Source organism: Motilibacter peucedani (assembly GCF_003634695.1).
Taxonomy (GTDB): Bacteria; Actinomycetota; Actinomycetes; order Motilibacterales; family Motilibacteraceae; genus Motilibacter; species Motilibacter peucedani.
Genome location: NZ_RBWV01000013.1, coordinates 112043 through 167506, shown reverse-complemented (window position 1 = coordinate 167506; position 55464 = coordinate 112043). Strand labels below are relative to the sequence as shown.

Genomic DNA, 55464 nt, shown 5'->3' with positions numbered 1-55464 from the left:
CTACGCCGACGTCAAGCCCGGCGTCATCCCGCTGCGGCCGCTCAGCGTCATGGAGATCCTCGACGGCTCGGTGTCGACCGCCCGGCGCCACCCGCGCGTCACGCTCGGGCTCACGGCGGCCGTGGTGGCCGTCTCGACCCTGGTCAGCGTCGTGCTCGGCGTGCTGCTGCTCTCGGACAGCAGCTCGGTCCTCAACGAGACCGAGGTGACCGACGCGCAGTGGCGCCACCTCGCCGCCGACTTCATCCCGTGGGTCGCCGTGACCGCCGTGCTCACCGTCGCCGGGCAGGTGGTGCTCACCGGCGTGCTGACCGCGGTCATGGGGCGCGCGGTGCTCGGCCGACCCGTACGCCTCGCTGAGATCTGGTCCGAGGTGCGGCCTCGCCTGCTGACCCTGCTCGGCCTCACGCTGAGCGCCGTGGTGGTGCTCGTCGTGGCAGCGGGGCTCGTCGTCGGGCTCGCCGCGCTCGTCGCGGTGGCCACCGTGCCAGCAGCGGGCGTGCTGCTCGGGCTGCTGCTGGCGCTGGCGCTCGTCCCGGTGGCGATCTGGCTCGCCACCATGGTCGGCGTGGCCGGTCCGGCGGTCGTGCTCGAGCGCCAGGGCGTGCGCGGCGGCTTCCGCCGCTCGTTCCGGCTGGTGCGCGGGTCGTTCTGGCGGGTCCTCGGCGTGCTCGCGCTCGTGCAGGTCGTCACGCAGGTCGCCGGTGGCATCATCTCGGTGCCGTTCGTCGCCGGCTCGGCCGTCCTCGCCGCGGCCACCGACTCCACGAGCTTCTCGCTGCTGCCGCAGGTCCTGACCGGCATCGGGCAGGTGGCGTCGGGGGTCGTCACCTACCCGATCGCCGCGGGGGCGACGGCCCTGCTCTACGTCGACCTGCGCATGCGCCGCGAGGGCCTCGACCTCGAGCTCGCGCGGGCCGCCTCGGCTCCGCAGCGCTGAGCCCCGGCCCGTGGTCCCCGTCGAGCTCGGCCGCGAGGCAGCCCACCGGCTGGCCGCGGAGGAGCTCGCGCGCCAGGACTACCACCGCGACGACCCCGGGCTGGTCGAGCGGGCGCTCGACTGGGTGCTCGACCGCATCGGGCAGCTGTTCGGCACCGTCGACCGGGCGAGCGGCGGCCACGCGCTGCTCGCGCTGACCCTCCTCGTCCTGGTCGCCGCCCTGGGCGCGGTCGCGCTGCGTGCCCGCCTCGGTCCGGTGGCCCGCTCGGCCCGCGCGGCCGAGCCGCTGTTCGACGCCGAGGTCCTCGACGCCGCCGGGCACCGGCGGCGTGCCGACGAGCACGCCGCAGCAGCTCGCTTCGAGCTCGCCGTCCGCGAGCGGCTGCGCGCCGTCGTGCGCGGCCTCGAGGAGCGAGGCCTGCTCGACGTGCGTCCCGGCCGCACCGTCGACGAGGCCGCCCGCGAGGCCGGCGCCGCCCTCCCGTCGGCGCGCGAGGGGCTGGCGGCGGCGGCGGCCACGTTCGACGACGTCTGGTACGGCGGCCGACCGGCCCTCGCGCGCGACGACGAGCTGCTGCGCCGGGTCGACTACGAGGTGCGCAGCGCCCGCCCGCCGATCGCAGCGCCGCGGTGAGCCGGCTGCGGAGCCGGCGCGGCGCGCTCGTGCTGGTCGCTCTCGTCGCGCTCGCCGTGCTCGCGCTCGCGCTGACCGCCTCCGGCGACCGGAAGGGACGGCTCGACCCGCGTGCGGTCGACGGTGCCGGCAGCCGGGCGCTGGCCCGGGTCCTCTCGGGCCAGGGCGTGGACGTGCAGCTCGCCCGGACCACCGCGCGGGCCAGCTCCCTCGCCCGCTCGGGCGACACGCTGCTGGTCGTCGACGCCGACCTGCTCGCCGCCTCGCAGCTGCGCACGCTCGCCGGCCTCCGGTCCGACCTCGTGCTCGTCGCACCGGGCCAGGCGCCTCTCCAGGCGCTGGCGCCGTGGGCGGAGGCGGTGCGCGAGGGCGGGTCGGGACGGCGTACCCCGCAGTGCGACCTCCCCGCCGCCGTCCGCGCCGGCAGCGCGCGCGTGCCGGGGGTCTTCTACAGCTCCGGCGACGCCGGGGCGAGGCAGTGCTACCGCTCGGGCGACGCCGCCTCGGTCCTCGCCCGCACCGACGCCACCTCCGGCCGGACGGTCACCGTGCTGGGCTCGGAGCACCCGCTCACCAACGACGGGCTCGACGACGAGGGCGACGCCGCCCTCGTGCTCGGACTGCTGGGCGCCCGCCCGAGGCTGGTCTGGTACCTCCCCTCCCCCGACGACGTGCCCGCCGAGGCGCGTCGGTCCCTCTCGAGCCTGCTGCCGGACGGCGTACGGTTCGGCGCCCTCCAGGCGCTGCTCGCCGCGCTGGTCGTGGCGCTGTGGCGCGGGCGGCGGCTCGGCCCGGTCGTGACCGAGCCGCTGCCCGTCGTCGTGCCCGCGGCCGAGGCGGTCGAGGGCCGGGCCCGGCTCTACCGCCGCGGTCGCGCCCGCGGGCACGCCGCCGACGTGCTGCGCCGGGCGAGCGTCGACCGGCTGGCCGCCCTGCACCGCCTCCCGCGCGGCGCGCCGCCCGAGCAGGTGGTCAGCGCGGTCGCGGCGGCCACCGGGCGCTCCGGCGCCGATGTCGCCGCCCTCCTGTACGGTGCGGCGCCGGGGGACGACGCCGCCCTCGTCCGGCTGGCGGGCGCGCTCGACGCGCTCGAGGAGGAGGTGCGCCGCCCGTGAGCGAGCTCGACCCGCGCGCGGCGCTGCACGAGGTGCGGGCCGAGGTCGGCAAGGCCGTCGTGGGCCAGGACGGCGCGGTGACCGGGCTGGTCGTCGCCCTGCTGTGCTCCGGCCACGTGCTGCTCGAAGGCGTCCCCGGGGTGGCGAAGACGCTGCTCGTGCGCTCGCTGGCGGCTGCCCTGTCGCTGCAGTCGACGCGCGTGCAGTTCACGCCCGACCTCATGCCGGGCGACGTCACCGGCTCGCTGGTCTTCGACTCCCGCGAGTTCGTCTTCCGGCCAGGGCCGGTCTTCACCAACCTGCTGCTCGCCGACGAGATCAACCGGACGCCCGCCAAGACACAGGCGGCGCTGCTCGAGGCGATGGAGGAGCGGCAGGTCACGGTCGACGGCGTCTCGCGCCCGCTGCCCGAGCCCTTCGTGGTGGCGGCCACGCAGAACCCGGTGGAGTACGAAGGCACCTACCCGCTGCCCGAGGCCCAGCTCGACCGCTTCCTGCTCAAGCTGACCCTGGCGCTGCCCGCCCGCGACGAGGAGATCCTCGTGCTGCGCCGGCACGCCGACGGCTTCGACCCGCGCGACCTCGCCGGGGCCGGCGTGCGGCCGGTCATGGACGCCGCCGGGCTGGCCGCCGCGCGTGCCTCCGTGCGCCGCGTGTCGGTGGCGCCCGAGGTGCTGGCCTACGTCGTCGACGTCGTGCGGGCCACCCGCTCGTCCCCGTCGCTGCGGCTGGGCGTCTCGCCGCGCGGCGCGACCGCCCTGCTCGCCGCGGCGCGCGCCTGGGCGTGGCTCTCGGGCCGCGACTACCTCACGCCCGACGACGTCAAGGCCCTGGCGCGGCCGGCGCTGCGCCACCGGGTGAGCCTGCGCCCCGAGGCCGAGCTCGACGGCGTCAGCGCCGACATGGTGCTCGACGGCGTGCTGGCGACCGTCCCGGTCCCGCGCTGACCGGGACGCGTACGCCGTGGCGCTGACCGGACGCGCGGCCCTGCTGGCGGCCGCCTCGGTGCTGGTGGTGGCGCTCGCCGCGCCGTCGTGGTGGGGCGTGCTGGTCGTCTCGCTGCTCGTCGCGGCCCTCGTCTGCCTGGACGCCTGGCTGGCCGCCCGGGTCCGTGACGTGCGGGTCGAGCGCTCGGGCGACACCGCAGCGCGCCTCGGCGACACCGCCCGGGTCACGCTGGTCGTCGAGTCGCCCCGCCGGCTGCGCGGCAGCGTCCGCGACGCCTGGCCGCCCTCCGCGGGCGCCGTCACCCAGCGCCACGCCCTCGACCTGGCGCCGGGCGACCGGGCGCGCCTGACGACCGAGCTGCACCCGACCCGCCGTGGCGACCGCGCCGCCGCCGGCGTGACCGTCCGCAGCACCGGTCCGCTGGGCCTCGGCGCCCGCCAGCGCTCCCGGCAGGTGCCGTGGACGGTGCGCGTGCTGCCGCCGTTCACCTCCCGGCGCCACCTGCCCGGCAAGCTCGCCCGCCTGCGCGAGCTCGACGGGCGCAGCGCCCTGCTCCTGCGCGGCCAGGGCACCGAGTTCGACTCGCTGCGCGCCTACGTGCCCGGCGACGACGTGCGCTCGGTCGACTGGCGGGCGACCGCTCGCCGTCCGGAGGTCGTCGTACGCACCTGGCGCCCTGAGCGCGACCGGCGGGTGCTGCTCGTGCTCGACACCGGCCGCTCGTCGGCGGGGCGGGTGGGCGACGCCCCTCGGCTCGACGCGGCGATGGACGCCGCGCTGCTGCTCGCCGCGCTCGCGGCGCGGGCGGGCGACCACGTCTCGCTGCTCGCCTACGACCGCGCGGTGCGCGCACGCGTACGCGGCGCCGAGGGCCCCGCGCTGCTGCCCGCCTTGGTAGGGGCGATGGCTCCGCTCGAGCCGCGGCTGGTCGAGTCCGACCTCGCGGGCCTGGTCAGCACGGTGCTGACCACCGAGCCGCGCCGCAGCCTCGTGGTGCTGCTGACCGGTCTCGACGCCGCGGGCGTCGAGGAGGGGCTGCTCCCGCAGGTCGGCCGGCTGGTGCACCGCCACACGCTGGTCGTCGCCTCCGTGCGCGACCCGCGCGTCGCGGAGCTCGCCGCGGGCAGGGGCGACGCGGCCGCTGCCTACGCCGCCGCCTCTGCGGAGGCGGCGCTGGCCGAGCGCCGGCGGGTGGCCGACCTGCTCGGCCGGCACGGCGCGCTCGTGGTCGACGCGCTGCCGGCGGAGGTGGCGCCCGCGCTCGCCGACGCGTACCTCGGCGTGAAGGCGGCCGGGCGGCTGTGACCGGCCGCTAGCCCGCCCAGGGCAGCTCGGCCGCTCCCTCGTCCGCGAGCAGGTCGCCCGTCTCGCCGGCCCTCGCGCCGCGCGAGCCGAGGACCCCGACGTAGGCCAGGAAGCCGCCCAGCGCCAGCGCGCCGATGGCGAGCTTGACCGGCGACCACAGCCCGCTCGGGGTCACGAAGCCCTCGATCGTGCCGGCCACGGCGAAGACCGGCACCAGTCCCAGCGCCACCGCCGCCATGGCCCGGCCCTCGACGCCGAGCGCGGTCGCGCGGGTGCGGCGACCGGGCGCGACCCAGGCCCAGCCGAGCCGCAGCCCGGCCCCCGCGGCGACGAAGATGCTGGTCAGCTCGAGCATCCCGTGCGGGAGGATGTAGGAGAAGAACGTGCCGAGGCCGCCTTCACGCGCGAGCAGCCCGCCGCTCACGCCGACGTTGAGCGCGTTCTGGAGCAGCACCCACAGCGGGAAGAGCAGCGAGATGCCGGTGAGCAGGCACTGGGCCGCCACCCACGCGTTGTTGGTCCACACCGAGAAGGCGAAGGCGCCGTGCGGGTGCTCGGAGTAGTAGTCGACGAACTCGCGGCGGAACTGCCGGACCCCCTCGGGCGGCGTGATCGTCGCGGCCACGGTGGGGTCGGCCGCCACCCAGGCGCCCGCGGCCACGGCCACCGCCGCCGACGCGCCCGCGGCTCCGGCCACCCACCAGCGCGCCCGCCACACCGCGGTCGGGAAGACGACGGCGAAGAAGCGGGCGAGGTCGCGCCAGGCCGGAGTGTGCGCGCCGGTGACTGCCGACCGGGCGCGGGCGACCAGCGAGGAGAGCCGGCCGACCAGCGCAGGGTCGGGCGAGGCGGACTGGACCACCGAGAGCGAGGTCGCCGCGCGCTGGTAGAGCCGCACCAGCTCGTCGGACTCGGGCCCCGACAGCCGGCGGCGCGCGGCGAGCTCCTCGAGCCGCGCCCACTCCGCGGTGCGGGCCACGACGTAGGCGTCGACGTCCATCGCGGGCAGACTAGCCCGGTGAGCTCCCTCGTGACCGGTGAGGCGGTCGCCCTCGACCTGCGGACCGCGAGCTTCGTGTCGCGCTCGCTGGCGCTGCTCCTCGACCTCGCGGTGCAGTTCGCAGCGCTCTACGCGATCTTCCTGGCGGTGACCCTGGGCCTCGGCGCCTTCGACTCCGCCGTCGTCGCGGGGCTGACCGTCGTCGGGGTGGTCGGCGTGCTCATCGGCTACCCCGTCGTCTTCGAGACGCTGACCCGCGGGCGCAGCCTCGGCAAGCTCGCGTTCGGGCTGCGCGTCGTGCGCGACGACGGCGGCCCGGAGCGCTTCCGCCACGCGCTGGTCCGGGCGCTGGTCGGCTTCGGCGAGCTCTACCTGACCTCGGGCAGCGCCGCGCTGATCGCCTCGATGGTCTCCGAGCGCGGCAAGCGGCTGGGCGACCAGCTGGCCGGCACGGTGGTGGTCCGCGAGCGGGTGCCCTCGCTCTCCCGGCCGGTGCCGCTGGTGGCGCCCGGGCTGGCGCAGTGGGCGGGCGCGCTCGAGCTCTCGGCCCTGCCCGACGGGCTGGCGCTCGAGGCGCGCACCTTCCTCTCGCGCGCGCCGCTCCTCCACGACGGCAGCCGGGCCCGGCTGGCGGGCCAGCTGGCCTCTGCCGTCGCCGCGCGGGTCACCCCGCCGCCGCCCCCCGGGCTGCCCGCCGAGCCCTACCTCGCGACCGTGCTCGCCGAGCGCCGGCGGCGCGAGCTCGCGCGGGTCACCCCGACGTACGTCCCGGTGCCCGCGCCTCCTCCGGCCGCGTACGCGCCGGTGCAGCACGCGCCCGTCGGGTACGCGCCCGCTCCCTACCCCGCCGCCGTGCCGCAGACGGGCGGCTCGGCGAGCACCGGCTCGGGGTTCGCCCCGCCCGTCTGAGCCGGCACGCTGAGCACCGGCAGCAGGCGGTGGACCAGCGGGCCGATCGCCACGGCGTAGACGACGGTGCCGACCCCGGCCGAGCCGCCGAGCAGCACGCCGGTGACCAGCACGCCGACCTCGATCGTCGTCCGCACCCGCCAGAGCGTCAGCCCGCGGTCGGCCAGCCCCAGGCTCAGGCCGTCGCGTGGGCCCGAGCCGAGCCCCGCACCCACGTAGGTCGCCGTGGCCAGCGCGTTGAGCAGCACGCCCGCCAGCAGCAGCGGCACCCGCACGCCGAGCGCGTGCGGCGTCGGCAGCACGGCGAGAGCGGCGTCCATCGCGGTGCCCACCAGCGCGACGTTGGCGACCGTCCCGACGCCCGGGCGCCGGCGCAGCGGCAGCCACAGCAGCAGCACGACCAGCCCCACCAGGTTCGTGACCAGCCCGATGCGCTCCGAGAGGCCCTGGTGCAGGCTGGTCCACGGGTCGAGGCCGAGTCCGGCGCGCACGAGCAGCGCGTCGGAGGCGCCGTAGAGCAGCAGCCCCACCACCAGCTGGGGCACCCGCCAGGTCAGAGTCGTCCGCACGGCCCCATCCTCCCGGACGCCGCCCGCCGCGCGCGCGGACGTTTCGCCGGGGTGCCTGGTGGAACGGGGAGCGGAGACCCGGACCACGCCGGAGCTCGACCAGGAGGACGCATGGCACCGCAGCCCACCCGCGAGGACAAGTTCAGCTTCGGTCTCTGGACCGTCGGCTGGCAGGCCCGAGACCTGTTCGGCGAGGCGACCAGGCCGGTGCTCGCCGGCGTCGAGGCAGTGCACAAGCTCTCCGAGATCGGCGCCTACGGCATCACCTTCCACGACGACGACCTGATCCCGCCGGGGAGCAGCTCCTCCGAGCGCGACCGGATCATCGCCGAGTTCAAGCAGGCACTGCAGGACACCGGCATGGAAGTGCCGATGGTGACCACGAACCTGTTCGGCGACCCGGTCTTCAAGGACGGCGGCTTCACCAGCAACGACCGCTCGGTCCGCCGCTACGCGCTGCGCAAGGTCATGCGCAACATGGACCTCGCCGCCGAGCTCGGCGCCCAGATCTACGTGTTCTGGGGCGGACGCGAGGGCTCCGAGGTCGACTTCGCCAAGGACATCCGCTCGGCGCTCGACCGCTACCGCGAGGGCATCGACCTGCTCGCGCAGTACTCCATCGACAAGGGCTACGGCATGAGGTTCGCCATCGAGCCCAAGCCCAACGAGCCCCGCGGCGACATCCTGCTGCCCTCGATCGGGCACGCGCTGGCGTTCATCAACGAGCTCGAGCACGCCGACATGGTCGGCATCAACCCCGAGGTCGGCCACGAGCAGATGGCCAGCCTCAACTACACCCACGGCATCGCGCAGGCCCTCTGGCAGGGCAAGCTCTTCCACATCGACCTCAACGGCCAGAAGGGCCCGCGCTACGACCAGGACCTGGTCTTCGGCTACGGCGACCTGCTCCAGGCGTTCTCGACGGTCGACCTGCTGGAGAACGGCGCGCCCGGCGGCGGCCCGACCTACGACGGCGACCGCCACTTCGACTACAAGCCGCTGCGCACCGAGGACATGGAGGGCGTCTGGCAGTCGGCGTCGGCCAACATGGAGCTCTACCTCTCGCTCAAGGAGCGGGCGCAGGCCTTCCGCGCCGACCCCGAGGTGCAGGAGGCGCTCGCGGCCGCGCAGGTGGCCGAGCTCGCCAACCCCACGCTCGACGTGGGCGAGTCCTACGAGCAGCTGCTGGCCGACCGCTCGTCGTTCGAGGACTACGACCTCGAGGCCGCCCGGACCAAGGGCTACGGCTACGCCCGGGTGCAGCGCCTGGCGCTCAAGCACCTCATCGGGCGCGACTAGGCCCCCTCCCGACCTGCCTGCCGCTGCTGGCTCTCGGGGCTAGGACCCCGAGCGCCAGGAGCGCAGGTAGGTCGCCTGCGCCGTGCTGAGCCGGTCGACCTCGACGCCGAGGGACTCGAGGGCCAGCGCGGCGACCCGCTGGTCGATCTCGGTGGGCAGCTCGTGGACGCCCTCGGCGAGGGTGCCGGCGGAGCCGACCAGCCAGCGGACCGTGAGGGCCTGCAGCGCGAAGGCGAGGTCCATGACCGCCGGGGGGCTGCCCTCGGCCGCCGCCAGCCCCGCGACCCGGCCCTCGGCCACCAGCAGCACCCGCCGGCCGTCGGCCAGGGTGTACTCGTCCAGCGCCGGCCGCACGTCGGGCTCGCGGTCGGACGCAGCGGCCAGCAGCGCCCGCACGTCGACCTCGACGTCGAAGTGCCCGGCGTTGGCGAGCACCACGCCGTCGCGCAGCAGGGGGAGGTGGCGCGCGCCCACGACGTCGACGCCGCCGGTGGCGGTGACGACCACGTGGGCCTCGGCCGCAGCAGCGGCCATCGGCAGCACGCGGAAGCCGTCGAGCGTGGCGTCGAGCGCGGCGACGGGGTCGACCTCGGTGACGACCACCTGGGCGCCGAGCCCGCGCAGCCGGGTCGCCACTCCCCTGCCGACGTCGCCGAAGCCGGCGACCACGCAGACCCGCCCGGCGAGAAGCATCCCGGTGGCGCGCAGCAGCGCGTCGACGGTGGACTGCCCGCTCCCCCACCGGTTGTCGACCACCCGCTTGACCGGGGTGTCGTTGACGGCGACGACCGGCAGGGACAGGGCGCCGTCGCGGGCGAGCTGGCGCAGCCGGAGCACTCCCGTGCCCGTCTGCTCGCTGGCGCCGAGCAGCGCACCCGTCCCCAGCAGGTCGGGGCGCTCCTGGTGCAGGGTGCTGATGAGGTCGCAGCCGTCGTCGAGCAGCACCGCGCGCCCAGCACCGGTCAGCGCGTCGAGCGTGGCGCGCACGTCGTCGTAGTAGCCCGCGCGGTCGACCCCGCGCCTGGCGTGGACCGCGATGCCCTGCTCGCGCAGCGAGGCGGTGACGTCGTCCTGGGTCGAGAGCGGGTTGGACGAGCACAGCACCAGCTCCGCGCCGCCCGCCCGCAGGGTGCGCGCCAGGGCCCCGGTCTCCGCGGTCAGCGGCAGGCAGCCTGCGACGACGACACCCGTGAGCGGGCGGCTCCTGCTCCACTGGTCCCGGACGCGCGACAGCACGGGCATCGAGCGCTCAGAACGCTCGATGCGCCGTGCTGTCGTCACAGTGCCGGGCCCGCCGGGAGGCGCGGAGGCCTAGTAGCGGTAGTGGTCGGCCTTGTAGGGCCCCTCGACCGGGACGCCGATGTAGGCGGCCTGCTTCTTGGAGAGCTCGGTGAGCTTCACGCCGAGCGCGTCGAGGTGCATGCGGGCGACCTTCTCGTCCAGGTGCTTGGGCAGCACGTAGACCTTCTTGTCGTAGTCCGCGGTCTTCGTGAAGAGCTCGATCTGGGCGATCGTCTGGTTCGCGAAGGAGTTCGACATGACGAAGCTGGGGTGGCCCGTCGCGTTGCCGAGGTTGAGCAGCCGGCCCTCGGACAGCACGATGATGCTGTGGCCGTCGGGGAAGGTCCACTCGTCGACCTGCGGCTTGATCGTGGTGCGCGTGATGCCGGGCACCCGGGCCAGGCCGGCCATGTCGATCTCGTTGTCGAAGTGGCCGATGTTGCCGACGATCGCCTGGTGCTTGGTGCGCGAGAGGTCCTCGACGGTCAGGACGTCCTTGTTGCCGGTGGCCGTGATGACGATGTCGGCGAGGGGCAGGGCCTCCTCGAGCGTCGTCACCTGGTAGCCGTCCATCGCCGCCTGGAGCGCGCAGATCGGGTCGATCTCGGTGACGATGACGCGGGCGCCCTGCCCGCGCAGCGACTCGGCGCTGCCCTTGCCGACGTCGCCGTAGCCGCAGACGATGGCGACCTTGCCGCCGATGAGGACGTCGGTGGCGCGGTTGATGCCGTCGATCAGCGAGTGGCGGGTGCCGTACTTGTTGTCGAACTTGCTCTTGGTGACCGAGTCGTTGACGTTGATCGCCGGGAAGAGCAGCGTGCCCGCCTGGGCGAACTCGTAGAGCCGGTGGACGCCGGTCGTGGTCTCCTCCGTGACGCCCTTGATGCCGGCGGCGACGCGGGTGAATCGCTGCGGGTCGGCGGCGAGCGAGGCGCGCAGCAGGTCGAGGATGACGCCGTACTCCTCGGAGTCGTCGTCGCTCGTGGCCGGCACGGCGCCGGCCGCCTCGAACTCGACGCCCTTGTGGACGAGCAGCGTGACGTCGCCGCCGTCGTCGAGGATCATGTTGGGGCCGGCGCCGTCGGGCCAGGAGACGACCTGGTCCGTGCACCACCAGTACTCCGGCAGGGTCTCGCCCTTCCAGGCGAAGACCGGCACGCCGGCCGGCGCGTCGACGGTGCCCTCGGGGCCGACGACGACCGCGGCAGCGGCGTGGTCCTGCGTGGAGAAGATGTTGCAGGAGACCCAGCGGACCTGCGCGCCGAGCGCGGTCAGGGTCTCGATGAGCACCGCGGTCTGGATCGTCATGTGCAGCGAGCCGGTGATGCGTGCGCCCGCGAGCGGCTGGCTGGGACCGAACTCGCGCCGCAGCTCCATCAGGCCCGGCATCTCGTGCTCGGCGAGGCGGATCTCGTTGCGGCCGAACTCCGCGAGGGAGAGGTCGGCGACCTTGAAGTCGAGCCCGTTGCGGGTGTCGACGCTCAGGTGTGCTGTCGGTGCGGCTGCGCTCGTGGTGGACGTCGCGGCGGTCATGCAGTCTCCCTCGGGTGGTTCACTGGGCTTCCTTGACATTGTTGCGTGAATGTTGGCCGGAGCGCAACAGGCGCAGGTGGCGCTCCTGGTCCCAGCGCAGGGCGTCGAGCGCGTCGGCCGAGCCGGCGGCGCCTGCGGCGGGCGGCGCCGGGGGTACGCCGTCCAGCCACCCGTCGACGGCCTCGTGCAGCGCGCGCTCCCGGCGCAGGCGCAGCGCGACCGCCACGTCGGAGAGCTCGAGCCCGGTCTCGTCGAGCAGGGTGCGCAGCGTGCGCAGCCGGTCGAGCTCGGCCGGGCCGTAGAGGCGGTAGCCGGCGCTGGAGCGCCGCGGCACGACCAGCCCGCGCTGCTCGACGTAGCGCAGCATGCGCGGCGACCACCCCGTGGTGGCCGCTGCCTCCTGCACCGTGGCGAGCTCCATGGCCCAACCTTAGCAGGACCGTGTGAAGGTCCGGGCGGGGGACGTGCACCCGCTACGGTCTCGGCCGTGGACGCGCTGGCCCTGGGGCTGAGCATCGGGCTGGCCGCCGGCATCAGCCCGGGCCCGCTGCTCGCCCTGGTGGTGACCGAGACCCTGCGCTCGGGCTGGCGGGCCGGCGCCGCCACGGCGTGCGCGCCACTGCTGAGCGACGTGCTGGTGGTGACGGGCGTGCTGCTGGTGCTGCAGCACCTGCCCGAGGCCGCGCTCGGCGCGGTCGGGGTGGTCGGCGGCGTCTTCGTGGTCTGGTCGGGCGTCGCGACGGTGCGCGAGGCGCGGACGGCACAGCTGCGTACGCGTGCCGCCGCCCCCGCCGCGCTGGTGCAGGCGCTGCGCCGCGCCGCCGTGGTCAACCTGCTGAGCCCGCACCCCTGGATCAGCTGGGCGACGGCCCTCGGCCCGCTCACCGTGTCGGCCTGGCGCGACGCGCCCTCGCACGGGGTGGCCCTCGTGGTCGGCTTCTACGCGACGCTGGTCGGCGCCAAGGTGGCCGTCGCCGTGCTGGTCGGGCGCAGCTCCGGCCGGATGGGCGAGGTCGGCTACCGGCGGGCGCTCACCGGCGCCGGCCTGCTGCTGGTCGCCGCCGGCGTCGCCCTGGTCGTGGAGTTCGGCCGCACGGTCTGAGGCGTCCGCTCAGAGGGCGTTGGCCGAGGTCGAGGGCTTGACGTTGATGAGCGCGGTGTCGTCGCGCACCGAGGCGCCGGCAGCCACGAGGGCGGGGGCGTTCTCGCGGCCGTGGTGGCCGCAGAAGAGCAGCTCGCCGCCGGAGCGCAGCCGCACGCGCATGAACGCCTGCGCGCCGCAGCTGTCGCAGCGGTCGGCGACGACGAGCGGCGCCAGCGGGGCCTGGGCGACCGGGTCAGCCGTGCTGTCCGTTGCCGTGGTGTTCATGAGCACCTCTTCTGCGTGGCCCGACGGGGGACGTGTGCTCTCCCCATCGACCGCCCACCCGCCCGGGCTTAGCCCGGACGGGCGACGAAGTCTCAGCCGCGCTCGCGGTGGCCCCGGTCGCGGCGCACGGCGGCGGTGCGGCCCTTGATCTTCGTGGCGCGCAGCGCCTGCATGACCGTCTCGGCCGCCGACTCCGGCACCTCGACCAGCGAGAACCGGTCGGCGATCTCGATGGCGCCGATCTGGCGCCCGGGCAGCCCCGCCTCGCCGGCGATCGCGCCGACGAGGTCCTGCGGGCGGATGCCCGCGCTGCGCCCGAGGCTGATCCACAGCTTGGTCGAGTCGGCGCCCAGCGAGCGCTGCGGCCGCCCGCTCGGGCCACCGGAGCCGCCCGAGCCCCCGCGGCCGGCGCCGGAGTGGGAGCCGCCCGGGCCGCCGGCGTGGGAGCCACCGGCGCGCTGCTCGCGCTCGGGGCGCGGCGCCACCTCGGGGATCTCCTCCTCGTCGGTGGTCGGGCCGCCCGCCTCGTGGGCCAGCTTGACCGCGGCGAGCGCGATCTCCATGAGGTCGAACTCCCCGGCGAGCGCCTCGACCACCACGCGGAACTCGTCGAGCTCGTCGGTGACCAGGCTCTCCTCGAGCGCGGAGCGGGTCATCTCGAGCCGGCGGGCCCGCAGGTCGGACACGGTCGGCACCTTGGCCACGGCGATCTTCTGGCCGGTGACGCGCTCGATGACCTTGAGCATGCGGTGCTCGCGCGGCTCGGCGAGCGTGATGGCCACGCCGGCCCGGCCGGCGCGGCCGACGCGGCCGATGCGGTGGACGTAGGCCTCGGGAGCCGAGGGCACGTCGTAGTTGAAGACGTGGGTGAGCTGGTCGAGGTCGAGCCCGCGGGCGGCGACGTCGGTGGCGATGAGCAGCTCGGCGGTGCCCGAGCGCAGGCGGTTCATCACCCGGTCGCGCTGCTCCTGGCTCATGCCGCCGTGCAGCGCCTCGGCGCGGTAGCCGCGGCCGTTGAGCGACTCGGTGAGCGTGTCGACCTCGTCCCGGGTGCGGCAGAAGACGATGGCGGCGGTCGGCGCCTCGACGTCGAGCACGCGGCCCAGCGCTGCCGACTTGTAGGCGCGCGACACGACGTAGGCGCTCTGCCGCACCAGCGGCGCCTCGCCCGCGGCGGCCCGCTCGCGCTCGATCTGGATGCGGATCGGGTCGCGCAGGTGCCGGCGCGCGATCGCGTCGACGCGCCCGGGCATGGTCGCCGAGAAGAGCACCGTCTGCCGGCCCTCGGGCGTGCTCTCGAGGATCGACTCGATGTCCTCGGCGAAGCCCATGTCGAGCATCTCGTCGGCCTCGTCGAGCACGACCATCTGCAGCGCCGACAGGTCGAGCGTGCCGCGGCTGATGTGGTCGAGCGCGCGCCCCGGGGTGGCCACGACGACGTCGACACCGCGCTCGAGCGCGCGCAGCTGGTGGCCGATGGGCGCACCGCCGTAGACCGGCAGCACCCGGGCGCCGAGGTCCTTGCCGTACTTGTGCGTGGCCTCCGACACCTGCACCGCGAGCTCGCGGGTCGGCACCAGGATCAGGGCGCCGGGCGTGCGGCGGTCGGGCCGGTCGAGGATCCGGCTCAGCAGCGGCAGCGCGAACGCCGCCGTCTTGCCGGTGCCGGTGGCCGCCTGGCCGAGCAGGTCGTGGCCCTCGAGCAGCGGCGGGATCGACTCCCGCTGGATCGGCGTCGGCTCCTCGTATCCCAGGGTCACCAGTGCCGCCAGCAGCTCGGGCCGCAGGCCCAGCTCGCCGAATCCGTCGTCGCTCACGTCGCTCCTCGAGGTCTTGCAGTCCCCCTAGTGTCTCAGCCGCGCGCGTCCTGCCGCGCCGCATAGGCTGCGGGGGATGCGCCGGGCCAGCCACGTACGCCTGCTGCTGGGCCTCGCGACGCTGCTCGCGGTCCTCGCGCTGGCCCCGCCGACCGGTGCGCCGCAGCCTGCGGCGCTCGAGCTGCCGGTCAGCGCGCCGGTGCCCCGCACGGCGTTCGGCATGAACCAGGTCGACCCCGCCGCCTGGCCGTCCGTGCCCGTCGGCGCCCTGCGGCTGTGGGACTCCGGCACCGCGTGGCCCGACCTCGAGCCGGCGCGCGGCACGTGGGACTGGAGCCGGCTCGACGCCTACGTCGACGCGGCGACCGCGCACGGTGCCCCGGTGCTGCTCACCCTCGGCCAGTCGCCGCAGTGGGCGTCGGCTCGCCCGGGCGACCCCTCGCCCTACGGCGGCACGACCACGCCGGCGGAGCCGGCAGGGGCCTCCGACTGGACCGACTACGTCCGCGCCGTGGTGACGCGCTACCGCGGCCGCATCGAGGCCTACGAGACCTGGAACGAGCCGAACCTGCGCTCCTTCTACACCGGCAGCCCGCAGACGCTCGCAGCGCTCAGCTCGGCGGCGGCTGCCGTCGTGCACGAGGTCGACCCGCGGGCGCGGGTCGTCACCCCGGGCGTCGCCTGGACGTCGCCGGGCGGCCCCGAGTGGTTCGACGCGTTCCTCGCCGCCGGCGGGGCGAGCGGTGCCGACGTCGTCGGGTTCCACGCGTACCCGCGCGAGGGCTGGGCGCCCGAGCAGCTGGCGGACGTGGCCGCAGACGTACGCGCCCGCGCCGTCGCCGGAGGCGCCCACCTGCCGCTCTGGGACACCGAGACCGGCTGGGGGCACACGAGCCCGACCGACCCGCACCCCTGGCTGGTCCCGACCGCCGACGGTCCGGGGCTCGTCGCCCGCACCTACCTCGCGCTCGTGGCCGCGCAGGTGCCGCGGGTCTACTGGTACGGCTTCACCAACAAGGCGGTCGGGCTCTGGCTCACCGGCGACGACGGGCGGACGCTGTCGGGCGCCGGCACCGCCTGGGCGCAGGCCGCGCGGTGGGTCGCAGGAGCGCGGCCGGGCCCCTACGGCCCCGACGGCTCCGGCACGTGGCGCCTCGAGCTCGGCTACGACGACCTCGACGGCCGGGGCGAGCGCCCAGGTCGTCTGGGTGCAGTCCGGAGGGGCGCCGGTGACCGCACCGGCGCGCACGACCGAGCTGCGCCGCCTCGACGGCTCGCGGGAGGAGGTCGCCCCCGGGGCGGCGGTGCGCGTGACGGGCGAGCCGGTGCTGCTCGTCCAGCGCTGAGGTCGTGCTCCAGCGAACGATCGGGCATGACCTGCGACACACCGCGGTTGGCGCGACACGGACGAGGAACAACAGGGTGACGTGAGGGCGTTGACCCGGTACACCGACTAGCGTCACAGCCGACGTCCTCCCGACATCGACCGCGACGTCGGTCCAGCGAAGGGAAAGCTCATGTCGAACGCGATCTCCGACACCCGGCCCGACATCACGCCTTCCCACACCTCGGACTCCGTCCTCGCGCCCCTCGCCGTCGCCGACCGGTGCGACCGCTGCGGGGCCCAGGCCTTCGTGCGGGCGCGGATGAGCGAGGGCGGCGAGCTCGTCTTCTGCGGGCACCACGGCCGCGAGGCGACCCCCCGTCTGATCTCCCTCGGCGCCGAGGTGCGTGACGACACCGGGCTCATCCCGGCCTGACCCCGTCCGAGCCGGACGATTTCCGGCAACCGGCCCCGGTGCGCGATCCTTGCGCTACCGGGGCCGCGTGGTCTCCGGCAGCTGAGGGAGTGTTTGTCGATGCAGGGCACAGTGCGCTGGTTCAACGCAGACAAGGGGTTCGGGTTCCTCGAGCCCGACGACGGCGAGGCGGACGTGTTCGTGCACTTCCGCGCGATCGTGGCCGACGGCGGCTTCCGCACCCTCGAGGAGGGCCAGCGCGTCGAGTTCGAGCGCGTCGACGGCGAGCGCGGCCCCCAGGCCGAGGACGTGCGCCTGGTCGCGGCCGAGCGCGAGCCGCAGGACGCGCCGCCGGCCGTCCACGAGCCGGCGAGCGGGCTCTCGCTCGGCACGGTGCTGTGGTTCGACCCCGACAAGGGCTTCGGCTTCCTCTCGCCCGACGACGGCGGCGAGGACGTCTTCGTCCACCTGTCCTCGCTGGTCGGCGTGCACTTCCTCGACGAGGGCCAGAAGGTCGAGTTCGAGGTGGCCGAGGGCCCGCGCGGCCCGCAGGCCGAGAAGGTCCGCCCGGTCGCCGACCCCGCCGCGGGCGACGTGCTCACGTTCACCGGCACCGTGCACTGGTTCGACCAGGAGAAGGGCTTCGGGTTCATCACGCCCGACGACGTCTTCGTCCACTTCTCCGCCATCAGCGGCGGCACCGGCTTCCGCACCCTCGACGAGGGCCAGAAGGTCGAGTTCGCGGTCGGCGCCGGCCAGCGCGGCCTGCAGGCCGAGAAGGTACGCGTGGTCGGCGCGGTCGCCGCTCCTGCCCGCGGGCCCAAGCGCGACGCCCCGCCGCGGCGCGATGCCGCTCCCCGCCGCGACTCCTACGAGCGGCGCGACGCCGCACCGCGCCGCGACTCCTACGAGCGGCGCGACGCGCCCGCGCGCCGGCCCGCCGGCGGCGGCTCGGGCGGCAACGGCACGGTGCAGTGGTTCAGCGCCGACAAGGGCTTCGGGTTCATCACGCCCGACGACGGCAGCGCCGACGTGTTCGTGCACTTCTCCGCCATCGCGGAGAAGGGCGGCTTCCGCACGCTCGAGGAGGGCCAGCGCGTCGCGTTCGGCACGACCCCGACCGACCGCGGGCCCCACGCGGTCGACGTCACACCGCTCTGAGCCCCGAGGAGCTCCTCGACGCCGAGCGGGCCGGGACGCTGGCCCGCATCGGCGCGCTCGAGCGCGAGTTCACCGGCATCGTGGCCGCCTCGGCCGACAGCAACGCCGACGACGAGCACGACCCCGAGGGCGCGACGATCGGCTTCGAGCGCGCCCAGCTCAGCGCGCTGCTCGAGCAGTCGCGCGCCCGCCTGCTCGAGCTGGACGCGGCGCTCGCGCGGGTCGAGGCGGGCACCTACGGCACGTGCGAGGTCTGCGGGCAGCCCGTCGCGGCCGGCCGGCTCGAGGCCCGGCCGACCGCGCGGACGTGCGTCTCCTGCGCTACGTCGTCGCGGGCAGGCGCGTGATCCAGTAGGACGCCGACGTCGGGTCGGCCACGCCGAACCGCGCGTTGATGGTGAAGAGGTACTTGCCGGCCCGCGAGGTCGTCGACGGCACGTCGAGCCCGGGGTCGGTGACGGTGCGCCGCCAGGTCGCCGTGACCGAGCGCCCGGCGCCGTAGCCCAGGGTCAGCACGCTGACGCTGTAGTTGTCGTTGCCGCGCACGACGAAGGCCGTGTTGCCGGCGAGCTCGAGCCCGTCGCCGCCGGTCAGCGAGCCGCCCTTGATCGGTACCGCCGTCGTCACGCCGGTCGCCGGGTCGACGCGCCAGAGCCCGCCCGCGCTCGAGTGGTCGAGCAGCAGCGAGCCGTCGACCAGAGAGCGGATGCCGTTGGCGCGCAGGTCGCCGGCCGTGGGCCAGGCGCCGGTCAGCGGCAGGAAGGTCGGCTCGCCCACCGGCAGGCCGCCCTGGAGGGCGACCCGCGTGAGCCGGTCGACCCCCGAGTCGGTGACCCAGACGGCGCCCGGGGTGATCGTGAGGTCGTTGACGAAGGCGGCGCCGGCGATCAGGTGCGACCAGCGCACGGCGCCGGAGCGCGAGTCGACGGCCAGCACGATGCCCTGCGAGCCCTGCGTCCCGACCGCCCACAGCAGCCGCGTGCGCGGGTCGTAGGCCATGCCGCGCAGCGCCCGCCCGGTCGTGCCGGGGGTGAGCGTGCGCAGGGCACCGGTGCGTACGTCACCGGTGACGATCCGCCCGTCGACCATGGACCCGGCGAAGAAGGCGGAGCCGCCGGTGACGGTGGTGATGCCCTCGGGCAGGAAGCCCGCGGGCAGCTCGATGCGCGCCTGCGTGGAGACGGCTGCGTCGGCGGTGGCAGGGACCGCGGCGGCGAGGGCCGCGACGGCGAGGGCGGGGGCGATGGCGCGAAGTCTCATGGCACGTCTCTCTCGGGGCGACCGGACAGGGGCAATGCTCTCCGGGGATACGTGCCCGTGCAAGATCTGTTCATGGACATCGCATTCGTCGGCCTCGGCCGCATGGGTCGCATCATGCGCGACCACCTCGTGGAGGACGGCCACAGCGTCCGCTCCTGGACCCGGTCGCAGGGCACCCGCGACGAGCTGCGCTCGACGGTCGAGGGCGCCGACGTCGTCGTGACGGTGCTGTTCGGGCCCGACGCCGTGCGCGAGACGGTGCTCGAGGGCGACCTGCCCCTCCGAGCTGGCGCGCTGTGGGTCGACGTCACGACCGTGTCGCCCGCCGACGCCACCGCCTTCGCGCAGTGGGCCGGGGAGCACGGCGTCCGCTACGTGCACTCGCCGGTCGTCGGCTCGCTCGAGCCCGCCCGCCGCCGCGCTCTCGGCGTCTTCCTGGGCGGCGAGGCCGACGCCGTGGCCGCGGCGCGCCAGGTCGTCACGTGGGGCGACCCGGAGAAGGTGCGCGAGTTCGCCACCCCGGCGCAAGCGTCCGCCGCCAAGCTCATCGCCAACCTGGCGCTCGGCGTCGCGATGGAGGGCGTGGTCGAGGCGCTGCGTCTCGGCGGCTCCAACGAGCTCCAGACCGGGCAGGTGCTCGACGTCCTCGGGCTGACCATGATCGCGGGACTCGCCGCGGTCAAGGGCCCGCTGGTCGCGTCCGGGGAGTTCACCGACACCCAGTTCTCCGCCGACCTGCTGGCCAAGGACGCCCGGCTGATGAAGGCCAGCACCGGAGCGCCGCTCCCGGCGCTGGAGGCGGTGCTGCGCCGGCTCGAGGCCGCGTCGGCCGCCGGCCGGGGCGACGAGGACTTCGCCGTGGTCGCCGCCCTGCCGGAGTAGCTCCTGCACCGTCGGTCCCGCCCGGCAGAATGGCCCGCATGGTCGCGGTGCACGGCGTGTGGCGCAGCGACGACCGGCTCGCGCTGTGGGCCGAGGGTCCGGGACGTCACGGGCTGGCTCCCGAGTCGCTGACCGAGCTGCTCGCCGGCGTGGGTCCGGGCCTCGGCTGGCTGGCCCGGCGGGCGGCGCCGGCCGACACGACCCTGCTGATGCCTGGCCGTGCGGGCGCCCCGCTGCCCTCGCCGGAGCTGCTCGGGCCGGGGTGGGCGCAGCACGTCGGCACGGCCGAGGGGCTCTCCCTCGACCTGTTCGCGGTGCCCTCGCTGGTCTTCGCGCCCGAGGACGCGGCCCAGCTGCTCGGCGAGCTGTGGGGCGCGCCGCCCGCGCTGGGCGCCGAGGTCGACGGCGAGCAGGTCGACCTCTGGGTGGGCGCGTCGCTGCGCTGGCTGGTCCGCGTGCACGACCTGGCCTGGCGCATCGTGCGCGAGGGCGCGATGCTGCCGGCGCTGCTCGACGGGCGTGCGCGGTGGGTGCCGGCCACGACCGGTCCGCGGTGGGCCGAGACGCGCGGGCTGCTGCGTACCGCTCCCCCGGTGGCGCGCGCCGAAGGCCGCCCCGGCACCGAGGTCCTCGGCGGCGCCCTCGAGGCACTGGTCGACGCCGAGGCCCGGCTGGCGCTGCGCGAGCAGGCGCCGCTGCTGCGGCCCGGGCGCAGCTCGGCGGTGTCGACGCCCGCCGCGGAGGCGTGGGTCGCAGCGCTCACGACGCGTACGGCTGTGGTCGAGGCCGCACCCGACGACCTCCACGTGCTCGGGGCGCGGCTGCGCGCGTGGCACCGCTCGCTGCCACCGCCCGCCGGCGAGCTGCGGCTCTGCCTGCGACTGGTCGAGCCGCTCGGCGACGACGAGGACGACTGGTCGGTCGACCTGCTGCTGCAGCGCAGCTCCGAGCCCTCGCTGCTCCTGCCCGCCGACGACCCCGATGTCGCAGGCGAGCTGATCACACGGGCGGCGGCGGTCTGGCCGACGCTGCGGTTCGCGCTGCACGGCGAACCGGTCTCCACGCTGCGGCTCGACCGCGAAGGAGCGCTGGGGCTGCTGCTCGCGGCGACCGAGCTGACCGCGGCCGGCGTCGGCGTGCTGCTGCCCTCGTGGTGGCGTGCGGGTGGCGGCCTGAGCGTGGCGCTCTCGGCCCGACCGCACCAGCCGGGCGCCGTCGACGTCCCGAGCCTGCTGCGTCGCGACGTCGTCGTCGACTTCGACTGGCGGGCGGCGGTCGGTGCGGTCCGCCTGCGCGAGGACGAGCTGCGCGAGCTGGCCGCGGCCGGACGCCGGCTCGTGCGCGTCCGCGGCCAGTGGCTCGAGGTCGACCCCGCCGGCATCGCGCAGGCGCTGGAGTTCCTGTCCCAGGCCCCGTCGGGCAGCGGCACGGTCGCCGAGGTGCTGCGGATGGCCGCCCGCCCGCCGGCGGGAGTCAGCTTCGTCGGCATCGACGCCGAGGGCTGGCTCGCCGACGTGCTGGCGGGCGCGGCAGCCGTACGCGTCGCCGACGTCCCGGTGCCGCCCGACTTCGGTGCCACCCTCAGCCCCTACCAGCAGCGTGGTCTCGACTGGTTGCACCTGATGACCCGGCTCGGCCTCGGCGCAGTCCTGGCCGACGACATGGGCCTGGGCAAGACGGCACAGGTGCTGGCACTGCTAGCGGTCGAGCACGCGGGCGGCGAGGGCGGGCCCACGCTGGTGGTCTGCCCGATGTCGGTGGTGGGCAGCTGGCAGCGCGAGGCGGCACGGTTCGCGCCCGGCCTGCGGGTGCAGGTGCACCACGGCGCCACCCGCTCCGCGACGTTCGACGCCGACGTGGTGGTGACGACCTACGGCCTCGTCCACCGCGACCATGAGGTGTTTCGTGGAGTGGAGTGGCATCGCCTGGTGCTCGACGAGGCGCAGAACGTCAAGAACTCGGCCACGTTGCAGGCGCGGGCAGTGCGGTCGCTGACGGCCCGCCACCGCCTGGTGCTCACCGGCACGCCGGTGGAGAACCGGCTGGCCGACCTGCACTCGATGCTCGACCAGGCCAACCCCGGCATGTTCGGCACGCCCACCGCCTTCAAGCGGCTCTACTCAGCGCCGGTCGAGCGCGACTCCAACGCCGCCGCACTGGCGTCACTGCGTACGCTGACCGCTCCGTTCGTGCTGCGCAGGCTCAAGAGCGACCCCGCCATCGCGCGCCAGCTGCCCGAGAAGCAGGACATCACCGTCTGGTGCAACCTGACCGCCGAGCAGGCGGCGATCTACCGCGGCACCGTCGACGACATGCTCCAGAAGCTCGCCACCCGCCGCGGCCACTCGCGCCGCGGCGTCGTGCTCTCGGCGCTGACCCGGCTCAAGCAGGTCTGCAACTCCCCCGCGCTGGCGCTGGGCGACTCGACGCCGCTGGCCGGGCGCTCGGGCAAGCTGGCCCGGCTCGAGGAGGTGCTGGAGGAGGCGCTGGCCGAGGGCGACCGGGCGCTGTGCTTCACGCAGTACGCCGCGTTCGGCTCGGCGCTGCAGCCGCACCTGGCCCGGCGGCTCGACTGCGAGATCGGCTGGCTCCACGGCGGCACGCCGCGCGCCGAGCGCGACCGCATGGTCGAGCGCTTCCAGGCCGGCGAGGGCCCGCCCGTGCTGCTCATGTCGCTCAAGGCCGGCGGCACGGGCATCACCCTGACCGCGGCGAACCACGTCATGCACATCGACCGGTGGTGGAACCCCGCGGTCGAGGACCAGGCCACGGACCGCGCCCACCGCCTGGGGCAGGCCAAGGACGTGCAGGTGCGCCGCTTCGTCTGCATCGGCACGGTGGAGGAGCGCATCGACACGATGATCGAGCGCAAGCGCGTGCTCGCCGACTCGGTGCAGGGCGGCGCCGACGACTGGCTGGCCGACCTCTCGACCGACGCGCTGGCCGAGCTGGTGGCGCTGTCGGCCGACTCCGTGGCGGAGCTCGAGGCATGAGCGCCGAGCGCCCGCTCGAGGAGTGCCTCGCCGAGTTCTGGCTCGCGCCCGACGAGCCCGAGCCGCCGCACCCGGTGGGCCCCGACGCGCTGGAGCCGCTCGGCCGCCCCGACGTGACCGTGCGCGGCCGCAACCTGCACGACCTGCTGCGCCCGGCCTACGACGAGCTCAGGTCCGGGCGGTAGTCGCCTCGTCGCGCTCCCCGCCGAAGTACTTCTCCAGCGCGGCGTCGAACACCGTCTCCTCCGGCGCGGCCAGCGCGAACAGCGTCATCGACGAGCGCAGCTTCTGCGCGTCGACGCTGCCGAAGACGGCGACGGGGTCGTCGCCGGCGAGCTCCAGCAGGACGCCGACGCACCCCCGCAGCCTCGGTCCCAGCACCGGGTGCGCGAGGTACGCAGCGGCCTCCGCGGTCCCTGCCAACGCGTACGCCTGCGCCATCGCACTGCGCCCGAGGCCCGCGACCTGGGGGAACACGAACCACATCCAGTGGCTCTCCTTGCGCCCGCGGCGCAGCTCGGCGAGGGCGGCGGGGTAGGTGCCGCGGGAGTCCTGGGCGGTGACGAATCGCTGGAGGTCGGAGTCGTCGGGCATGGCGCCAGCGTGGCACGATCGGCGCAGGCGGAGGAGCCGGTCGGTGTCTGGGAGGTCGCATTGCGCCCACTGTCGAGCGTCGCGGCGCTGCGCGACGTCCAGACCCGCTCGATCAGCCCGGAGAACCCCGACGGGTCGGTCGGCGGGGGCGCGCGCGCCGTGCACGGCACCGGTGCGCACGCCGCCCGCGAGCTCGGCCCGGGATGGAAGGTCTCGCCCAGCGTGGTGGTCGGTCCCGGCGAGACCTACGAGCTGGCGCGCATCGAGGGCGCCGCCCGCATCACGCACGTCTGGGTCACCACCCACACCGACCACTGGCGCTCCCTGCTGCTGCGCGCCTACTGGGACGGCGCCGCGGAGCCGGCGGTGGAGGTGCCGCTGGGCGACTTCTTCTGCAACGGGTGGGGCACCTTCGCCCAGGTCAGCTCTCTGCCGGTGGTGGCGAACCCGCACGGCGGCTTCAACTCCTACTGGCCGATGCCCTTCCGCGACGGCGCCCGCTTGACGCTCGAGAACCTCGCTCCGGTGCCGGCCACGGTCTACTTCCAGGTGACCTACGAGGTGGGCGGCGAGGACCCCGACGGGCAGGCGTACCTCCACGCGCAGTGGCGGCGCAGCAACCCGCTCGCCGACCGAACGCCGCACGTCCTCGTCGAGGGCGTCGAGGGCCGCGGGCACTACGTCGGCACCTACCTCGCTTGGGGCGTCAACAGCAACGGCTGGTGGGGCGAGGGCGAGGTGAAGTTCTACCTCGACGGCGACGTCGACCATCCGACGATCTGCGGCACCGGCACGGAGGACTACTTCGGCGGGGCCTGGAACTTCGAGGTCCCCGGCCATGGCTATACCACCTACACCACGCCCTGCCTCGGCGTGCCGCAGGTCATCCGCCCCGACGGGCTCTACGTCGCGCAGCAGCGCTTCGGCATGTACCGCTGGCACGTGCCCGACCCGGTGCACTTCGCCAGCCGGCTGCGCGTCGACATCCAGGCGCTGGGCTGGCGCTCCGGCGGGCGCTACCTGCCGCTGCGCGACGACATCGCCAGCACGGCGCTGTTCTACCTCGACCGGCCGGTGGCCGCACGGCCGCCCGTGCCGAGCGCGGACGAGCTCGAGGTGCACCTGGGCACGGGCGGTGGGCCGACGCGCTGAGTACCCCCGCGGTGGGCGGTAGGCGCGACGGGCCGGCGGTAGCAGATCGCCTACCGCCGGCCCGCCGTTGCTACCGCTCAGCTCGAGCAGCCCAGGCGGTCAGGCGCCGATCGCGTCGAGCTCGGCCACAGCGTCCGCAGGCAGCTCGAGCGCTGCCGCCGCGACGTTCTGCTCGAGGTGCTCGACGGACGACGTGCCAGGGATGAGCAGGATGTTGGGCGAGCGCTGCAGCAGCCACGCGAGGGCGACCGCGTTGGGCGTCTGCCCGAGCCGGGTCGCCACCGACGACAGCGCGTCCGACTGCAGCGGCGAGAAGCCGCCCAGCGGGAAGTAGGGCACGAAGGCGATGCCCTGCGCCGACGTCGCCTCGACCATGGCGTCGTCCGAGCGGCGGGCCACGTTGTAGAGGTTCTGCACGCAGACCACAGGCGCGATCGACTGGGCCTCGGCGAGCTGATCCTCGTTGACGGTGCTCAGGCCCAGGTGCCGGATGAGCCCCTGCTGCTGCAGCTCCGCGAGCGCTCCGAACTGCTCGGCGAGCGAGCCGGGCTCCGGACCCTCGACTCCACCGATCCGCAGGTTGACCACGTCGAGCGCCTCGAGCCCGAGCCGCTGCAGGTTCTCGTGCACGGCCTGGCGGAGCTCGTCGGGCGTACGCGCGTGCGGCCAGCCCCCGCGCTCGTCGCGGCGCGCACCGACCTTGGTCACGATGTGCAGGCCGTCCGGGTAGGGCGAGAGCGCCTCGCGGATGATCTCGTTGGTCACGTGCGGGCCGTAGAAGTCGGCCGTGTCGATGTGGGTGATGCCGAGCTCGACGGCCCGGCGCAGCACCGCGATGGCCGCGTCGCGGTCGCGCGGCGGGCCGAAGACACCGGTCCCGGCCAGCTGCATCGCGCCGTAGCCCATGCGCGTCAGCTCGAGGTCGTCAGCCAGGCGGTAGGTCCCGCCAGGGAGCGTGGAAGTAGTCATGCTGCAACCTTCGCGGCTGAGCGGGCAGGCAGCCAGTCGTCCGCTGTCCCTAGGACTGCCACCCCCAGGATGCGGCTGCCTACAGTGGTCGGGTGGCCTCCTCCAACACGCTGGGCGAGTACCTCCGGGCCCGCCGCGAGCTCGTCCGACCCGAGGACGTCGGCATCCGCGTGACGGGCACCAGGCGTACCCCCGGCCTGCGGCGCGAGGAGGTCGCGACGCTCGCCGGCATCAGCGCCGACTACTACCTCCGGCTCGAGCAGGGCCGCGACCGGCGGCCCTCGCCGCAGGTGCTCGACGCGCTGGCCCGCGTCCTCGGCCTCGACGCCGCCGCGACGCGCTACCTCCGCAGCCTCTCGAGCGCCCAGTCGGACCGGGCGGCGCGCAGGTCGCCCGACGTCGTGCCCACCGGCATCCTGCAGCTGCTCGACGTCATCGGCCTGCCCGCCTTCGTGGAGAGCCGCATCTTCGACGTGCTCGCCGCCAACCCGCTCGCGTCCCAGCTCTACCCCTCCGCGCGCCCCGGCGAGAACCGCCTGCGCTCGGCGTTCCTCGACGAGGACGAGCGCGCCCGGCACCCCGACTGGGAGCACATCGCCGGCGGCATGGTCGCGAGCTTCCGCGCCTCGATCGGCTCGCCGGACGACCCGCGCGTGACCCGGCTGGTCGGCGAGCTGTCGCTGGCGAGCGAGCAGTTCCGTACGTTGTGGGCGCGTCACGACGTCAAGCAGCCTGCGGGCGCGGGGGTCCGCATCCAGCACCCCGAGGTCGGCCTGCTCGAGCTGCGGCGCGAGAAGCTCGCGGTCAGCGGCACCGACGGCCAGCTGCTGGTGGTCTTCCACGCCGAGCCCGGCTCTGCGAGCGAGCGCTCGCTCGCGCTGCTCGGGTCGCTCGCGGCCACGCGGACCACGGGCAGCTGACCAGCAGGCACCGCCGCACTCCCGGACGGCACGGGCCCTGGACAGCACGGGGTTCTGGACAGCACGGGGTTCTGGACAGCACGAAGGCCCAGGTCGTCTGACCTGGGCCTTCGTCGTGGTAGCGGGGGCAGGATTTGAACCTGCGACCTCTGGGTTATGAGCCCAGCGAGCTACCGAGCTGCTCCACCCCGCGTCGGCTCGTCCAGCATATGCGAGACGCGGGGCGAAGCCAAATCAGCCCGTGGGAGTCGGCTTCGGGCTCAGCTGGGCCAGCCGCTCGATGGCCGCTTGGAGACGCTTCTGCGCCTCGCCGTAGGCCGTGAAGTCGCCGTCCCGCAAGGCTCTCTGCCCCGCCTGGAAGGCTGCCTCGGCGTCGGCGATCGTCGCGGCCAGCGTCCCGGTGCCGGGCGTGGGCGTGGCGCCCGTGCTCGCCGACGGGCTCGGCGTGGCGCTCGTCTGCGGCGCCGTGCCGGAGCCGGACGTGTCGCCGGACGACGGCGTACCACCTCCGCGCTCGAGCTCGGTCAGCGCGGCCGCGAGCGAGTTGCCGTAGGCCGCGTTGATGCCGTCGGAGACGAGCACCAGCTGCAGCGTCGGGAACCTCGCCGTGCCGGCCGTGGGCCGCACGTAGATCGGCTCGACGTAGAGGAACCCGCGGCCTGCAGGCAGGGTGAGCAGGTTGCCGTAGACCACTTCGGAGGCACCGCCCCGCTGCAGCAGGCTGATCTGCTGGGCGATGGCGGTGTTGCTCTTGAAGGCGCTCTGCGCCAGCTGCGGGCCGTTGATCTGCGCCGAGGCGGCCGGGATCGTGAGCACCCGCAGCGTCCCGTAGGAGTCGGGGTCGGTCGCGTCGCTGTCGACCGACATGAAGCCGGTGAGGTTCTCCCGGTTGCCGATCGGCGAGAAGGGCGTCGTCAGCGAGAAGGTGGACTCGCTCGTACCGGGCATCTGCAGCGTCAGGTAGTAGGGCGGCAGGTCCTGCTTGACGTCACCGGTCGGGTCCTGCGGGATCTTCCAGAAGTCGTTGTTGCTGTAGAAGACCCGCGGGTCGCTGACGTGGTAGCGCGTGTAGAGCTCGCGCTGCACCTTGAACAGGTCCTCGGGGTAGCGCACGTGCGCGAGCAGCTCGGTGTTCTTGTCGAGGTCGGCGCGCGGGTGCACGGTGCCGGGGAACGCCTTGCGCCAGGCCTTGAGCACCGGGTCGCTGGTGTCCCACTGGTAGAGCGTGACCTGACCGGTGTAGGCGTCGACCGTCGCCTTCACCGAGTTGCGGATGTAGTTGACCCGCCGGTCGTCCTGCTGCGCGACGACGCTGGAGGTCTGGGTGACCGCGTCGGCCGTGGCCTCGCCCAGCTTCTGCCGCGTGGAGTAGGGGTACGACGACGAGGTCGTGTAGCCGTCGACGATCCAGACGATGCGCCCGCCGACGACAGCGGGATACGGGTCGCCGTCGACCGTCAGCCACGGAGCGACCTTCTCGACCCGGTCGCGCGGCTCGCGGTCGTAGAGGATGCGCGACGAGGAGTTGACGCGGTTGGACAGCAGCAGGTTGCTGTCGCGGTACTTCGTCGCGTAGAGCACCCGGTGGAACAGTGAGCCGACCTCCACCCCGCCGCCGCCCTGGTAGGTGTTGCTGCGCGAGGACCCGCTCGGGTCGTCGGCCTCGACCGGCTGGGCGCCCTTGGGCGCGCCGACGATCGAGTAGTCCGGCGACTCCTCGCCGAAGTAGACGCGCGGCTCGAACTTCCCGAAGCTGTCGGAGGACAGGAAGCTCGGCTCGCCCTCGGTGTTGGGGTTGTCCGTGGCCGCGGCGACGAAGCCGTAGCCGTGGGTGTAGACCGTGCGCTCGTTGGTCCAGTTGCGCTGCGAGGCGTTGAGCTTGCTGGTGTCGACCTCGCGGACGGCGACGGCGACCTCGGTCTCCTTCCCGTCGATCGTGTAGCGGTCGATGTCGAGCGGGTCGGGGAACTCGTACCAGGTCTGGCCCTGCTGGCGCGCGGTGAACGTCGGCGAGACGACGTAGGGGTCGATCAGGCGGCTGCTGGCCAGGGTCGGGGACGCCGCTGCGGTCTGCACGTCGGCGGCGCGCTGAGCGGCGTACCCCTGCACCTTGACCGCGTCGAGGCCGTAGGCCGCGCGCGTCTGCTGGATGTTCTTGGTGATCTGCGCGGCCTCGCGGTCGGCCTCGCTCGGCTTCACGCGGAACTGCTGGTAGACCGCCGGGTAGAGACCGCCGATCAGCACCGCGGCGATCACCAGCGAGCCGAGGCCGAGCGCCGGCAGCAGCCAGGTGCGGCGCACGACGTTGGCGAAGAACAGCACCGCGCAGATCAGCGCGACCCACGCGAGGATCGTCTTGGCCGGCAGCAGCGCGTTGATGTCGGTGTAGGTCAGGCCGGTGAAGTCGGCCCGCCCGACCTTGCTCTCGCGCACGGCGAGGGAGTAGCGGTCGATGTAGTAGGCGACCGCCTTGAGCAGCACGAACAGACCCAGCAGCACGCTGAGGTGCACGCGCGCGGCGTCGGTGGTGCGGTCGCCGAAGCCCTGCAGGCGCACCCCGCCGTAGAGGTAGTGCGTGAGCGCCGAGGCGAGCAGGCACAGCACGACCAGCGTGAACGCGAAGCTCAGCACGAAGCGGATCCACGGCAGGTCGAAGACGAAGAACGAGATGTCCTTGCCGAACTGCGGGTCCTTCTTGCCGAACGGCGTGCCGTTGCGCCAGAGCAGGTAGGTCTTCCAGTGCGACGACGCCGACAGGCCGGCGAGCAGCCCGAGGACCACCCCCAGCGCGATGACGGCGACCTTGCGCAGCGGCTCGATGCCCATGCGGTAACGGTCGAGGCTCTGCTGCTCGGCCGAGCCGGGGATGTAGGTGGGCCGCAGGCGGTGGGCGAGGTACGTGTTGCCCGCCACCGCGCCGCCGAGCAGTCCGCCGAAGACCACGAAGAGCCCGACGTGCACGCCGATGCGCCGGGTGAAGACGCCCGAGGCGTCGACCGAGCGGTACCACAGCAGCTCTGTGTAGAAGGTGGAGAAGAGGGCGAAGCCCACCCCGAGCACCACGAGGATGACCAGCGTCGGCACCAGCACCCTGCCGCGACGGGGCAGGGCGATCCGGGGCGCGCGCCCCGGATCTCGGGGCATGGAGAAGCTCACGTCCGTCAACTTACCGAGCGACCCTGGGAGTTCCGCTTCTGCCAGACTCGCGGCCATGGATGCCGCCCGCCTCGCCGCCCTCGAGACCGCCGCCCTCGAGGTCGAGCAGCACGTCGCCGCTGACGGCTGGGACGCGCCGCCCCGGCTGTTCGCCCTCGTCCCCACCGCCGAGCTGCTCGCCGCCGAGCCGGCGCTCGCCGTGCAGCTGGGCCCGGCCGACCCCGAGGCGCTGACACCGGTCGAGCAGGAGGACCTGCCCGAGCACGACACCCTCGACGAGCTGCTCGCCGGCATCGGCTGGCCCGAGGGCGTCCTCGGCGCGGCACTGGTCGTCGAGCGCCTGGTCCTGCCGCCCGAGGCGGAGGCCGGCATGCCGGGCGACGAGCAGGAGGCGCTCGACTGGCTCTCGAGCCACCCCCAGCGCCAGGAGGTGCGCGTCGCCGTGGCGGTGCTGCGCGACGGCCCACGCGCGTGCGTGCTGCGGATGCGGGCGCACGAGGAGGAGGTCCTGCGAGGTCCGGACCTCGTGCCGGCGCTCGCCGAGGCGCTCGCCGCCACGCTGGCGGACTGAGCAGCCCTCCCTGCGCAGGCGGCGAGCTCAGCAGGTGGGGAGGGCCGCGGCCTTCCCCTGGCCGATCGCCGTCACGTCGGCGTAGGCCTCCTTCAGCGTCGAGACCTTCACCACCCGCAGGCCCTTCGGCACGACACCGTGGGTCTCCCCGCAGTTGTCGGCGGGCGCGAGGAACCAGCGCGCTCCCGCGGCGCGGGCACCGGCGAGCTTCTGCTGGATGCCGCCGATCGGCCCGACCTTGCCGGAGTCGTCGATCGTGCCCGTGCCGGCGACGAACTGGCCGCCGGTGAGCTCGCCCGGCGTCAGCTTGTCGATGATGCCGAGGGCGAACATCATGCCGGCGCTCGGGCCGCCGACGTCCTGCAGGCCGATCTTGACCTGGAACGGGTAGGTCTGGCGCACCGCCTGCTCGACGCCGATGCGGGCCTTGCCCTGCTCGTTGGCCGCCGTCGGCACCTGCAGGGTCAGGGTCTTGCCGCCCCGCTCGACCGTCATCGAGACCGGGTCGCCCGGGGTGTGTGCCTGGATCGCAGAGCTCACCGACTCGGGCGTCGAGGCCGGCTTGCCGTCGACGGAGCGCACGACGTCGCCCGCCTTGAGCGTGCCCAGCGCGGGCGCGCCCTCCTGGATCGACTTCACGACGATGTCGCGCTCGATCGGGATTCCGAGCTGGGTCAGGGCAGCGGTCGTGGCGGCGCTCTGCGAGAGCTCCATGTCCTCGGCGTTGCGCTTCTCGACCTGCTGCGGCGTCGGGTTGTCGGGGAACTCGACCTTGGTCGGCACGACCGCGTCGTGCGGGTCGAACCACGCGCGCAGCGCGGTCACGAGGTCCATGCGCCGCCCCGGCCCGCCGCGCAGCGAGACGGTGAGCAGCTGCAGGTGGCCGGAGGTCGGGTAGGTCGCGTGCCCGGAGATCGAGATGACCTCGCCGTTGCTGCCGTCGGTGCCGAGCGTGTTGGCCGTGGGCCCCGGCGAGAGCACGACGTAGGGCACGGGCAGCCACGACGCGAGCGCGGTCAGCACGACGATGAGGATCGCGCCCGAGGTGAGGGTCACGGTCCGCGGGCGCAGGGTCACGAAGCGTCCGGACCCTTGACGCGCACCGTGGAGCGGCTCGTGGCCTGGCTGAGAGCTGCCTGGAAGCGCGCGTAGCTCTCCACCGTGTCGGCGACGTCGGCGGGGCGCCGGGTGCGTCCCAGCCAGCTCACGCAGGCGATCGCGAGCACCACCGCGACCACGGGGATCGCCAGCCACGCGAGGGACGTCACGTCCACCAGCGTAGCCGCGGAGCGCTCACGGCGTGCCGACCCACTCGTCGGTGCCGTCGGCGAAGCGCTGGTGCTTCCAGATCGGAGCCCGCGCCTTGAGCTCGTCGACGAGCTGCTGGCAGGCGGCGAACGCCTCGCCGCGGTGCTCGGCCGCCACGGCCGCCACCACCGCGACCTCACCGAGCCCGAGGTCGCCCTCGCGGTGCAGCACCGCGACCGCCACGACGCCCGCGCGCGCCGCCGCCTCCTCGGCCAGCTCGGCGAGCACCGCCGGCGCGGTGGGGTGGGCGGTGTAGCCGAGGCTCGTCACCTCGCGCCCGCCGTCCGAGACGCGCACGGTGCCGACGAACGAGACGACGCCACCGGCGCGTACGTCGTCGACCGCCGCGAGCACCTCGGCGACCTCCAGCGGCGCGTCGCGGACCCCCGTCAGCCGTACGCGGCTCATCCCCGCCTCCTCTTGCGTGCGCGGCGCACCAGCGCCGCCGTGCCGACCACAGCAACCGCAGCACCTGCGGCCCCCAGCGTCGCGTCGCGCCGGATGGCGCGGTGGCCCTCGCCGGCGAGCTCCTCGAGCAGCAGGCCGAAGGCGGTCGCGTTGTCGTAGGCCGGCGACCACCCGGCCGCGAGCAGCCGTGCGGAAGGCACGACCCACGGGTGCACGACGTAGGACAGGTCGGCCGCCGGCCCGGGCACGACGCCCAGCCGGTGCAGCCGCTCGGCGGTGCCGAAGGCCAGCGCGGCCGGCAGCTCGATGCGGCGCAGCCCCGACAGCTCCTCGACCTGCTCCTGGCTCAGCGACCCCTCGCACCCCACGGTCAGGACGCCCTCGACCGCGCCGAGCGCAGCGAGCAGGAGCGCGTCGGCCAGGTCGTCGACGTGGCAGAACTGCCACCGCGGCTCGGTGCCCCGCACGACCAGCAGCCGGGGAGCGCTGAAGTGCCCGGCCACGCTGGTCTCGACCCCCGGCCCGACCAGCGCAGCGGGCCGCACGACAGTCACGGAGAGCCCCGGGTGGGTGCCGCGCGACCGCTCGGCCAGCGCCTCGACCTCGAGCAGCTCGCGCACCTCATGGGCGTCGGGCTGCGCGCGCAGCGGACCGTCCTCGTCGAGCGGCACCGGGTTGTCGGGCAGCGCGCCGTAGACCGCGGCACTGGTGACCAGCACCACGCGGGCCACCCGGGAGGCGGCCGCGGCGGTCAGCACGGTCGCCGCGGCCAACGCCGCGCCCGTGTCGGGCGAGGGGTGGACCAGCGCGTCGAGGCGGCCCAGGGCGCTCGCGAGCGCCGGGTCGTGCACGTCGGCGGTGCGCCAGACGACTCCCTCGACGCCCTCGAGCGGAGCGGCGCCGTCACGGCTCGCGTCGATGGCGACGACCTTGCGGACCCGCGGGTCGGCCGCCAGCCGGCGCACCGTCGCAGAGCCCACGGCACCCGCCGCGCCCGTGACCCCCACGGTGACCCGGCGCGCGGATACGGTGGAGGCGCTGGCGGCGGGATCGGGCTTCATCGGGGTCCATCCTCCCCCGGCGACCAGGGACAAGCGCGGAGGGCGACGTCATGAGCGACAACCCGTTCGGGTTCGGGCCGGGCACGGGCTCGGGCGAGCCCTTCGACATGGCCGCGGCGTTCGCGCAGATCGGCCAGATGCTGTCGTGGACGGGCGGCCCGGTCAACTGGGACCTCGCCCGCGACACCGCGCGCGCCGCGGTCGCCGGCTCCGACCCCTCGCCCTCGTTCGGCGACCGCGGCCTGGTCGAGCAGGCCCTGCGCCTGGCCGACCTCTGGCTCGACGACGTCACCGCGCTGCCGGCCGCCGGCGGACGGGCCGAGGCGTGGAGCCGCGCCGAGTGGGTCGAGCGGACGCTCCCGGTCTGGAAGAGCCTGGTCGAACCGGTCGCCGAGCGCGTCGTCGCGGCGATGGGCTCCGCGATGGAGGGCGCCACCGCCGAGGGCTCCGAGGGCTTCGCCCAGCTCCAGGCGCTCGGCATGCCCGCGATCGACCCCCGCCAGCTCTCCGGCATGATCCGCTCGATGAGCGCCTCGATGTTCGGCGCCCAGGTGGGCCAGGCGCTCGGCGCCCTCGCCGCCGAGGTCGTCGGCTCCACCGACGTCGGAGTGCCGCTCGCCGAAGGCGGGCGCACCGCCCTGCTGCCCTCGGGCATCGCCGCCTTCGGCAAGGGCCTCGAGGTCCCCGAGGACGAGGTACGCGTCTACCTGGCCCTGCGCGAGGCCGCCCACCAGCGGCTGTTCGCCTCCGCCCCGTGGCTGCGGGCGCGGCTGACCGCGGAGGTCGAGGCCTACGCGCGCGGCATCGAGGTCGACGCCGGCACCATCGAGGCGGCCATGGGCCAGCTCGACCCGACCGACCCCGCCGGGATGCAGGAGGCGCTGGGCTCGGGGCTCTTCGACCCGGCGCCCACCCCGGCGCAGCAGGAGGCGCTCACCCGCCTCGAGACGCTGCTCGCCCTGGTCGAGGGCTGGGTCGACGCGGTGGTCGCCTCGGCCGCCGAGCCGCACCTCAAGCACGCCGGCGGACTGCGCGAGACCGTACGCCGTCGCCGCGCCGCCGGCGGGCCCGCCGAGCAGACCTTCGCCAGCCTCGTCGGCCTCGAGCTGCGCCCCCGTCGCCTGCGCGACGCGGCCGCCCTCTGGCAGGCCGTCACCGACGCGCGGGGCACCGACGGGCGCGACGCGCTCTGGGCGCACCCCGACCTGCTGCCCTCGGGCGCCGACCTCGACGACCCGCAGGCGTTCGCCCGCGGCGGCGGCGAGGACATCTCCGTCGAGGCCATGCTCGCCACCGAGCAGACGGCTGAGGCCGACGAGGCCGACCCCACCGACGAGGGCGACGCGTGACGCCCGTCCCAGGATCGCTGCACGCCGACGCGGTGCGCGTGCTGGAGCAGTGGGCGGCGCCCGACGCGCAGCAGGACGCGCTGCGGCGCGACTACCTCGAGCACCTGCGCGCCCACCCCGACGGCCTCGACCGCGGCTGCCTGCCCGGGCACCTCACCGCCAGCGCGCTCGTGGCCGGGCCCGAGGGCCGCGTGCTGCTCACGCTGCACCGCCGGCTCGGCCGCTGGCTGCAGACCGGCGGCCACTGCGAGCCGGGCGACGCCACCCTGGCGAAGGCCGCGCTGCGGGAGGCGAGCGAGGAGTCCGGCATCGCCGGGCTGGTCGTCAGCGACTCGCCCCTCCGGCTCGACCTCCACCACGTCCCCTGCGCCGGGCCGGGCAGCTCGGTCGCCCACCTCGACGTGCAGTGGCTCGCCACCGCGCCCGCCGGCGCCGTCGAGGTGATCAGCGAGGAGTCCATCGACCTGCGGTGGTTCGCGCCCGACGCGCTGCCCGAGGGCGTGGACGCCTCCGTGCGCGCGCTGGTCGGCGCGGCGCTGCAGCTGGACTGACCGGTCCCGACCCGGGCGCCCCGCTCGCCGGGTCGGTGCCGTCCTGCAGCTCGTGGCGGAGGGCCCTACCTGAGCGTGAAGAGCGTGGGCGTGACCTGGGTGATCTCGAAGGAGCCGTTGGGCAACTGCACTCGGGTGTAGCGCCACCCCGCGATGACGCCGCTCCGGCTCACCGCGGTGGCGACCGAGTCGACGCCGCCGCTGGAGGGCATCGCGACGTAGGTGCCGGCCGTCCACACGGGAGGGCTGGGGACCTCGAAGACCTCGGCGACCACCTGACCACCCGCACCCAGCCGCGGGCCGCGGAAGGGACTGCGCAGGCCGAGCCGCGTCTCACGGCCACCTGCCCAGACGAGCGGGCTGTTCGCGAACAGAGAGCTGGACACCACCAGGGCGTCGCCCTCGTCGTCGAGGTCGTCGCGGCCGGCGTCGACCGCGTACTCGCTGCCGAGCAGGTGCACCCCCGTGTCGTCCGAGAGCCCGATGCGCAGTACCGGCGCGTCGGTCACCGGTGCGCACGGGTCGGTCCCGGCGAGCAGCAGGTCGTCACGCCGGTTCAGGGAGAGGACCCGCTGCTGCGCGCCCAGCCGGTGGTTGGTCGAGGCGCGTACCGCCCTGCCTCCGTGCCAGGTCCACACCTCGGTGGCGACGGCCTTCCGCTCGCCGCAGTCGACCGTCGCTCCGGGCACGTCGAAGGCGACGGTGCCCGCGTCGTTCACCTCGAAGTGCGCCGTGGGGCGGACGACGTGCCCGGGCACGGTGATGGGGTGGCTCGCACCGCCCGGGTCGACGAAGGCGACTCCGCTGGAGGTGGACCGGACGGTCCCGCCGAGCGAGTTGTAGGCCAGCACGCCCGGGCCGTCGAGGTAGGTCAGGGTGCCCCGGTGCCAGCGGAACGGTCGCGAGGGCACCGTGCCCGTGTGGGTCCCCACCCGTCCCAGCACGTCGCCGGCGTCGGTGACCTCGTCCACGTCGGCCACGGGGGCGGAGACGGTCACGTCGGTGATCCGGCCGTCGATCCAGACGACGGCGTGCACGCGGTCGTCCGGGTAGGGCTTGGTGGCGGTGCCCGCCACGACACGCCCTGACGGGCTGATGAGCGTCGGCGTGGTCGTCCACGAGGCGCCCAGCGAGGGCAGCGTCCGGCTCACCACGACCGACAGGAGCTCCCAGGCGATGTCGGTGCTGGACAGGATGCCGTCCGGAGAACGCCACTGGGCACCCGCGGTGACCAGGTGGCCGTCGAGAGAGGCGAAGTCGGGGAACTCGGAGGCAGAGCCCTCCGGCGCGGAGAGTGGGATCCAGGCGCCCTGGCGGTAGACCTCGAGCAACGAGCCCTGGACCACCAGCTCGCCGTGGGCGCCCAGGGCCACCAGGCGGAAGCCGCGGCCGTCGCTGAAGGGGCCGGCGACCTGCGTCAGCGAGCCGTGGGACCAGACCTCGACCCGGTCGCGGGCAGGCGCCTGGTCCGCCTCGTCGTGGACGGCGACGACACCCTGCGCGTTGACGAAGATCTCCCGGACCCCGGCACTGCCGAGGTCGTGCGTCGAGGTCCCGTCCCAGACCGCCAGCGCGACGGAGTCGGCCTGTCCGTCGAAGCACGGGTAGTCGCTCTGCAGGAGCAGGTCGCCGGCCGGCGTCCATGCACGCAGCACCACCGTCGTGGAGCGCGCGAGGCCGTCACTCACGGGCACCGCTGAGACCTTGCCTGCCCGCCAGACGAAGAACCGCGACGGCGGAGCGACGTCGTGCTCGCAGTCCACGGTCCCGCCGGGCACGCTCACGGCGACGGCCCGGTCCTCGGCCAGCAGGACGCCCTTGATGGTCGCGGGTGCCACGCCCGGGACCACGACCTCGGTGCGCGCGCTGCTGCCGGCGCGCACGAGGTAGAGCCGCTGGGACGCGGCGTCACGGACGACGGCGTCCCCGTGCTCGTTGGTCGCGACGGTGCCTGGCGGCCGCACAGGCGGGACGGGTGGGGCCGGCGTCTTCGGCGGGGTCGTGCGGGTGAGCCCGCCGCTGCGCCACCGGTAGTGGCGCAGACCCTGCCCGAAGTCGGCCCAGAGGCTGATGTCGCCGTTCTCGGCGATGGCAGTCGCGTAGGACTCGATGGACCGGGGCGCGAGGTCGACGACGCGCGAGTCCCGCCACAGCGTCGCGTGGCGCAGCCCGTTGGGGAGCTCGGACCACCCGACGAAGTCGCGCACCGAGTTGTAGTCCACGTAGTGGCTGAGGCCGCCGCCGAGACCCGGGAACTGGTAGGTCCGGACCTGGACCGGCGGTGCCGCCGGACCGGGGTCGGCGGCCGGCGCAGCCGAGGCGGTGGCTGGCGTGACCGAGAGGCCGGCGCACGTCAGCGCGACCGCAGTGCAGAAGGCAGCGAGCGTCTGCCGCATGGGATCCCCCGGGGAGTCGGTGTCCGGGGAGTCTCACGGTGCGCCGCAGCGGGGTCAACCCCGACCACGTGGACGGCGGGCGAACGGCGGCCGATCTGCGCCGCGCCGTCAGCTCAGCGAGGGCCCGGGCGGGTCGAGGTCGGCCGTCCCGGGCTGGCCGGCCTGCGTGACGAAGTCGATGCCCTCCAGGAAGCCCCTCGCGCGCTGCGTGCGGGGGTACCCCTCGAGCAGCGTCCAGAAGGCTGGGCCGTGGCCCGGCTCGAGCAGGTGGGCCAGCTCGTGCAGCAGCACGTAGTCGATGACCCAGGTCGGCACCCCGCGCAGCCGCGCGGACAGCCGGATCGAGCCGTCGGTGGGCGTGCACGAGCCCCAGCGGCTGCCCTGGTTCTCGACCCAGCGCACCGACTGCGGGCGGGCGAGCCCGCCGAGGAAGCGGCGGGAGAGGTCGGCGGCGCGCTCGTGCAGGGCGTCGTCGGAGGGGCTGCGCCGCTGCTCCTGCAGGTCGAGGCGCTCGAGCATGGTCCGCACCCAGCGCTGCTCCTGCGCGCTCGGGAGGCCGGCGGGCACCAGGACGACGACCGTGTCGCCCTCGCGGTAGGCCGAGACGGTGCGTCTGCGGCGGGCGCTGCGCCGCACCTCGACGCTCAGTCCGGTGGGTGAGGCCTCCGCGCTCATGACCGGACGCTACCGCGCCGCACCCCCTGCGCGCGGGGTTCTCCACCGTCGCGTCCCCAGGTTCTCCCCAGCTCTGTCCACAGGGTGGGGACGGCCGCCGGAGCCGCCGGAGCGGCGCGGCGCAGGCAGGCCCGGCCGCGCGTGTCGTAGGGTGACGCCTCGGAGCGCCCCGTGGTGGAACCGCCAGCTCCCGTCGACGAAGAAGGAGACCCCCATGGCCGAGAGCTACAGCGGCGACGCGTACTGCGTCAAGTGCAAGGAGAAGCGCGAGTTCACCGGCGAGGTCAAGGTGAGCGAGTCGGGCCGTCGCATGGCGCAGGGCATCTGCCCCGTCTGCGGCACCAAGCTCAACCGCATCCTCGGCAAGGCCTGATCCACCCCGTACGTCCTCGAGGGCGGCTCCCCTGAGGGGGAGCCGCCCTCGTGCGTTCCCCAGGCCTGTGGACGACGACCGCGGCGCCCGGCTCGGGTGGTCCACGCTGACCGGGTGCACCCCGTCCTCAAGACCGCCCTGCACCTGCTCTGGCGCGACCCGGGCAGCGTGCAGCTCGGCGTCGACCCCGAGCGGGCCGTCGTCGTGCAGGGCCTGGAGCCCGCCGAGCGCGCGCTGCTGAGCGGTCTCGACGGCTCGCTCGACACCGTCGACCTCGAGCGCTCGGCCGCACGGGCCGGGCTGGTGCCCGAGCGCGCCCGGGCGCTGCTGGCGCTGCTGCTGCGGGCCGGGGCGCTCGACGACCTCGGTGCGCGCGCTGCCCCGCTGGCCGGGTGGCGGGGCGACGTACGCGCCCGGCTGGCCCCCGACCTCGCCAGCCTCTCGCTGCTCCACCCCGCCCGCACGGACGGCGCGACCGCGCTGCTCGAGGCGCGCAGCCGCCGCTGGGTCGAGGTCCACGGCGCCGGGCGGGTCGGTGCGGGCGTGGCCCGGCTGCTCGCGGCGTCCGGAGTGGGCCGGGTGACCGTCGAGGACCCCGCCCGTGCCGGCGCCGCCGACGTCTCGCCGCTGGGCCTGCCTGCAGCGGCCGTGGGCATGCCGCGCGGGCGCGCGGCGGAGATCGCGGCGGCGGCGGACACCCCGCTAGCGGAGCGTCCCGCCGCCCGGGCCTCCCCCGACCTGGCGGTGCTGGCCGGCGCCGGACGGCCCGACCAGCGCACCGTCGACGCGCTGGTGCGCGCCGGGGTGCCCCACCTGCTGGCCGGCGTGCGGGAGACCGTGGCGGTCGTGGGGCCGCTGGTGGTGCCGGGCGTCACGAGCTGCCTGCGCTGCCTCGACCTGCACCGGCGCGACCGCGACCCCGGCTGGCCGGTGCTGGTGGCCCAGCTTATGGCCGGCGGACCCGACGTCGAGCCCTGCGACACGGCGCTGGCCGCGCTCGGGAGCGCCGCTGCCGCCGCCCAGGTCCTGGCCAACCTCGACGGCGCGAGGGACGGGCCCGCGCGCGACGGGGCGCTGGAGTACTCCTTGCCCCACGGCCTGCTGCGCCGGCGCAGCTGGTCAGCGCACCCCCTGTGCGGGTGCCGGTGGGTCCAGTAGCCGCTGGCGGCGCTCGAGCAGAGGGGCGAGCAGGTCCCCGAGCTCGTCGACCCGCGCGAGCACGTCCGGCGCGGTGAATCGCAGGTCCTCCGGGGCGCGGCACGCGGCCACCTCGTCCCACGTCACCGGCGTCGAGACGGTCGGCGCCTCCCGGGCGCGCAGCGAGTAGGGCGCAACCGTGGTCTTCGAGCCGTTGTTCTGGCTCCAGTCGATGAGCACCTTGCCCGGACGCAGCGCCTTCGTCATGCGCGAGACGACCAGGTCGGGGCGCTCGCGCTCCAGGTGCTCGGCCAGCGCGCGGGCGAAGGCGTGCGTGCGCTCCCACGGCGTCGTCGCGACCGGCACGCACAGCTGCATGCCCTTGGAGCCGCTGGTCTTGGCCCACACCTCGAGACCGCCCCACTCGGGCCGGACCAGCGTGGTGCGGATGAGCTGGGCCACCTCGCTGCACTCGACGACCGTCGCCGGCGGGCCCGGGTCGAGGTCGAGCACCACGAGGTCGGCACCGCGCACGCCGCCGCGCGGGCCCACGGTCCACTGCGGCACGTGCAGCTCCAGGGCGGCGAGGTTCGCCAGCCAGACCAGCGTGGCCAGCCCCTCGACCACGACGTAGTCGATGGTCTCGCGGCCCTTCGTGCTGCCCGGCGAGTCGAGCGTGACAGTGCGCACCCAGTCGGGCGTGTGCTTCGGCGCGTTCTTCTCGAAGAAGTCGCCGCCTTCGACGCCGTCGGGGTAGCGCTTGCGCGTCGCGGGCCGTCCGGTCAGGTGCGGGAGCAGCACGGGCGCGACCCGCGCGTAGTAGTCGATGACCTCGCCCTTGGTGAAGCCCGTCGCCGGGTACATCACCTTGTCGAGGTTCGAGAGCATCAACCGGCGTCCGTCGACCTCGACCGGCGTCTTCGTGGCGGCCATGTCGTCCCACTCCCCGGCTCGCGCGTCCGGCATGCAGAGTTTCCCTGCGGCCGAAGATCGGGAACACTGTGCCGCATGCAGGCCATCTGGAAGGGCACGGTGTCGTTCGGGCTCGTGTCGATCCCGGTGCGGCTCTACGCCGCCACCGAGGAGAAGGGCGTGTCCTTCCGACAGGTCCACGACGCCGACGGCGGGCGCATCAAGTACAAGCGCGTGTGCTCGGTCGACGGCGAGGAGGTCGCCTACCGCGACATCGTCAAGGGCTACGAGCTGCCCGACGGCGACACCATCGTGCTCACCGACGAGGACTTCAGCGCCCTTCCGCTCGCGACCAAGCGCGTCATCGACGTGCTGCAGTTCGTGCCGCTCGAGCAGGTCGACGGCGTCTACCTCTCCAAGCCCTACTACCTCTCGGCCGAGGGGCCCGGCACCAAGCCCTACGTCCTGCTGCGCGACGCGCTGGAGGGTGCCGGCCGGGCGGCGCTGGTCAAGGTGGCGCTGCGCAACCGCGAGTCGCTCGCGGTGATGCGCCCGAAGGACGGCGCCCTGCTCGTCCAGACCATGCTGTGGCCCGACGAGGTGCGCGACGCCGCGCCCTTCGCGCCCGAGCAGGAAGTCACGGTCCGCGACCAGGAGGTCGCGATGGCCCAGTCCTACATCGAGACGCTGTCGGGCGACTTCGACCCGTCGGGCTTCACCGACGACTACCGCGTGGCGCTCGAGCAGCTCGTCGAGGCCAAGGTCAACGGGCGCGAGGTGCCCGAGACCGAGGAGCCCGAGGACAGCGGCGGCCAGGTCGTCGACCTGATGGCCGCGCTGCGCGCGAGCGTCGAGGCCGCGCAGTCGCGCCGCGCGGGCACCGACACCGCGACCGCGCCCGCCGCCCGGGCCGCGTCGCCGTCGAGCTCGGGCGGCGGGACGACGAAGACGGCCGCCGCCGCGACGAAGGCGCCGGCGAAGAGCACGGCCGCTGCCAAGAAGGCCCCGGCCAGGGCGGCAGCGAAGTCCACCACGACGAAGTCCACCACGACCGGGTCCACCGCGGCGGCGAAGAAGACCGCGACGAAGAAGGCCGCCACCGCTTCGACCGCTGCCAAGAAGGCACCGGCGAAGAAGACGGCGGCGAAGAAGTCGGCCTAGCGGCGCGGTCGCGCCTCGAGGAGCGCGGCGGCCAGGGCCCGCCGTACGACGTAGACGGACAGTGATCGAGAACGTAGGGGTGTGCGGATCGTGGGTGTCATGGAGTTCCTGCTCGCGGTGGGGCTCGTGCTGCTGCTGATGTGCCTCGGCACGGCAGCCGTTGCCGTCATGGGTGCGCGCAAGGCGAAGCGGGCCCGTCACTGACGAACCCGGGGCAGGCGCCGTACCGCCCGGCGCAGGTGACGACGCCGAGCGGTACGACCGTGCTTGCCTCAGCCGGCGGGCGTGCGCCGCTGGAGGCGGTAGGTGCGAGCCTCGGCGAGCAGCCGGCGGCGGGTGCGGCCGGCCTGCGCCTCGTCGAGGCGCCGCGCATGCTCTGCGCGTGCGAGTGCTTCGTTGAGCAGCAACATCTCGGTGCTCCGGATCGTGGTGCGGATGGTGGGTGCGGGCGACCGGGCCACAGTGGTGTGCAGTGGCATGACCGGGCGGCCCGAGTGGTCCAGCGTGGTGGGCGCGCTGGCCGTGAGCGCGGTGAGGCAGCTGAGCATCAGGCGGCCACCTCGGTCTTGCGCGGACGTCCCCGCGGACGCTTGCGCGCCACGATCACGCCCTGGACGAACAGCTCGCCGCCCCAGACGCCCCACGGCTCCTGACGCTCGAGCGCCCCTTCGAGGCACTCGTCACGCAGCGGGCAGGTGCGGCACAGGGCCTTGGCCTGCTCGACGTCCTGGGGCGACTCGGCGAAGAACAGCTCCGGGTCGTCGGCGCGACAGGGGATGTTGTCGTCGACAACCCCTATCGACATCGATAGCTCCAGCAGTTGCACGGTGCCTCCTACCTCGGGTCTTGGACTGTTGACGGTGCGTCGGTGGACTTCTCAGCGGTGGAGAGGAGATCCACCTCGGCAGGTGCTGCCCTTGCGAGCAAACAAAAGGGCCGCGGATCCCGGTGAGGGGTTCCGCGGCCCTGGAGGCGCCGTCCGGTGGTCAAGCCGGAGGTTTCCAGGGCGTGGGACCCAGCACTCGGGGGGAGACCCAGCGCTGCTTCGACGTGGCTACTGCGGCCGCATCGGTGCCCGCGAAGGGACCGGTGGCGACGCGCGCAGCTGCGCCGGCAGCCACGGGCATGCAGAGGTTCGCGACCGCGGCGGCAGGGACCTGCACCGGGGCCGCTACGTGCACGGGCGCGGCACCGTGGACCACGAGCGTGCGCGTCTGCGAGATCGACGTCGTCAGCATCGTCAGCACTGGATCCACCTGCCTTCCCGCTCCGGGGCGTCCGGGGATGCTCCCCGGCGCGTGAGAAGACGGTAGCGCCGCGGGTGTGACGCGGGCAACCCTATTTAGCGGGAGATCTCGCTGGGCTCGGCGCCGCGCACGATGGCGAGCACGTCAGCGCCGTACTTCGCCAGTTTTGTTGCGCCCACACCGGAAACTCGCGACATCGCGCGCTCGTCGGCCGGCAGCGCCTCGGCGATCTGGGCCAGGGTGGCGTCCGTGAAGACGACGTAGGCGGGCAGCGACTGCTCCTTGGCCTGCGCCGCGCGCCAGGCGCGCAGCCGCTCGAAGACGGCCTCGTCGTAGGCGGGCGGGCAGTCGTCGCAGCGCCCGGTCTTGCGCTCGGCCGGCGAGCCGAGCGGGCGCCCGCAGCTCGAGCACGTGGTCGCGAGGGCCCGGCGCCCGCTGCCGCTGCCGCCGGCGCCGGTGGAGGCCGAGCGGGTCTCCGGGCGCAGGCCGTCGAGGAAGCGCGACGGGCGCCGCCCCCGCGCCCGCGACCACGAGAGCACGAGGTGCTCCCGGGCACGGGTCAGCCCGACGTAGAGCAGCCGGCGCTCCTCCTCGACCGCCTCGGGGGTGTCGGCGAAGCTGATGGGCAGCAGCCCCTCGACCAGTCCGACGACGAAGACGGCGTCCCACTCGAGGCCCTTGGCGGCGTGGAGCGAGGCGAGAGTGACGCCCTCGACGGTCGGCGCGTGCTGGGCCGACGCGCGCTCGTCGAGCTCGACGACGAGGGCGTCGAGGGTCGCTCCCCCCGGGAGCTCGTCGGCGAGCCGCACGATGGCGGACAGCGACTCCCACCGCTCGCGCACCGCGCCCGCCCCGCGGGGCGCCTCGCTCGACCAGCCGGTGCTCGACAGCACGGCCCGGGCGGCCTCTCCCGCAGGGTCTGCGCCCGAGCCGGAGCGTGCCGCGCCGCGCAGCAGCAGGTGCGCCTCGCGCACCTCGCGCCGCTCGAAGAACCGCTCCCCGCCGCGCAGGACGTAGGGCACCGAGGCCTCGGCGAGCGCGGACTCGTAGGCCTCGCTCTGCGCGTTGGTGCGGAACAGCACGGCGATCTCGCTGGCACGCAGCCCCGACGCCACCAGCCGCGCGGCTTCCCGGGCGACGGCGTCGGCCTCGGCCGCCTCGTCGGCGTGCTCGAGGTAGCGCACCTCCGGCCCGGCCGGGCGCTGGGCGACGAGCTGGAGCCGCTGGTCCTTCGGTCCGGTGGCGCGCGAGAGCACCGCGTTGGCCGCCGCGACGACCTGCGGCGTCGAGCGGTAGTCGCGCACCAGGCGTACCTCGGTGGCGTGCGGGTGGCGGCGGCGGAAGCCCATGAGGTGCTCAGGGCTGGCCCCGGTGAACGAGTAGATCGTCTGGCTGGGGTCCCCCACGACGCACACCTCGTCGCGCCCGCCGAGCCAGAGGTCGAGCAGGCTCTGCTGGAGCGGGTTGACGTCCTGGTACTCGTCGACGACGAAGCGGGAGTACTGCCTGCGGACTGCGTCGGCGACCGTGCGGTCGTCGGCGAGCAGGCCGACCATGAGCACGAGGACGTCCTCGAAGTCGATCAACCCCCGGGCCCGCTTCGCCTCGTCGTAGGTGGAGAGCAGCCGGGCGGTGCTCGCGGCGTCGAGCCCGGCCGGCGGCACCCGTCCGGCCCGCGCGGCGGCGGCCGGGTAGTCCTCGGCACTGACCTGCGAGACCTTGGCCCACTCGACCTCGGCCGAGAGGTCGCGCACCGCGCTGCGGTCGGTGGGGAAGCGCAGGCGGGAGGCCGCCTCCGCCACGAGCGGCGCCTTGTGCGCCGCGATGGTCGGCAGCTCGCCCCCGACGGCGCGCGGCCAGAAGTACTGCAGCTGGCGCAGGGCGGCGCTGTGGAACGTGCGCGCCTGCACGCCCTCGGCGCCCAGCCCGCGCAGCCGGCTGCGCATCTCCCCCGCTGCCCGCGCGGTGAAGGTCACGGCCAGCACCGACTGCGGCACGTAGACGCCCGACGCGACGCCGTAGGCGATGCGCGAGGTGATCGCGCGGGTCTTGCCCGTGCCCGCCCCGGCCAGCACGACGACCGGACCGGTGAGGGCCAGCGCCACCTGGCGCTGCTCGGGGTCGAGGCCCTCGAGGATCTCGTCAGGTGTCGGTCGCACGGCCCCATCGTCTCAGGCGCGCGCACCCCGCGGGAGCATGCGGTGCCCGGCCTGGGGAAGCATTCGCAGGGTGCACGCGGTTGTGCACAGGGCGGCCGGGACGCGGCCGCACGCCGACGCGAGGAGCAGCGATGACGAGCGAGTCGACCAGTCCGACGGGCAGCAACGCGGTCGTCATGTACTCGACGACGTGGTGCGGCTACTGCCGCCGGCTGAAGTCCGCGATGGACCGCGCCGGCGTCGCCTACTCCGAGGTCGACATCGAGCAGGACCCCGCGTCGGCGGCACTGGTCGAGAAGGTCAACGGCGGCAACCGCACCGTGCCGACCGTGGTGTTCCCCGACGGCAGCGCCATGACGAACCCCAGCCTGCGCGACGTGCAGTCGCGCCTCGCCGGCGTCTGACCGGCTCCTAGACCGTGCGCCAGCCCGGCGGCTCCACGCCGCCGGGCTGGAGCTCGGGCGGGTCGTAGGGCGCGCGCGTGAGCACGAACGTCGCGATGTCGAGCGAGGTGACCGAGCCGTCGGCGCCGCGGACGACCCGCAGCGCCTCTCCCGCGTAGTAGCCGTCGATCCCCACCCACTCCTCGCCCCTGCGGCGGAAGCGCGCGGCGCGGCCGACGCCCTGCAGCGTGAGGAGGTCGAGCGTGTCGGGGCCGGTCAGGCGCACGGCGAGCGGCGTGACGCCCCAGTACCACGGCCCCGCGATCTCGAGGTCGGCTGCTGCGACCTCGGTCGCCGGCCGCCACGCCGGGGCGACGTAGGGCTCGTGCTCGGCGACCAGGGCCAGCAGGTCGGCCCCGATCGAGCCGTCGAGCCCCACCGTCGAGTTGGCCACCACCAGCGAGGCCGTCTGCTGCTCGCGCTCGACCAGGAACGAGGCCAGGAAGCCCGGCATGGACCCGCCGTGCCCCACGAGCAGCGCGCCGGTCGCCGTGCGGTGCACCTGGAGGCCCAGGCCGTAGCCCGACCACCCGCTGGGCCGCGCGTCGACGACGCCCGGGGTGGCCATCTGCTCGACCGTCTCGGGCGCGAGCACCTCCGGCGCGAGGCCCAGGAACACCCGCGAGTAGGCGGCGAGGTCGCGCAGCGTCGACCACAGCTGCCCCGCGGGTGCCATGGCGCCCGCATCAGGTGTCGGCTCGGGCAGCACCAGGTCGGCCCACGGGTGGACGGCGAGCCCGGTCGCGGCCGGCGGCTCGGGCATCGGTGAGGTGCGGGTCATGCCCAGGGGCTCGAGGACCTCGCGACGCACGCAGTCGACCCAGGGCGCGCCGCGCCGGGCCTCGACGACCGCGCCGAGGATGCCGAAGCCCACGTTGGAGTAGTGGAAGCGGACGCCCGCGTCGTGGACCCGGTGCTCCTGCCCGAGCGAGCTCGCCAGCGCGTCGAAGCCGGCGCCCGGCGTGCGCTCCCACCACTGCCCGGGAGACTCGGAGGTCAGGCCGGCGCTGTGGGCCAGCAGCTGGCCGACGGTCACGTCGCCCACCGGAGTGCCCGGCGCGTGCCGGCCGACCGGGTCGTCGAGGCGGAGCAGTCCCTCGTCGCGCAGCCGCATCACCAGCACGGCGACGAAGGTCTTGGTGATCGAGCCGATGCGGTACTGCGTGTCGGCGTCGGGCACCGCTCCCTCGCGCGTGCCGTCGACGGTGCCGCGGCCCGCGGCCCAGGTCAGCTCGCCGGCCTGCACGACGCCGGCGGCGAGCGAGGGCAGCCGGCCCTGCCGCTGCGAGCGCGCAGCACGGGCGAGCAGGCGGGCCTCGAGATCGGGTCGCATGCCACCCACGCTAACGGCTGGCGCGGCGTCTGCCGCCGTCGTCCACAGCCCGCTAGGCGTCTGCCGGACCGTCGGCCCCGCCGCCGCTCCCGCTGCCGCCGCCGCCGTCCAGCCAGTCGTACGCGCTGCCGTCCCAGCCGCTGGCGCCGTCGTCGGTGCCCTCGGACGTCGCGTCGTCAGTGCCGCTCGTGCTGTCGCCAGTGCCGTCGGACGTGCCGTCGTCGGTGCCGCCGGACCCCGGGTCGTCGATCGTCGGGTCAGGCAGCTCGGGCGGCTCGCCGCTGTCGTCCGGGCCCGGTCCCACGACCCGGCTGCTGCTGGTGCCGGTCCCGGACGTGCCGGTCGCCGGCGCGCGGCCGGAGCCCGCCGACGGGGCCGGCCGCGGCGTCGCAGCCGGTGCGCGCCGGGCGGCGGGCTCGCGCACGCCCTCGACGGTGTCGCGCCCGCCCTCGCCGAGCAGGGTGTCGCGGCCGCCGCCGCCGACGAGGACGTCGTCGCCCGGACCGCCGTGCACGACGTCGGCCTGCGGCCCGCCGCACACCAGGTCGTCGCCGGCGAGCGCCCAGACGGTGTGCCGCCCGCCGGTGACCACGATGACGTCGCGGCGGGCGGTGCCCCGGACCGTCGCGGGCGAGGTGCGGGTCACCACCAGGGTGGCCGCGTGCCCCAGGCAGCGCGGGACGGCGGTGCGGTGCGGCGTCCGGTGGGCGGTGTGCCCGGAGCCGGCTGCCAGGGCTGCCGGTGCCGCCACCGGGACGGCCACCAGCGCCGGCACCAGCGCGGCGACGAGGCGGGTGCGGGTGCTCATGCCCGGTGCTTCGGCAGCACGGGCCACCGGCCTGATAGTCCGGCAGGCGCGGGGCTGACGCCCCGGGAGGAGCGCCTCAGCGCCAGGTGCCCTCGGCGGGCAGCTCGGCGCCGTACCAGTGCTCGATCAGCCGCCGGGCGATGGAGACCGCGGGCGGCAGGCGCAGGGTGCCCGCGGCGGTCTCGCGGCCGAACTCCTCGCGGCTGACCCACCGGGCCTGCGCGATCTCGACCTCGTCGGCGCGCAGCTCGGTGGTCAGCGCCCGGCCGGTGAAGCCGAGCATCAGGCTGGCGGGGAACGGCCAGGCCTGGCTGCCGAGGTAGGTGACCTCACCGACGGTGACGCCGACCTCCTCGGCGACCTCGCGGCGCACGGCCTGCTCGAGGCTCTCGCCCGGCTCGACGAACCCGGCCAGCGTGCTGAACCGGCCCTCCGGCCAGGACGCCTGCCGGCCCAGCAGCAGCCGGTCGTCGGCGTCGACGATCGCCATGATGACCGCGGAGTCCGTGCGGGGGTAGTGCTGTGTGCCGTCGACCGGGCAGTGGCGCACGTGGCCGCCGTCGGTCACCTCGGTCGCCGCGCCGCAGCGCGGGCAGTGGGTGTGGGTGGCGTGCCAGTTGGCGAGCGCGACGGCGTTCACCGCCAGCCCGACGTCGCGGGCGGCCAGCAGGGTGCCGACCTCGCGCAGCGTCACCGCACCCTCGGGCGCGTGCTCGCCGACGGGCAGCAGGGCGAAGTACGCGGTGTCCTCCGGGTCGAGGCCGAGGAACACCCGGCGCTCCGGCGGCGCGTCGAGGGCGGACTCCAGGACCAGCGCGTCGTCGTGCACGACGAACCGGCCGCCCGGGTAGACGCGCAGCACCCGGCTGCCCGGGTCCTTCCACCGCAGCTCGAGCTCCTCAGGCCGGGTGCGCAGCTCGGCCGCGCGGTCGATCCCGGAGCGCGAGAGCGCCAGCTCGCCGAGGCTCACGCGTGCTCCCTGCGGACGGTCTCGGCGCCGAGCGCCGCCAGCTCGTCCCAGAGGTGCGCCGCGGACTGCGCGCCCTTGAGCAGCGTGGGGATGTGGGCGTTCTCGTTGGGGGCGTGGCAGCCGGCGTCGGGCAGCGTCGCGCCGAGGTAGACGAGCGGCACGCCGAGCGCCTCCTGGATGTCGGCCTCGGGCCCCGAGCCGCCCTCGCGCGTCACGCGCACCGGCACCCCGAACGCGGTCTCCATCGCGCGGTGCAGCGCCTGCAGGGCCGGCGCGTCGAGGGAGGTGGAGCAGGCGCGTACGCCGTCGCCCTCCCACTCGAGCGAGAGCTGCGCGCCCGACGGGGCGCAGTCGGCCAGCCAGGCCTCGACGGCCTCGCGAACCTTCGCGGGCTCCTGGCCGGCGACGATGCGGAACGACACGTGGGCGTGGGCCTCGCGCGGCACGATCGTCTTGCTGCCGGCGCCGACGTGGCCGCCCCAGAATCCGTTGACCTCGGCGGTCGGCCGGCACCACACCCGTTCGAGCGTCGTCCAGCCGGCCTCGCCGGAGGCGACGCGGGAGTGGGCGTTCGCCAGCCACTCCTGCTCGTCGAAGGGCAGCGACGCGATGAGCGCGCGCTCCTCGTCGCTGGGGTCGACGACGCCGTCGTAGAAGCCCGGCACGGCGACGCGGCCGTCGTCGTCGTGGAGCCGGCCGAGGATGCGGGCCACAGCCGTGGCGGGGTTCAGCACCGCGCCGCCGAACGAGCCGGAGTGCAGGTCGACGTCGCGCGCGACCAGGTCGAGGTGCAGGTAGAGCATCCCGCGCAGCCCGATCACGGTCGAGGGCACGTCCTCGGCCCACATGCCGGTGTCGGAGACGACCACCACGTCGCAGGCCAGGCGCTCGCGCTGCGCGGCCAGCAGGGCCGGGAAGTGCGGCGAGCCCGACTCCTCCTCGCCCTCGACGAGCAGCTTGAGCGTGACGGCGGGAGCGCTGCGGCCGCCGGCCTCCAGGTGCGCGCGCAGGCCGAGCAGGTGCATGGCGACGTGGCCCTTGTCGTCCGCGACGCCGCGGGCGTAGAGCCGGTCGCCCTCGACGCGCGGCTCGTAGGGCGGGCGCACCCACTGCTCGAGCGGCTCGACCGGCTGCACGTCGTGGTGCGCGTAGACGAGCGCGACGGGAGCGTCCGGGTCGTCGGCCGGCCACTCCGCGTAGACGGAGGGCAGCCCCGGCGTCTCCCACAGCTCCACGGTGGGGAACCCGGCCGAGCGCAGCGCGGCGGCGAGCCACTCGGCGCTGCGCCGCACCTCACCGGCGAGCGCGGGGTCGCCGGACTGGCTCGGGATCCGCAGCCACTCGACGAGCTGGTCGAGCCACTGGTCGGCCTGCGCGGCGACGACGTCGGCAACGGTGGTCACCCGGCGACACTAACCGTGGGACGGCGTACCGGCACGAGGGGTAGGGCCATCCCCACCCCCGACCGGCCAGCACGCCTCATGGCGGCCGGTCCACCGCTTCCCTAGCCTCGAGGACGTGTCCGAGACCACTGCACCCGTCGGCGGCGACGCCCCCGCCCCACCCGCCGAGAGCCCGCCCGCCCCCGCGCGGGCCGAGGCCGCCGAGGGCGCCTCGCTGCCGGCGCTGCTGCCGAGCGTGGCGCACGTCGCGCTCGACCTGCTGGTGGCCGTCGTGCCCTTCACCGTCGTGGTTGTGCTCCTGGCGCTGTCGCTCAGCCTGATGGTGCTCTTCCTGCTCGGGGTTCCCCTGCTGCTGCTGACCTTCGCGGCCAGCCGGGCGTTCGCGCGGATGCAGCGCGGGCGCATCGAGGCGGTGCTCGGCGTGCGCATCCCCGCCCCCAGCCCGCCCCGGCGCGGCGGCGGGCTGGTCGAGCGGGCCCGGGCCGAGATCAGGAGCGGCACGCAGTGGCGCCAGCTGTCCTACCACCTGCTCGCGCTGCCCTTCGCGGTCGTGACCAGCGTGCTCGCGTTCGGCGTGCCGGGCTGCGGTCTCGCGCTCGCGACGGTGCTCGGCTGGAGCGCGCGGATGGACCGCTCGCAGCTGGCGGTGCTGCGCGACGGGTGGACGCTGCCGGCCTGGACCTTCCTCGGCGTCATGGTGCTGTTCCTGGCGCCGTGGGGCGTGCGCGCCGCAGCAGCGGGCGACGTCTGGCTGGCGCGCACCCTGCTCGGGCGCGACGAGCGGGCCGAGCTCGCTGCCCGCGTCGACACGCTGACCGAGACCCGGGCCGGCGTCGTGGCCGCCGCAGACGCCGAGCGCCAGCGGATCGAGCGCGACCTGCACGACGGCGCCCAGCAGCGGCTCGTCTCGCTCGCCATGAGCCTGGGCCGCGCGCAGAACCGGCTCGAGACCGACCCGGAGGGCGCCCGCGAGCTGCTGGCCGAGGCGCACCGCGAGGCGAAGCTCGCCATGACCGAGATCCGCGACCTCGCCCGCGGCATCCACCCCTCGATCCTCACCGACCGCGGGCTCGCCGCAGCGCTCGCGCCGGTGGCCGCCCGGCTGCCCCTGCCCGTGCACCTCGACATCTCGGTCGACCCGCGTCCGGCCCCCGACGTCGAGGCGGTCGCCTACTACACGGTGGTCGAGGCGCTCACCAACGTGGCGAAGCACGCCGACGCCCGCGAGGCCAGCGTCCTGGCCCGCCGCGTGGGCGACACCCTGCTGCTCGAGGTGCGCGACGACGGCCGGGGCGGCGCCGACACCGCCCGCGGGAGCGGCCTGCGCGGCCTGGCCGGCCGGCTCGCCGGCGTCGACGGCACGTTCTCCGTCACCAGCCCCCCGGGCGGTCCGACCGTCGTGCGGGCCGAGCTCCCCGCCCCTGCCGAAGGAGCGCAGGCATGAGCCGGCACCCCGCCCGTACGCCCCTGCTCGTGGTCGGAGCGGTCTTCGCCGTCCTGGGCATCGGCTGGACGGCGCTCAACCTGGTCATCGTCATGGCGCGGCACTCCGCGTCGTCGACCTCGTCGGTCGCCGGCACCGTCACCGCCGTGCGCGTCGCGCCCTCCAGCTGGTGCGGCGGCTCGGTGCACGTGGTCGGCGAGGACCGCACCGACGCGGCCCTGTCGTGGAAGGACTCCTGGTCGCTGGCGCGCCCCCGCCACAACGTCACGCTGGAGGGGACGACACTCGTGGTGCGCATGTCGTGCCCCGCGTCGATCGGATGGACCCCCGCCGTGACCCTCACCCTGCGCGTGCCGCGCGCCACCAGCCTCGACCTGCGGGCCGACGACAGGCTCAGCGTCCAGGGCACCCGGGGCCGGCTCAAGGCGCGCACGGACAGCGGCTCGCTCACGGTCACCGACGTCGTCGGCGACCTCGACCTCGGCACCGACTCCGGAGCGGTCCGCGCCAGCGGCGGGTCGGCGGCCACGGTGCAGGCGCACGCCGACTCCGGCGACGTGCGGCTCGACCTGCCGGCGGTGCCCGACGCGGTCACCGTGACCACCGACTCCGGCACGGTGCGGGTGGCGGTGCCCGGGACGGTGGGCTACCGCGTCGGCATCGAGACCGACTCGGGCTCCCGCACCGTACGCGTCCGCCAGGACTCCGCCTCCGCGCACCGGGTGACGGCGCACACCGACTCCGGCGACGTGACGGTGCTGCCGCGGTGACCGCGCTGCGGCTCGCGACCTGGAACCTGCTGCACGGGGTGTCGACCACGGACGGCACGGTGTCCGAGGCGGCGCTGCGGTCGGCGGTGACCGCCCTCGACGCCGACGTCCTCGGCCTGCAGGAGGTCGACTCCGAGCAGCCGCGCTCCCACGGGCTGCGCGAGGCGGCGGTCGCCGCCGACGCGCTGGGCGCGGTGGACTGGCGCTGGCTGCCGACGCTGGTGGGTACGCCGGGGCGCCACCGCACGTGGCGACCGACCGTCCTCGGCGAGGTCGTGCAGGGCTCGCCGGCCTACGGCATCGCGCTGCTCTCGCGGCTGCCGGTGCTGCGCTGGGCCGAGCTGCGGCTGGCCGCGGCGCCGTTCGGCGCGCCCCTCGTGGTGCCCGGCGACCCCCGCCCGCGCGTGGTCGTCGTGCCGGACGAGCCGCGCGCCGCCCTGGCCGCGGTCGTGGAGACCGCGGACGGCCCGGTCTCGGTCGTGACCGCGCACCTGTCGTTCGTCCCGGGCTTCAACGTGCGCCAGCTGCGGCAGGTGGTGCGCTGGGCACGGGCCGAGCTGCCGGCCCCGCGCGTGCTGCTCGGCGACCTCAACCTGCCGGGCGGGCTGCCCGGGCGGGTCTCCGGGTGGCAGCAGGTCGGCCGGGTGCCGACCTACCCGTCGGCCCGGCCGCGCCTCGCGTTCGACGCGGTGCTGGGCGACGGGCTGTCGGGCTGGTCGGCGTCGGAGCCGCGCGCGGTGCCGCTGCCCGTCTCCGACCACGCCGCGCTGGTGCTCGAGCTGAGCAGCGCCTCGAGCTCGGCCCGGCCGGGCAGCGGGTCGGGCCGCTCGACGACGCCGCTCGCGACGTAGAGGAACGCCGCGCCGACCCGCTCGGGCTCGAGGCCCTGCAGCTGCGCCCACGCCTCGCGGTAGACCGCCAGCTGCAGCGGGTCGGCCCGCTCGCGCCCGGTCTTCCAGTCGACGACCTCGAACCCGTCGTCGGTGGTGTAGACGGCGTCGATGCGGCCGCGCACCATGCGCCCGCCTAGCAGGATCGCGAACGGCGCCTCCACGGCGTAGGGCGCGCGCTCGGCGTAGGGCGTGCGCAGGAACGCCTCGCGCAGCCGCTCGAGGGCCGCGTCGTCGTCGATGCCCGCGTCACCGGCGCCGGGCAGCTCGTCGGGGTCGAGCAGCGGCTGCTGGGAGAACAGCGACTCGACCCACGCGTGGAACGCCGTGCCGCGGCGGGCACCGGTCGCGGGCGGGCGCGGCATCGGCCGGGCCAGGTCGCGCGCGAGGGCGCCCGGGTCGGCGGCCAGGCGGAGCACCTGCGTGGTCGTCAGCGAGGTGGGCAGCTCGACCTCGCGCCTGCGGGCGCGGGCCGCGCGCGCCTCCTCGACCAGCAGCGCCGCGTCGCGCGCCCAGCCGCGCACGACGGCGGCCTCGTCGTCGTCGGGCTCGTCTCCGGCCGCGCCGGCCGCGGCGCCCCGCTCGTCGCGCGCCGGCGGGTCGAACGCCAGCACGGGGGTGCGCATCGCCTCCAGCACCGCGGCGGCTGCCGAGCGCCGGCGGGCCAGCGCCTCCGGCTCGAGCGCCGCCGGCCACACCCAGGCGCTGGCGGGCAGCTCGCGCAGGGGGTTCGTCCCGTCGTCGGGCGGCGGGTCGGCCCAGGCGGCGACCACACCGCCGGTGGCCAGCGCGTGCGCGCGCGTGGTGAGGAGGTACTCCGACGGCCCGCGCCTGCGCTTCTGGGTCGGGCCCCACCAGTGCCCGCTGGCGACGAGCCGGCGCCTGGCGCGGGTGACGGCGACGTAGCCGAGCCGGCGCTCCTCCAGCGCTGAGGCGTCCTTCTCCTCGGCGACGTAGGCGTCGAGGCTCTTGCCGGTCAGCTCGAGCAGCTCGGGCAGGGTGTCGGCGTCGCCGCGCAGGGGCGAGGGCAGCACGGACGCGGTCGTCGGCCAGCGCGAGCGGCCGCGGCTGGACGGGAAGACGTCCTTGGTGAGGTCGGGCAGCACCACGACGTCCCACTCGAGGCCCTTGGACTTGTGGGCGGTCATCAGCTTGACGGTGTCGGCCGTGCTGGGAGCGGTGGCGTCGAGACCCCGGTCGTATTCGTCCGCCGCCCGCAGGAAGCCCAGGAACGCGGTGGGGCTGGCGGCGCCGTCGAGGTCGGCGAAGCGGGCGGCGACGTCGAGGAAGGCGGCGAGCGACTCCTGCCGCCCGGCGGACACGGCCGACGGGCTGGCCGCGACCTCGACGTCGAGCCCGGTGGTGGTGACCACGCGGGTCAGCACGTCGAGCAGCGGGTCGCCGAGGCTGCGGCGCACGTCGGCCAGCTCGCGGGCGAAGGCGGCGAAGCGCACCCGCGCCTCGGGGCTGTGCCCGGGGCCCGGCCGCTCCAGCGCGTCGAGCAGCGACACGACGTCGGCCGGGTCGGTGCCCGCGACGGCCTCGGAGAGCGCCACGTGGACGCCCTCACCGGGCTCGAGCGCCCCGGGGACCACGCCGTCGAGGCCCCGCACCAGCTCGCGGGCGTGCCGGCCCAGCAGGGCCAGGTCGCGGGGGCCGATGCGCCAGCGGGGGCCGGTGAGCAGGCGCACGAGCGCCGCGTTGGCCGTGGCGTCGACGGCGACCTCGAGCAGGGCCACCACGTCGGCCACCTCGGGCAGCGCGAGCAGCCCGCCGAGCCCGACGACCTCGACGGGCACCTCGCGCTCGGCCAGCGCGGCGTGCAGCGCGGCGAAGTCGCTGCGGGCGCGCACCAGCACGGCCACCTCCCCGGGCGGGGTGCCCTCGTCGAGGGCGGCGCGCACCTGGTCGGCCGCCCAGGCGACCTCCTCGGCGTAGGTCGGCAGCAGGGCGCACACCGTCTCGCCCGAGTCGAGCCGGGCCTCGCACGGGACCAGCGGCTCGACGGCGTGGCGCAGGTGGAGCGCGGCCGCCAGGGTGTTGGCGAGCTCGAGCAGCCGCGACCCGCTGCGCCGGTTCTCGGTCAGGCTCGTGCGCGTCGCCGGGGTGCCGTCGCGGCGGGCGAAGTGGCGGGGGAAGTCGTCGAGGTTGGCCACCGACGCGCCCCGCCAGCCGTAGATCGCCTGGCACGGGTCGCCCACGGCGGTCACGGGGTGCCCCGCGCCGAACAGCCCGGTGAGCATCCGGCGCTGGGCGACCGAGGTGTCCTGGTACTCGTCGAGCAGCACCACGGCGAAGCGCTCGCGCTCGGCGGCGGCCACGGCCGGCTGCTCCTCGGCGAGGCGGGCGGCGAGGGCCAGCTGGTCGCCGAAGTCGAGCAGCGCCCGGGCGGTCTTCTCGGCGCGGTAGGCGTCGACCAGGCCGGCGAGCTCGATCCGCTTGACCGCCGTGTCGCGGACGTCGCGCAGCTTCTGGGTCAGCTTGGGCAGGGCGTCGACCTCGGCCGCGAGCGCCCGGTCGTGGGCCCGCAGCTGCTCGGTCGTGACCAGG

Annotated in this window: 52 protein-coding genes, 1 tRNA gene and 1 pseudogene (2 of these 54 only partly in view); 27 read left to right on the top strand and 27 right to left on the bottom strand. The window is 75.2% G+C overall.

The window, feature by feature from the left end; translation table 11 throughout:
* The 5 genes in view from CLV35_RS13895 to CLV35_RS13875 are tightly spaced (at most 16 nt apart) and all read left to right on the top strand, a layout consistent with a single transcriptional unit that may run on beyond the window.
* A protein-coding gene (locus tag CLV35_RS13895) for a hypothetical protein (RefSeq protein WP_147431969.1) crosses the window boundary here: on the top strand, positions 1-940 show its 3' portion. The gene continues 245 nt to the left of window position 1, outside the view; only the last 940 of its 1185 coding nucleotides appear in the window; its start codon lies beyond the left edge, outside the window; it ends in the stop codon at positions 938-940.
* A 10-nt stretch (positions 941-950) separates the two neighbouring features.
* Positions 951-1574 (top strand): DUF4129 domain-containing protein, encoded by a 624-nt coding sequence (locus CLV35_RS13890; protein ID WP_121194089.1) that lies wholly within the window; start codon positions 951-953, stop codon positions 1572-1574.
* Positions 1571-2689: a DUF4350 domain-containing protein gene (locus CLV35_RS13885; protein ID WP_121194088.1), complete on the top strand. Its 1119-nt coding sequence runs from the start codon at positions 1571-1573 to the stop codon at positions 2687-2689. The genes CLV35_RS13890 and CLV35_RS13885 overlap by 4 nt, the downstream gene beginning before the upstream one ends.
* Positions 2686-3636 carry an AAA family ATPase gene (locus CLV35_RS13880; protein WP_121194087.1) on the top strand — a complete coding sequence of 317 codons (951 nt, stop codon included), beginning with the start codon at positions 2686-2688 and terminating at the stop codon, positions 3634-3636. The genes CLV35_RS13885 and CLV35_RS13880 overlap by 4 nt, the downstream gene beginning before the upstream one ends.
* A 16-nt stretch (positions 3637-3652) precedes the next feature.
* Positions 3653-4942, top strand: coding sequence for a DUF58 domain-containing protein (locus CLV35_RS13875; protein WP_121194086.1), 1290 nt, complete (start codon positions 3653-3655; stop codon positions 4940-4942).
* A 7-nt stretch (positions 4943-4949) separates the two neighbouring features.
* Here the strand turns inward: CLV35_RS13875 and CLV35_RS13870 are convergent, their stop codons facing one another.
* A complete protein-coding gene (locus CLV35_RS13870; protein ID WP_121194085.1) occupies positions 4950-5942 on the bottom strand; it encodes a stage II sporulation protein M in 993 nt (330 codons plus the stop codon).
* Positions 5943-5960: 18 nt separating this feature from the next.
* Between CLV35_RS13870 and CLV35_RS13865 the strand changes: the two genes are divergently transcribed.
* On the top strand, positions 5961-6851 hold the full coding sequence (locus CLV35_RS13865; protein ID WP_121194084.1) for an RDD family protein: 891 nt from the start codon (positions 5961-5963) through the stop codon (positions 6849-6851).
* Here the strand turns inward: CLV35_RS13865 and yczE are convergent.
* Entirely contained in the window at positions 6782-7420 is a 639-nt protein-coding gene (yczE, locus tag CLV35_RS13860; protein WP_183061977.1) for a membrane protein YczE, read from the bottom strand. The two genes, CLV35_RS13865 and yczE, sit on opposite strands and share 70 nt — an antisense overlap.
* A gap of 111 nt (positions 7421-7531) precedes the next feature.
* On the opposite strand from yczE, the gene xylA reads away from it, so the two are divergent.
* The gene (xylA, locus tag CLV35_RS13855; protein WP_121194083.1) at positions 7532-8719 is read left to right on the top strand and encodes a xylose isomerase; all 1188 of its coding nucleotides are present in this window, start codon (positions 7532-7534) and stop codon (positions 8717-8719) included.
* A gap of 39 nt (positions 8720-8758) precedes the next feature.
* Here the strand turns inward: xylA and CLV35_RS13850 are convergent, their stop codons facing one another.
* The 3 genes from CLV35_RS13850 to CLV35_RS13840 are packed head-to-tail and all read right to left on the bottom strand — an operon-like array spanning position 8759 to position 11954.
* Positions 8759-10000, bottom strand: a complete 1242-nt coding sequence (locus CLV35_RS13850) for an adenosylhomocysteinase (RefSeq protein WP_269203918.1) — start codon at positions 9998-10000, stop codon at positions 8759-8761.
* A gap of 30 nt (positions 10001-10030) precedes the next feature.
* On the bottom strand, positions 10031-11533 hold the full coding sequence (ahcY, locus tag CLV35_RS13845; RefSeq protein ID WP_121194081.1) for an adenosylhomocysteinase: 1503 nt from the start codon (positions 11531-11533) through the stop codon (positions 10031-10033).
* Positions 11534-11552: 19 nt separating this feature from the next.
* Positions 11553-11954: a MerR family transcriptional regulator gene (locus CLV35_RS13840; protein ID WP_121194080.1), complete on the bottom strand. Its 402-nt coding sequence runs from the start codon at positions 11952-11954 to the stop codon at positions 11553-11555.
* Between the two features lie 66 nt (positions 11955-12020).
* Between CLV35_RS13840 and CLV35_RS13835 the strand changes: the two genes are divergently transcribed.
* Positions 12021-12635: a LysE family transporter gene (locus CLV35_RS13835; protein WP_183061976.1), complete on the top strand. Its 615-nt coding sequence runs from the start codon at positions 12021-12023 to the stop codon at positions 12633-12635.
* A 9-nt stretch (positions 12636-12644) separates the two neighbouring features.
* Here the strand turns inward: CLV35_RS13835 and CLV35_RS13830 are convergent, their stop codons facing one another.
* Together CLV35_RS13830 and CLV35_RS13825 are read right to left on the bottom strand one after the other, a co-directional pair.
* The gene (locus CLV35_RS13830; protein ID WP_121194078.1) at positions 12645-12902 is read right to left on the bottom strand and encodes a DUF7455 domain-containing protein; all 258 of its coding nucleotides are present in this window, start codon (positions 12900-12902) and stop codon (positions 12645-12647) included.
* Between the two features lie 92 nt (positions 12903-12994).
* Positions 12995-14719 (bottom strand): DEAD/DEAH box helicase, encoded by a 1725-nt coding sequence (locus CLV35_RS13825; protein ID WP_121194077.1) that lies wholly within the window; start codon positions 14717-14719, stop codon positions 12995-12997.
* Positions 14720-14795: 76 nt separating this feature from the next.
* Between CLV35_RS13825 and CLV35_RS13820 the strand changes: the two genes are divergently transcribed.
* From CLV35_RS13820 to CLV35_RS13805, 4 genes are all read left to right on the top strand, one after another.
* Positions 14796-16145: a glycosyl hydrolase gene (locus CLV35_RS13820; RefSeq protein ID WP_121194076.1), complete on the top strand. Its 1350-nt coding sequence runs from the start codon at positions 14796-14798 to the stop codon at positions 16143-16145.
* 91 nt (positions 16146-16236) lie between these two features.
* Positions 16237-16479, top strand: a complete 243-nt coding sequence (locus CLV35_RS13815) for a DUF7455 domain-containing protein (protein ID WP_231121810.1) — start codon at positions 16237-16239, stop codon at positions 16477-16479.
* A 99-nt stretch (positions 16480-16578) separates the two neighbouring features.
* Complete coding sequence (locus CLV35_RS21010; protein WP_147431968.1) at positions 16579-17619, top strand: cold-shock protein; 1041 nt, start codon at positions 16579-16581, stop codon at positions 17617-17619.
* Positions 17616-17966, top strand: a complete 351-nt coding sequence (locus CLV35_RS13805; RefSeq protein WP_183062008.1) for a TraR/DksA family transcriptional regulator — start codon at positions 17616-17618, stop codon at positions 17964-17966. The genes CLV35_RS21010 and CLV35_RS13805 overlap by 4 nt, the downstream gene beginning before the upstream one ends.
* Here CLV35_RS13805 and CLV35_RS13800 read toward each other — a convergent pair.
* Positions 17941-18879, bottom strand: coding sequence for an NHL repeat-containing protein (locus CLV35_RS13800; RefSeq protein WP_121194074.1), 939 nt, complete (start codon positions 18877-18879; stop codon positions 17941-17943). The genes CLV35_RS13805 and CLV35_RS13800 overlap by 26 nt on opposite strands.
* 72 nt (positions 18880-18951) lie before the next feature.
* Between CLV35_RS13800 and CLV35_RS13795 the strand changes: the two genes are divergently transcribed.
* The 3 genes from CLV35_RS13795 to CLV35_RS13785 are packed head-to-tail and all read left to right on the top strand — an operon-like array spanning position 18952 to position 22939.
* A complete protein-coding gene (locus CLV35_RS13795; RefSeq protein WP_121194073.1) occupies positions 18952-19761 on the top strand; it encodes an NAD(P)-dependent oxidoreductase in 810 nt (269 codons plus the stop codon).
* A gap of 38 nt (positions 19762-19799) precedes the next feature.
* On the top strand, positions 19800-22754 hold the full coding sequence (locus CLV35_RS13790) for a DEAD/DEAH box helicase (protein WP_121194332.1): 2955 nt from the start codon (positions 19800-19802) through the stop codon (positions 22752-22754).
* Positions 22751-22939 (top strand): hypothetical protein, encoded by a 189-nt coding sequence (locus CLV35_RS13785; protein WP_121194072.1) that lies wholly within the window; start codon positions 22751-22753, stop codon positions 22937-22939. Before CLV35_RS13790 ends, CLV35_RS13785 begins: the two co-directional genes overlap by 4 nt.
* On the opposite strand, the gene CLV35_RS13780 is transcribed toward CLV35_RS13785, so the two are convergent.
* Positions 22923-23348 (bottom strand): DUF1810 domain-containing protein, encoded by a 426-nt coding sequence (locus CLV35_RS13780; RefSeq protein WP_121194071.1) that lies wholly within the window; start codon positions 23346-23348, stop codon positions 22923-22925. The genes CLV35_RS13785 and CLV35_RS13780 overlap by 17 nt on opposite strands.
* Before the next feature lie 9 nt (positions 23349-23357).
* Here CLV35_RS13780 and CLV35_RS13775 point away from each other — a divergent pair, with 9 nt between their 5' ends.
* A complete protein-coding gene (locus CLV35_RS13775; RefSeq protein ID WP_231121808.1) occupies positions 23358-24500 on the top strand; it encodes a glycoside hydrolase family 172 protein in 1143 nt (380 codons plus the stop codon).
* A 99-nt stretch (positions 24501-24599) separates the two neighbouring features.
* Here CLV35_RS13775 and CLV35_RS13770 read toward each other — a convergent pair whose 3' ends face one another.
* The gene (locus CLV35_RS13770) at positions 24600-25469 is read right to left on the bottom strand and encodes an oxidoreductase (RefSeq protein ID WP_121194069.1); all 870 of its coding nucleotides are present in this window, start codon (positions 25467-25469) and stop codon (positions 24600-24602) included.
* Between the two features lie 92 nt (positions 25470-25561).
* On the opposite strand from CLV35_RS13770, the gene CLV35_RS13765 reads away from it, so the two are divergent.
* Positions 25562-26389: a helix-turn-helix transcriptional regulator gene (locus tag CLV35_RS13765; protein WP_121194068.1), complete on the top strand. Its 828-nt coding sequence runs from the start codon at positions 25562-25564 to the stop codon at positions 26387-26389.
* A gap of 116 nt (positions 26390-26505) precedes the next feature.
* On the opposite strand, the gene CLV35_RS13760 is transcribed toward CLV35_RS13765, so the two are convergent.
* A tRNA-Met gene (locus CLV35_RS13760) sits at positions 26506-26582 on the bottom strand.
* 41 nt (positions 26583-26623) lie between these two features.
* The gene (locus CLV35_RS13755) at positions 26624-29545 is read right to left on the bottom strand and encodes a UPF0182 family membrane protein (protein WP_231121807.1); all 2922 of its coding nucleotides are present in this window, start codon (positions 29543-29545) and stop codon (positions 26624-26626) included.
* Positions 29546-29600: 55 nt separating this feature from the next.
* On the opposite strand from CLV35_RS13755, the gene CLV35_RS13750 reads away from it, so the two are divergent.
* Positions 29601-30116: a PPA1309 family protein gene (locus tag CLV35_RS13750; protein WP_121194067.1), complete on the top strand. Its 516-nt coding sequence runs from the start codon at positions 29601-29603 to the stop codon at positions 30114-30116.
* Between the two features lie 27 nt (positions 30117-30143).
* Here CLV35_RS13750 and CLV35_RS13745 read toward each other — a convergent pair whose 3' ends face one another.
* The 4 genes from CLV35_RS13745 to CLV35_RS13730 are packed head-to-tail and all read right to left on the bottom strand — an operon-like array spanning position 30144 to position 32893.
* Positions 30144-31172, bottom strand: a complete 1029-nt coding sequence (locus CLV35_RS13745; RefSeq protein ID WP_231121806.1) for a YlbL family protein — start codon at positions 31170-31172, stop codon at positions 30144-30146.
* Between the two features lie 17 nt (positions 31173-31189).
* A complete protein-coding gene (locus CLV35_RS13740) occupies positions 31190-31384 on the bottom strand; it encodes a hypothetical protein (protein ID WP_121194066.1) in 195 nt (64 codons plus the stop codon).
* 25 nt (positions 31385-31409) lie between these two features.
* Complete coding sequence (locus CLV35_RS13735) at positions 31410-31832, bottom strand: molybdenum cofactor biosynthesis protein MoaE (RefSeq protein WP_121194065.1); 423 nt, start codon at positions 31830-31832, stop codon at positions 31410-31412.
* The gene (locus CLV35_RS13730; protein ID WP_121194064.1) at positions 31829-32893 is read right to left on the bottom strand and encodes an NAD-dependent epimerase/dehydratase family protein; all 1065 of its coding nucleotides are present in this window, start codon (positions 32891-32893) and stop codon (positions 31829-31831) included. The genes CLV35_RS13735 and CLV35_RS13730 overlap by 4 nt, the downstream gene beginning before the upstream one ends.
* A gap of 50 nt (positions 32894-32943) precedes the next feature.
* Between CLV35_RS13730 and CLV35_RS13725 the strand changes: the two genes are divergently transcribed.
* Together CLV35_RS13725 and CLV35_RS13720 are read left to right on the top strand one after the other, a co-directional pair.
* Positions 32944-34242: a zinc-dependent metalloprotease gene (locus tag CLV35_RS13725; RefSeq protein WP_121194063.1), complete on the top strand. Its 1299-nt coding sequence runs from the start codon at positions 32944-32946 to the stop codon at positions 34240-34242.
* Positions 34239-34793, top strand: coding sequence for an NUDIX hydrolase (locus tag CLV35_RS13720; RefSeq protein ID WP_121194062.1), 555 nt, complete (start codon positions 34239-34241; stop codon positions 34791-34793). Before CLV35_RS13725 ends, CLV35_RS13720 begins: the two co-directional genes overlap by 4 nt.
* Before the next feature lie 65 nt (positions 34794-34858).
* Here CLV35_RS13720 and CLV35_RS13715 read toward each other — a convergent pair whose 3' ends face one another.
* Together CLV35_RS13715 and CLV35_RS13710 are read right to left on the bottom strand one after the other, a co-directional pair.
* A complete protein-coding gene (locus CLV35_RS13715) occupies positions 34859-37189 on the bottom strand; it encodes a hypothetical protein (RefSeq protein ID WP_121194061.1) in 2331 nt (776 codons plus the stop codon).
* A gap of 108 nt (positions 37190-37297) precedes the next feature.
* Positions 37298-37864 (bottom strand): M48 metallopeptidase family protein, encoded by a 567-nt coding sequence (locus CLV35_RS13710; RefSeq protein ID WP_121194060.1) that lies wholly within the window; start codon positions 37862-37864, stop codon positions 37298-37300.
* Between the two features lie 214 nt (positions 37865-38078).
* Between CLV35_RS13710 and CLV35_RS20125 the strand changes: the two genes are divergently transcribed.
* The gene (locus CLV35_RS20125; RefSeq protein ID WP_183061975.1) at positions 38079-38237 is read left to right on the top strand and encodes a DUF5679 domain-containing protein; all 159 of its coding nucleotides are present in this window, start codon (positions 38079-38081) and stop codon (positions 38235-38237) included.
* Positions 38238-38351: 114 nt separating this feature from the next.
* Complete coding sequence (locus CLV35_RS13705; protein ID WP_121194329.1) at positions 38352-39395, top strand: hypothetical protein; 1044 nt, start codon at positions 38352-38354, stop codon at positions 39393-39395.
* Here CLV35_RS13705 and ligD read toward each other — a convergent pair.
* Complete coding sequence (gene ligD / locus CLV35_RS13700) at positions 39357-40307, bottom strand: non-homologous end-joining DNA ligase (RefSeq protein ID WP_121194059.1); 951 nt, start codon at positions 40305-40307, stop codon at positions 39357-39359. The two genes, CLV35_RS13705 and ligD, sit on opposite strands and share 39 nt — an antisense overlap.
* Before the next feature lie 75 nt (positions 40308-40382).
* Between ligD and ku the strand changes: the two genes are divergently transcribed.
* The gene (ku, locus tag CLV35_RS13695; protein ID WP_121194058.1) at positions 40383-41447 is read left to right on the top strand and encodes a non-homologous end joining protein Ku; all 1065 of its coding nucleotides are present in this window, start codon (positions 40383-40385) and stop codon (positions 41445-41447) included.
* A gap of 272 nt (positions 41448-41719) precedes the next feature.
* Here the strand turns inward: ku and CLV35_RS13690 are convergent, their stop codons facing one another.
* The 3 genes from CLV35_RS13690 to CLV35_RS13675 form a co-directional block, all read right to left on the bottom strand.
* Positions 41720-41995 carry a hypothetical protein gene (locus CLV35_RS13690; protein ID WP_121194057.1) on the bottom strand — a complete coding sequence of 92 codons (276 nt, stop codon included), beginning with the start codon at positions 41993-41995 and terminating at the stop codon, positions 41720-41722.
* Complete coding sequence (locus CLV35_RS13685; RefSeq protein ID WP_121194328.1) at positions 41995-42252, bottom strand: WhiB family transcriptional regulator; 258 nt, start codon at positions 42250-42252, stop codon at positions 41995-41997. The genes CLV35_RS13690 and CLV35_RS13685 overlap by 1 nt, the downstream gene beginning before the upstream one ends.
* A 537-nt stretch (positions 42253-42789) precedes the next feature.
* A complete protein-coding gene (locus CLV35_RS13675; protein WP_121194055.1) occupies positions 42790-44853 on the bottom strand; it encodes an ATP-dependent DNA helicase UvrD2 in 2064 nt (687 codons plus the stop codon).
* Positions 44854-44984: 131 nt separating this feature from the next.
* Between CLV35_RS13675 and CLV35_RS13670 the strand changes: the two genes are divergently transcribed.
* A complete protein-coding gene (locus CLV35_RS13670; protein WP_183061974.1) occupies positions 44985-45257 on the top strand; it encodes a mycoredoxin in 273 nt (90 codons plus the stop codon).
* 7 nt (positions 45258-45264) lie between these two features.
* Here the strand turns inward: CLV35_RS13670 and CLV35_RS13665 are convergent, their stop codons facing one another.
* From CLV35_RS13665 to CLV35_RS13650, 4 genes are all read right to left on the bottom strand, one after another.
* A complete protein-coding gene (locus CLV35_RS13665; RefSeq protein WP_121194326.1) occupies positions 45265-46629 on the bottom strand; it encodes a serine hydrolase domain-containing protein in 1365 nt (454 codons plus the stop codon).
* Positions 46630-46681: 52 nt separating this feature from the next.
* On the bottom strand, positions 46682-47437 hold the full coding sequence (locus CLV35_RS13660; RefSeq protein WP_121194054.1) for a hypothetical protein: 756 nt from the start codon (positions 47435-47437) through the stop codon (positions 46682-46684).
* Between the two features lie 76 nt (positions 47438-47513).
* Positions 47514-48407: an NAD(+) diphosphatase gene (gene nudC / locus CLV35_RS13655; RefSeq protein ID WP_121194053.1), complete on the bottom strand. Its 894-nt coding sequence runs from the start codon at positions 48405-48407 to the stop codon at positions 47514-47516.
* Positions 48404-49810, bottom strand: a complete 1407-nt coding sequence (locus CLV35_RS13650) for a M20/M25/M40 family metallo-hydrolase (protein WP_121194052.1) — start codon at positions 49808-49810, stop codon at positions 48404-48406. Before CLV35_RS13650 ends, nudC begins: the two co-directional genes overlap by 4 nt.
* A 115-nt stretch (positions 49811-49925) precedes the next feature.
* Here CLV35_RS13650 and CLV35_RS13645 point away from each other — a divergent pair, with 115 nt between their 5' ends.
* From CLV35_RS13645 to CLV35_RS20525, 3 genes are read left to right on the top strand one after another with little or no spacing between them, the layout of a single operon-like run.
* Positions 49926-51254 (top strand): sensor histidine kinase, encoded by a 1329-nt coding sequence (locus tag CLV35_RS13645; RefSeq protein ID WP_121194051.1) that lies wholly within the window; start codon positions 49926-49928, stop codon positions 51252-51254.
* The gene (locus CLV35_RS13640; protein ID WP_121194050.1) at positions 51251-52024 is read left to right on the top strand and encodes a DUF4097 family beta strand repeat-containing protein; all 774 of its coding nucleotides are present in this window, start codon (positions 51251-51253) and stop codon (positions 52022-52024) included. The genes CLV35_RS13645 and CLV35_RS13640 overlap by 4 nt, the downstream gene beginning before the upstream one ends.
* Positions 52025-52029: 5 nt before the next feature.
* The gene (locus CLV35_RS20525) at positions 52030-52875 is read left to right on the top strand and encodes an endonuclease/exonuclease/phosphatase family protein (RefSeq protein WP_407938214.1); all 846 of its coding nucleotides are present in this window, start codon (positions 52030-52032) and stop codon (positions 52873-52875) included.
* A gap of 32 nt (positions 52876-52907) precedes the next feature.
* Here CLV35_RS20525 and CLV35_RS13630 read toward each other — a convergent pair.
* Positions 52908-55464 (bottom strand): annotated as a pseudogene (locus CLV35_RS13630) (UvrD-helicase domain-containing protein); its annotated part runs 413 nt beyond the window's last position; the annotation flags it as partial.

Excerpts from the sequence above, each read along its gene's own strand:
- CLV35_RS13870 (WP_121194085.1), bottom strand. The coding sequence starts at position 5,942 with ATGGACGTCGACGCCTACGTCGTGGCCCGCACCGCGGAGTGGGCGCGG.
- xylA (WP_121194083.1), top strand. The coding sequence starts at position 7,532 with ATGGCACCGCAGCCCACCCGCGAGGACAAGTTCAGCTTCGGTCTCTGG.
- ahcY (WP_121194081.1), bottom strand. The coding sequence starts at position 11,533 with ATGACCGCCGCGACGTCCACCACGAGCGCAGCCGCACCGACAGCACAC.
- CLV35_RS13840 (WP_121194080.1), bottom strand. The coding sequence starts at position 11,954 with ATGGAGCTCGCCACGGTGCAGGAGGCAGCGGCCACCACGGGGTGGTCG.
- CLV35_RS13830 (WP_121194078.1), bottom strand. The coding sequence starts at position 12,902 with ATGAACACCACGGCAACGGACAGCACGGCTGACCCGGTCGCCCAGGCC.
- CLV35_RS13820 (WP_121194076.1), top strand. The coding sequence starts at position 14,796 with ATGCGCCGGGCCAGCCACGTACGCCTGCTGCTGGGCCTCGCGACGCTG.
- CLV35_RS13815 (WP_231121810.1), top strand. The coding sequence starts at position 16,237 with ATGTCGAACGCGATCTCCGACACCCGGCCCGACATCACGCCTTCCCAC.
- CLV35_RS21010 (WP_147431968.1), top strand. The coding sequence starts at position 16,579 with ATGCAGGGCACAGTGCGCTGGTTCAACGCAGACAAGGGGTTCGGGTTC.
- CLV35_RS13800 (WP_121194074.1), bottom strand. The coding sequence starts at position 18,879 with ATGAGACTTCGCGCCATCGCCCCCGCCCTCGCCGTCGCGGCCCTCGCC.
- CLV35_RS13795 (WP_121194073.1), top strand. The coding sequence starts at position 18,952 with ATGGACATCGCATTCGTCGGCCTCGGCCGCATGGGTCGCATCATGCGC.
- CLV35_RS13790 (WP_121194332.1), top strand. The coding sequence starts at position 19,800 with ATGGTCGCGGTGCACGGCGTGTGGCGCAGCGACGACCGGCTCGCGCTG.
- CLV35_RS13785 (WP_121194072.1), top strand. The coding sequence starts at position 22,751 with ATGAGCGCCGAGCGCCCGCTCGAGGAGTGCCTCGCCGAGTTCTGGCTC.
- CLV35_RS13780 (WP_121194071.1), bottom strand. The coding sequence starts at position 23,348 with ATGCCCGACGACTCCGACCTCCAGCGATTCGTCACCGCCCAGGACTCC.
- CLV35_RS13770 (WP_121194069.1), bottom strand. The coding sequence starts at position 25,469 with ATGACTACTTCCACGCTCCCTGGCGGGACCTACCGCCTGGCTGACGAC.
- CLV35_RS13750 (WP_121194067.1), top strand. The coding sequence starts at position 29,601 with ATGGATGCCGCCCGCCTCGCCGCCCTCGAGACCGCCGCCCTCGAGGTC.
- CLV35_RS13735 (WP_121194065.1), bottom strand. The coding sequence starts at position 31,832 with ATGAGCCGCGTACGGCTGACGGGGGTCCGCGACGCGCCGCTGGAGGTC.
- CLV35_RS13730 (WP_121194064.1), bottom strand. The coding sequence starts at position 32,893 with ATGAAGCCCGATCCCGCCGCCAGCGCCTCCACCGTATCCGCGCGCCGG.
- CLV35_RS13725 (WP_121194063.1), top strand. The coding sequence starts at position 32,944 with ATGAGCGACAACCCGTTCGGGTTCGGGCCGGGCACGGGCTCGGGCGAG.
- CLV35_RS13715 (WP_121194061.1), bottom strand. The coding sequence starts at position 37,189 with ATGCGGCAGACGCTCGCTGCCTTCTGCACTGCGGTCGCGCTGACGTGC.
- CLV35_RS13710 (WP_121194060.1), bottom strand. The coding sequence starts at position 37,864 with ATGAGCGCGGAGGCCTCACCCACCGGACTGAGCGTCGAGGTGCGGCGC.
- CLV35_RS20125 (WP_183061975.1), top strand. The coding sequence starts at position 38,079 with ATGGCCGAGAGCTACAGCGGCGACGCGTACTGCGTCAAGTGCAAGGAG.
- ligD (WP_121194059.1), bottom strand. The coding sequence starts at position 40,307 with ATGGCCGCCACGAAGACGCCGGTCGAGGTCGACGGACGCCGGTTGATG.
- ku (WP_121194058.1), top strand. The coding sequence starts at position 40,383 with ATGCAGGCCATCTGGAAGGGCACGGTGTCGTTCGGGCTCGTGTCGATC.
- CLV35_RS13690 (WP_121194057.1), bottom strand. The coding sequence starts at position 41,995 with ATGCTCAGCTGCCTCACCGCGCTCACGGCCAGCGCGCCCACCACGCTG.
- CLV35_RS13685 (WP_121194328.1), bottom strand. The coding sequence starts at position 42,252 with ATGTCGATAGGGGTTGTCGACGACAACATCCCCTGTCGCGCCGACGAC.
- CLV35_RS13670 (WP_183061974.1), top strand. The coding sequence starts at position 44,985 with ATGACGAGCGAGTCGACCAGTCCGACGGGCAGCAACGCGGTCGTCATG.
- CLV35_RS13665 (WP_121194326.1), bottom strand. The coding sequence starts at position 46,629 with ATGCGACCCGATCTCGAGGCCCGCCTGCTCGCCCGTGCTGCGCGCTCG.
- CLV35_RS13660 (WP_121194054.1), bottom strand. The coding sequence starts at position 47,437 with ATGAGCACCCGCACCCGCCTCGTCGCCGCGCTGGTGCCGGCGCTGGTG.
- CLV35_RS13640 (WP_121194050.1), top strand. The coding sequence starts at position 51,251 with ATGAGCCGGCACCCCGCCCGTACGCCCCTGCTCGTGGTCGGAGCGGTC.